Source organism: Pantoea sp. Cy-639, from assembly GCF_011752525.1.
In the GTDB taxonomy this organism is placed as follows: domain Bacteria; phylum Pseudomonadota; class Gammaproteobacteria; order Pseudomonadales; family Pseudomonadaceae; genus Aquipseudomonas.
This window is the reverse complement of the sequence record NZ_VWXI01000018.1, coordinates 1-56,285: the sequence shown is the minus strand read 5'-3', so window position 1 is coordinate 56,285 and position 56,285 is coordinate 1. Positions and strand designations below refer to the sequence as shown.

At 64.4% G+C, this 56,285-nt stretch carries 56 protein-coding genes (1 of these 56 running past the window's edge); 27 read left to right on the top strand and 29 right to left on the bottom strand.

Annotated elements, in window-relative coordinates; genetic code table 11:
* The 4 genes from F3J43_RS20030 to F3J43_RS20015 all read left to right on the top strand — a co-directional run.
* Positions 1 to 116 carry the 3' portion of a dipeptidase gene (locus F3J43_RS20030; protein WP_166890851.1) on the top strand. 1,615 nt of this gene lie to the left of the window's left edge, so the window shows 116 of its 1,731 coding nt (coding positions 1,616-1,731); the start codon falls outside the window, past its left edge; the stop codon is at positions 114 to 116.
* Positions 117 to 430: 314 nt separating this feature from the next.
* Entirely contained in the window at positions 431 to 658 is a 228-nt protein-coding gene (locus F3J43_RS23865; RefSeq protein WP_205297990.1) for a hypothetical protein, read from the top strand.
* Positions 659 to 796: 138 nt separating this feature from the next.
* Positions 797 to 1,135, top strand: coding sequence for a DUF805 domain-containing protein (locus F3J43_RS20020; RefSeq protein WP_353618266.1), 339 nt, complete (start codon positions 797 to 799; stop codon positions 1,133 to 1,135).
* A 168-nt stretch (positions 1,136 to 1,303) separates the two neighbouring features.
* Positions 1,304 to 1,741 (top strand): CBS domain-containing protein, encoded by a 438-nt coding sequence (locus F3J43_RS20015; protein ID WP_166890842.1) that lies wholly within the window; start codon positions 1,304 to 1,306, stop codon positions 1,739 to 1,741.
* Positions 1,742 to 1,743: 2 nt separating this feature from the next.
* Here F3J43_RS20015 and F3J43_RS20010 read toward each other — a convergent pair whose 3' ends face one another.
* The 3 genes from F3J43_RS20010 to F3J43_RS20000 form a co-directional block, all read right to left on the bottom strand.
* Positions 1,744 to 2,382 carry an NADH:ubiquinone oxidoreductase subunit N gene (locus F3J43_RS20010; RefSeq protein ID WP_166890839.1) on the bottom strand — a complete coding sequence of 213 codons (639 nt, stop codon included), beginning with the start codon at positions 2,380 to 2,382 and terminating at the stop codon, positions 1,744 to 1,746.
* Positions 2,383 to 2,451: 69 nt separating this feature from the next.
* The gene (locus F3J43_RS20005) at positions 2,452 to 2,694 is read right to left on the bottom strand and encodes a DUF2789 domain-containing protein (RefSeq protein WP_166890836.1); all 243 of its coding nucleotides are present in this window, start codon (positions 2,692 to 2,694) and stop codon (positions 2,452 to 2,454) included.
* Between the two features lie 61 nt (positions 2,695 to 2,755).
* Positions 2,756 to 3,214, bottom strand: coding sequence for an aminoacyl-tRNA deacylase (locus F3J43_RS20000; RefSeq protein WP_166890832.1), 459 nt, complete (start codon positions 3,212 to 3,214; stop codon positions 2,756 to 2,758).
* A 96-nt stretch (positions 3,215 to 3,310) separates the two neighbouring features.
* Between F3J43_RS20000 and F3J43_RS24370 the strand changes: the two genes are divergently transcribed.
* Complete coding sequence (locus F3J43_RS24370) at positions 3,311 to 4,660, top strand: NfeD family protein (RefSeq protein WP_166890828.1); 1,350 nt, start codon at positions 3,311 to 3,313, stop codon at positions 4,658 to 4,660.
* Between the two features lie 2 nt (positions 4,661 to 4,662).
* Complete coding sequence (locus F3J43_RS19990; protein ID WP_166890825.1) at positions 4,663 to 5,415, top strand: slipin family protein; 753 nt, start codon at positions 4,663 to 4,665, stop codon at positions 5,413 to 5,415.
* Positions 5,416 to 5,469: 54 nt separating this feature from the next.
* On the opposite strand, the gene F3J43_RS19985 is transcribed toward F3J43_RS19990, so the two are convergent.
* A complete protein-coding gene (locus F3J43_RS19985) occupies positions 5,470 to 6,096 on the bottom strand; it encodes a LysE family transporter (protein WP_286184855.1) in 627 nt (208 codons plus the stop codon).
* 182 nt (positions 6,097 to 6,278) lie between these two features.
* Positions 6,279 to 8,189 (bottom strand): ATP-binding cassette domain-containing protein, encoded by a 1,911-nt coding sequence (locus F3J43_RS19980; RefSeq protein WP_166890819.1) that lies wholly within the window; start codon positions 8,187 to 8,189, stop codon positions 6,279 to 6,281.
* 50 nt (positions 8,190 to 8,239) lie between these two features.
* Here F3J43_RS19980 and F3J43_RS19975 point away from each other — a divergent pair, with 50 nt between their 5' ends.
* A complete protein-coding gene (locus tag F3J43_RS19975) occupies positions 8,240 to 8,719 on the top strand; it encodes a TIGR02444 family protein (RefSeq protein ID WP_166890816.1) in 480 nt (159 codons plus the stop codon).
* On the opposite strand, the gene F3J43_RS19970 is transcribed toward F3J43_RS19975, so the two are convergent.
* Positions 8,695 to 9,666, bottom strand: a complete 972-nt coding sequence (locus F3J43_RS19970; protein WP_166890813.1) for an AlgP family protein — start codon at positions 9,664 to 9,666, stop codon at positions 8,695 to 8,697. The two genes, F3J43_RS19975 and F3J43_RS19970, sit on opposite strands and share 25 nt — an antisense overlap.
* A gap of 222 nt (positions 9,667 to 9,888) precedes the next feature.
* Here F3J43_RS19970 and F3J43_RS19965 point away from each other — a divergent pair, with 222 nt between their 5' ends.
* Entirely contained in the window at positions 9,889 to 10,554 is a 666-nt protein-coding gene (locus F3J43_RS19965; protein ID WP_166890810.1) for an FKBP-type peptidyl-prolyl cis-trans isomerase, read from the top strand.
* 1 nt (position 10,555) lies between these two features.
* Here F3J43_RS19965 and rsd read toward each other — a convergent pair whose 3' ends face one another.
* The 7 genes from rsd to F3J43_RS19930 all read right to left on the bottom strand — a co-directional run bounded on the left by rsd (position 10,556) and on the right by F3J43_RS19930 (position 16,919).
* A complete protein-coding gene (gene rsd / locus F3J43_RS19960) occupies positions 10,556 to 11,029 on the bottom strand; it encodes a sigma D regulator (protein WP_166890805.1) in 474 nt (157 codons plus the stop codon).
* Between the two features lie 230 nt (positions 11,030 to 11,259).
* Positions 11,260 to 11,766, bottom strand: coding sequence for a disulfide bond formation protein B (locus F3J43_RS19955; RefSeq protein ID WP_166890803.1), 507 nt, complete (start codon positions 11,764 to 11,766; stop codon positions 11,260 to 11,262).
* Positions 11,767 to 11,979: 213 nt separating this feature from the next.
* On the bottom strand, positions 11,980 to 13,218 hold the full coding sequence (locus F3J43_RS19950) for a heme biosynthesis HemY N-terminal domain-containing protein (protein ID WP_166890800.1): 1,239 nt from the start codon (positions 13,216 to 13,218) through the stop codon (positions 11,980 to 11,982).
* Positions 13,215 to 14,315 (bottom strand): uroporphyrinogen-III C-methyltransferase, encoded by a 1,101-nt coding sequence (locus F3J43_RS19945; protein ID WP_166890798.1) that lies wholly within the window; start codon positions 14,313 to 14,315, stop codon positions 13,215 to 13,217. Before F3J43_RS19945 ends, F3J43_RS19950 begins: the two co-directional genes overlap by 4 nt.
* A gap of 46 nt (positions 14,316 to 14,361) precedes the next feature.
* Complete coding sequence (locus F3J43_RS19940) at positions 14,362 to 15,129, bottom strand: uroporphyrinogen-III synthase (RefSeq protein WP_166890795.1); 768 nt, start codon at positions 15,127 to 15,129, stop codon at positions 14,362 to 14,364.
* Entirely contained in the window at positions 15,126 to 16,067 is a 942-nt protein-coding gene (gene hemC / locus F3J43_RS19935; protein WP_166890792.1) for a hydroxymethylbilane synthase, read from the bottom strand. The genes F3J43_RS19940 and hemC overlap by 4 nt, the downstream gene beginning before the upstream one ends.
* A 105-nt stretch (positions 16,068 to 16,172) precedes the next feature.
* On the bottom strand, positions 16,173 to 16,919 hold the full coding sequence (locus tag F3J43_RS19930; protein ID WP_166890789.1) for a LytR/AlgR family response regulator transcription factor: 747 nt from the start codon (positions 16,917 to 16,919) through the stop codon (positions 16,173 to 16,175).
* A 286-nt stretch (positions 16,920 to 17,205) separates the two neighbouring features.
* Between F3J43_RS19930 and argH the strand changes: the two genes are divergently transcribed.
* The gene (argH, locus tag F3J43_RS19925) at positions 17,206 to 18,600 is read left to right on the top strand and encodes an argininosuccinate lyase (protein ID WP_166890786.1); all 1,395 of its coding nucleotides are present in this window, start codon (positions 17,206 to 17,208) and stop codon (positions 18,598 to 18,600) included.
* Between the two features lie 84 nt (positions 18,601 to 18,684).
* Here argH and F3J43_RS19920 read toward each other — a convergent pair whose 3' ends face one another.
* A complete protein-coding gene (locus tag F3J43_RS19920) occupies positions 18,685 to 19,344 on the bottom strand; it encodes a glutathione S-transferase (protein ID WP_166890783.1) in 660 nt (219 codons plus the stop codon).
* A 146-nt stretch (positions 19,345 to 19,490) separates the two neighbouring features.
* Here F3J43_RS19920 and F3J43_RS19915 point away from each other — a divergent pair, with 146 nt between their 5' ends.
* The 4 genes from F3J43_RS19915 to F3J43_RS23860 all read left to right on the top strand — a co-directional run bounded on the left by F3J43_RS19915 (position 19,491) and on the right by F3J43_RS23860 (position 23,508).
* Entirely contained in the window at positions 19,491 to 19,793 is a 303-nt protein-coding gene (locus F3J43_RS19915) for a hypothetical protein (RefSeq protein ID WP_166890780.1), read from the top strand.
* Between the two features lie 51 nt (positions 19,794 to 19,844).
* A complete protein-coding gene (locus tag F3J43_RS19910; RefSeq protein WP_166890777.1) occupies positions 19,845 to 20,090 on the top strand; it encodes a TIGR02647 family protein in 246 nt (81 codons plus the stop codon).
* A gap of 187 nt (positions 20,091 to 20,277) precedes the next feature.
* Entirely contained in the window at positions 20,278 to 23,142 is a 2,865-nt protein-coding gene (locus F3J43_RS19905) for a class I adenylate cyclase (RefSeq protein ID WP_166890774.1), read from the top strand.
* 90 nt (positions 23,143 to 23,232) lie between these two features.
* Complete coding sequence (locus tag F3J43_RS23860; protein ID WP_205297989.1) at positions 23,233 to 23,508, top strand: PI-PLC domain-containing protein; 276 nt, start codon at positions 23,233 to 23,235, stop codon at positions 23,506 to 23,508.
* A 306-nt stretch (positions 23,509 to 23,814) separates the two neighbouring features.
* Here F3J43_RS23860 and rnk read toward each other — a convergent pair whose 3' ends face one another.
* The 3 genes from rnk to cyaY all read right to left on the bottom strand — a co-directional run bounded on the left by rnk (position 23,815) and on the right by cyaY (position 24,934).
* Positions 23,815 to 24,225, bottom strand: a complete 411-nt coding sequence (gene rnk, locus F3J43_RS19895; protein ID WP_166891014.1) for a nucleoside diphosphate kinase regulator — start codon at positions 24,223 to 24,225, stop codon at positions 23,815 to 23,817.
* Positions 24,226 to 24,381: 156 nt separating this feature from the next.
* Positions 24,382 to 24,600 carry a DUF1289 domain-containing protein gene (locus tag F3J43_RS19890; protein WP_166890771.1) on the bottom strand — a complete coding sequence of 73 codons (219 nt, stop codon included), beginning with the start codon at positions 24,598 to 24,600 and terminating at the stop codon, positions 24,382 to 24,384.
* A 1-nt stretch (position 24,601) separates the two neighbouring features.
* A complete protein-coding gene (gene cyaY / locus F3J43_RS19885) occupies positions 24,602 to 24,934 on the bottom strand; it encodes an iron donor protein CyaY (protein ID WP_166890768.1) in 333 nt (110 codons plus the stop codon).
* Between the two features lie 221 nt (positions 24,935 to 25,155).
* On the opposite strand from cyaY, the gene lptM reads away from it, so the two are divergent.
* Genes lptM through F3J43_RS19855 form a run of 6 tightly spaced genes read left to right on the top strand, consistent with a single transcriptional unit; the run spans position 25,156 to position 29,766 of the window.
* Positions 25,156 to 25,359 (top strand): LPS translocon maturation chaperone LptM, encoded by a 204-nt coding sequence (lptM, locus tag F3J43_RS19880; protein ID WP_166890764.1) that lies wholly within the window; start codon positions 25,156 to 25,158, stop codon positions 25,357 to 25,359.
* Positions 25,360 to 25,368: 9 nt separating this feature from the next.
* Complete coding sequence (gene lysA, locus F3J43_RS19875) at positions 25,369 to 26,616, top strand: diaminopimelate decarboxylase (protein ID WP_166890761.1); 1,248 nt, start codon at positions 25,369 to 25,371, stop codon at positions 26,614 to 26,616.
* A 10-nt stretch (positions 26,617 to 26,626) separates the two neighbouring features.
* Entirely contained in the window at positions 26,627 to 27,451 is an 825-nt protein-coding gene (gene dapF, locus F3J43_RS19870; protein ID WP_205297997.1) for a diaminopimelate epimerase, read from the top strand.
* 13 nt (positions 27,452 to 27,464) lie between these two features.
* Complete coding sequence (locus tag F3J43_RS19865; protein ID WP_166890755.1) at positions 27,465 to 28,175, top strand: DUF484 family protein; 711 nt, start codon at positions 27,465 to 27,467, stop codon at positions 28,173 to 28,175.
* The gene (gene xerC, locus F3J43_RS19860; RefSeq protein ID WP_166890752.1) at positions 28,175 to 29,074 is read left to right on the top strand and encodes a tyrosine recombinase XerC; all 900 of its coding nucleotides are present in this window, start codon (positions 28,175 to 28,177) and stop codon (positions 29,072 to 29,074) included. The genes F3J43_RS19865 and xerC overlap by 1 nt, the downstream gene beginning before the upstream one ends.
* Positions 29,071 to 29,766: an HAD family hydrolase gene (locus tag F3J43_RS19855; protein WP_166890748.1), complete on the top strand. Its 696-nt coding sequence runs from the start codon at positions 29,071 to 29,073 to the stop codon at positions 29,764 to 29,766. Before xerC ends, F3J43_RS19855 begins: the two co-directional genes overlap by 4 nt.
* A gap of 105 nt (positions 29,767 to 29,871) precedes the next feature.
* Here F3J43_RS19855 and sutA read toward each other — a convergent pair whose 3' ends face one another.
* The 3 genes from sutA to glnK form a co-directional block, all read right to left on the bottom strand.
* Positions 29,872 to 30,201, bottom strand: coding sequence for a dormancy-specific transcriptional regulator SutA (sutA, locus tag F3J43_RS19850; protein ID WP_134688994.1), 330 nt, complete (start codon positions 30,199 to 30,201; stop codon positions 29,872 to 29,874).
* A gap of 432 nt (positions 30,202 to 30,633) precedes the next feature.
* Entirely contained in the window at positions 30,634 to 31,965 is a 1,332-nt protein-coding gene (locus F3J43_RS19845) for an ammonium transporter (protein ID WP_166890745.1), read from the bottom strand.
* A gap of 46 nt (positions 31,966 to 32,011) precedes the next feature.
* Positions 32,012 to 32,350, bottom strand: a complete 339-nt coding sequence (gene glnK / locus F3J43_RS19840; protein ID WP_002555808.1) for a P-II family nitrogen regulator — start codon at positions 32,348 to 32,350, stop codon at positions 32,012 to 32,014.
* A gap of 406 nt (positions 32,351 to 32,756) precedes the next feature.
* Between glnK and F3J43_RS19835 the strand changes: the two genes are divergently transcribed.
* From F3J43_RS19835 to F3J43_RS19810, 6 genes are all read left to right on the top strand, one after another.
* Entirely contained in the window at positions 32,757 to 33,020 is a 264-nt protein-coding gene (locus F3J43_RS19835) for an accessory factor UbiK family protein (protein ID WP_166890742.1), read from the top strand.
* Positions 33,021 to 33,044: 24 nt separating this feature from the next.
* Complete coding sequence (locus tag F3J43_RS19830; RefSeq protein WP_166890739.1) at positions 33,045 to 33,473, top strand: TOBE domain-containing protein; 429 nt, start codon at positions 33,045 to 33,047, stop codon at positions 33,471 to 33,473.
* 382 nt (positions 33,474 to 33,855) lie between these two features.
* Complete coding sequence (locus tag F3J43_RS19825) at positions 33,856 to 34,083, top strand: hypothetical protein (protein WP_166890736.1); 228 nt, start codon at positions 33,856 to 33,858, stop codon at positions 34,081 to 34,083.
* A 311-nt stretch (positions 34,084 to 34,394) separates the two neighbouring features.
* On the top strand, positions 34,395 to 37,106 hold the full coding sequence (gene mgtA / locus F3J43_RS19820; RefSeq protein WP_166890733.1) for a magnesium-translocating P-type ATPase: 2,712 nt from the start codon (positions 34,395 to 34,397) through the stop codon (positions 37,104 to 37,106).
* Between the two features lies 1 nt (position 37,107).
* Positions 37,108 to 37,482: a DUF2493 domain-containing protein gene (locus F3J43_RS19815; protein ID WP_166890730.1), complete on the top strand. Its 375-nt coding sequence runs from the start codon at positions 37,108 to 37,110 to the stop codon at positions 37,480 to 37,482.
* A 104-nt stretch (positions 37,483 to 37,586) separates the two neighbouring features.
* Complete coding sequence (locus tag F3J43_RS19810; RefSeq protein ID WP_166890727.1) at positions 37,587 to 39,074, top strand: YifB family Mg chelatase-like AAA ATPase; 1,488 nt, start codon at positions 37,587 to 37,589, stop codon at positions 39,072 to 39,074.
* A gap of 25 nt (positions 39,075 to 39,099) precedes the next feature.
* On the opposite strand, the gene F3J43_RS19805 is transcribed toward F3J43_RS19810, so the two are convergent.
* The 6 genes from F3J43_RS19805 to F3J43_RS24365 all read right to left on the bottom strand — a co-directional run bounded on the left by F3J43_RS19805 (position 39,100) and on the right by F3J43_RS24365 (position 45,006).
* Positions 39,100 to 40,518 (bottom strand): efflux transporter outer membrane subunit, encoded by a 1,419-nt coding sequence (locus F3J43_RS19805; RefSeq protein WP_166890724.1) that lies wholly within the window; start codon positions 40,516 to 40,518, stop codon positions 39,100 to 39,102.
* Positions 40,515 to 41,390 (bottom strand): efflux RND transporter periplasmic adaptor subunit, encoded by an 876-nt coding sequence (locus tag F3J43_RS19800; protein ID WP_166890721.1) that lies wholly within the window; start codon positions 41,388 to 41,390, stop codon positions 40,515 to 40,517. Before F3J43_RS19800 ends, F3J43_RS19805 begins: the two co-directional genes overlap by 4 nt.
* Complete coding sequence (locus F3J43_RS19795; RefSeq protein ID WP_011531590.1) at positions 41,387 to 41,599, bottom strand: DUF1656 domain-containing protein; 213 nt, start codon at positions 41,597 to 41,599, stop codon at positions 41,387 to 41,389. Before F3J43_RS19795 ends, F3J43_RS19800 begins: the two co-directional genes overlap by 4 nt.
* A complete protein-coding gene (locus tag F3J43_RS19790; RefSeq protein ID WP_166890717.1) occupies positions 41,596 to 43,683 on the bottom strand; it encodes an FUSC family protein in 2,088 nt (695 codons plus the stop codon). The genes F3J43_RS19795 and F3J43_RS19790 overlap by 4 nt, the downstream gene beginning before the upstream one ends.
* Positions 43,680 to 44,132, bottom strand: a complete 453-nt coding sequence (locus F3J43_RS19785; protein ID WP_166890713.1) for a MarR family winged helix-turn-helix transcriptional regulator — start codon at positions 44,130 to 44,132, stop codon at positions 43,680 to 43,682. Before F3J43_RS19785 ends, F3J43_RS19790 begins: the two co-directional genes overlap by 4 nt.
* 124 nt (positions 44,133 to 44,256) lie before the next feature.
* A complete protein-coding gene (locus tag F3J43_RS24365; protein WP_205297988.1) occupies positions 44,257 to 45,006 on the bottom strand; it encodes a tetratricopeptide repeat protein in 750 nt (249 codons plus the stop codon).
* Positions 45,007 to 45,274: 268 nt separating this feature from the next.
* Between F3J43_RS24365 and F3J43_RS19775 the strand changes: the two genes are divergently transcribed.
* On the top strand, positions 45,275 to 45,832 hold the full coding sequence (locus F3J43_RS19775) for a WYL domain-containing protein (RefSeq protein ID WP_166890706.1): 558 nt from the start codon (positions 45,275 to 45,277) through the stop codon (positions 45,830 to 45,832).
* 21 nt (positions 45,833 to 45,853) lie between these two features.
* Here F3J43_RS19775 and F3J43_RS19770 read toward each other — a convergent pair whose 3' ends face one another.
* Genes F3J43_RS19770 through F3J43_RS19760 form a run of 3 tightly spaced genes read right to left on the bottom strand, consistent with a single transcriptional unit; the run spans position 45,854 to position 50,758 of the window.
* Positions 45,854 to 47,218, bottom strand: a complete 1,365-nt coding sequence (locus F3J43_RS19770) for an HlyD family type I secretion periplasmic adaptor subunit (RefSeq protein ID WP_502706622.1) — start codon at positions 47,216 to 47,218, stop codon at positions 45,854 to 45,856.
* A gap of 1 nt (position 47,219) precedes the next feature.
* Complete coding sequence (locus F3J43_RS19765) at positions 47,220 to 49,376, bottom strand: type I secretion system permease/ATPase (RefSeq protein WP_166890698.1); 2,157 nt, start codon at positions 49,374 to 49,376, stop codon at positions 47,220 to 47,222.
* Positions 49,377 to 49,420: 44 nt separating this feature from the next.
* Positions 49,421 to 50,758: a TolC family outer membrane protein gene (locus tag F3J43_RS19760; protein ID WP_166890695.1), complete on the bottom strand. Its 1,338-nt coding sequence runs from the start codon at positions 50,756 to 50,758 to the stop codon at positions 49,421 to 49,423.
* A gap of 348 nt (positions 50,759 to 51,106) precedes the next feature.
* Here F3J43_RS19760 and F3J43_RS19755 point away from each other — a divergent pair.
* Positions 51,107 to 56,285 (top strand): retention module-containing protein (locus F3J43_RS19755; RefSeq protein WP_166890692.1); only part of this gene is annotated, 5,179 nt, incomplete at its 3' end.

The following is a 56,285-nucleotide window of genomic DNA, read 5'->3' as shown; positions in this document are numbered from 1 at the left end:
ATGTGAAGTACACCGGGCATAACGACAACGAGTTCAAGACTGTCGAACAGTTCATGCTCGACCTGCAAATCGTCAGCGAGATGGTGGCACGCATCGGTCAGATGCCGAAGCTGTAAGCCAACGCCAAGAGACTAGAGAGGCGCCTGCGGGCGCCTTTCTGCCATTTCGCGCTGTCATTTCATTTATTTGGCGCCATTATTTTGCCATCCTGGAAATGTTTGGTAACCTCTACGCCGGACACCCATACGGGTGCCTCGGTATGCGAACAGGGAAGCGTTCGTCGAACGCCACAAAAGGACTTGCGATGGCAATGGTCTATTGCCGCGGCTGCGCCAGGCAGCTGCATGAAACGGCACCCACCTGCCCACAATGCGGCGCTCCACAGCACGCAGTCTCCCCCACGAAGCCCGCCAGCGACGATTCGTCGTGGATGGCTGTCGTCTCCCTGATTCTCGGCATTCTCTGTGTACTGGCGTTGTTCGATGACTCCGACTGGGACGCCGATGCCTTGCTCGGCACCGGCTTGTTCGCCATGACGGGCATGCTCCTGGGCATCGTCAGCATCTGCCAGAAGAAACCTGGCAATGGCATGGCCATCGCTGGCGTCGCCATGACAGCCATTTCACTGCTGTGCCTTACCGGTCTATCTGCTAGCTAAAAAAACGAGAGGGGAAACAACATGAGCATGGTGTTCTGCCGCGGCTGCGCCAAACAGATCCATCAATCGGCGCTGAGCTGCCCGGGCTGTGGCGCTGTGCAATCGGCCACCGCCGGCGCTGGGGCAGGTGTCGCCACCGTGACCAGCGGCAATGCCTACCTGGAAGTCCTGAAGAAGTACGCCGTATTCAAGGGCCGCGCGCGCCGCAAGGAATACTGGATGTTCGTGCTGATCAACCTGCTGATCACTATCGCCATCGGCTACATCGACAACATCCTCGGCACCACCCCGCTGCTGGGCCTGGTCTACAACCTGGCCATCCTGCTGCCGTCCATCGCCGTCGCCGTTCGCCGCCTGCACGACAACAACCACCGCGGCTGGTGGCTGCTGGTGCCGATCGTCGGCCTGGTATTCCTGATCCAGGACGGCACCCCGGGCAACAACCGCTTCGGCCCGAGCCCCAAGGGCCTGGTGTAAGCGCGGTTCAAGTCGCGATACCCAAGGCGGCCCTCGGGCCGCCTTTTTCGTGCCAGGCCATGACGTTTTTCAATTGCCTCGATGCCGTTTCCTGCATTGTCGTGCAGAGCGCCGTGCCGGATGCTTTATTTACTCCGACACACCGCTATCGCACCCACCGAGGCCCGCATGAAGAACGTCGAACAAATCCTCAAAGCCAAGTCCCAGCATCAGACCGTCTACACCATCGGCCCCAACGATTCGGTGCTGGAGGCCTTGAAGCTGCTGGCAGAGAAGAACGTCGGTGCATTGCCGGTGGTGGAGAACGACCAGGTAGTGGGGATCGTCAGCGAGCGTGACTACGCCCGCAAGCTGGTGCTCAAGGGCCGCTCCTCGGCGGCGACGCCCGTGCGCGAGATCATGAGTTCACCGGTGGTCACCGTGGAGCCCAAGCAGAATCTCGAATACTGCATGAACCTGATGACCAACCGTCACCTGCGCCACTTGCCAGTGGTGGACAACGGCGAACTGCTGGGGCTGCTGTCGATCGGCGACCTGGTCAAGGAAACCATCGCCGAACAGGCCAGCCTGATCCTGCAGTTGGAGCAATACATCCGCGGCGAATGAGGCTAATGGTAGGCGCGCTCGAGCTCGTCCAACTGATGGTCGAAGCTGCGCAGGCGTGCCGACCAGGTATACACCAGCACCTCCAGGTCGCGGTTGAGCACGGCGGTGTTGCCACCGTCGCGCGCCGGCGCATCGCACAGGTCCAGCTGGTAGCGCTCGCGCGCCATGGCCGTGGCCACGCTGGACAGGTCACGGGCATTGGCCAGCCAATGGTGATGATGGTCGTGGACCTCCCGATCGAGCTCCCGGCACTGACGCTTGAGCGCATCCAGGCTCTGCTCCAGCGGCGTGCCCTTGAGCTCGCCCATGACCTCCTCGAAGGTCCGTCCCGAATGCCAGTAGCTGCCCCAGAAGTAACGGTCGAACACGGTCTCGACCCGGCGCAGGGCGACCTTGGTGTTCCAGATGGTCAGCAACGTGCGCCCTTGCGCCACCTCACGGCGATTCAAGCGCAGGTATTCCCAGGCGACCCACGCCAGGCCGCACAACGCCACCGCCGCGGTCACGGCGGCGGCGGCATAGAGAAACTGCACGGCCTCGCTCATGTGCTGAGTGTGCCGAATACCGTAGAAGTAGCCGACGGTCAGGGTGCCCAGGATCGTCACGGTGCACCAGAAACCCGGTGCGTAGGGATCTTTCATCGCGCCATCCCCTTTTGTTTCTCCTGAGCATAGCAATGGCCCACCCGCTGGCAGGTGCCGCTCGGCGCTTTATTTACGGGGGCGGCGCAGGGCTTCGTTGAGCTGGTCGAACAGCTCCGCCCAATCGGCATCGTCACCGATGCTGTCGCGCAGGAAGGCCCGCTGGGCATCATTCCAGAATGGCGCATCTACCAGTTTCACCTCCGACTTGAGCGGGGAATGGCTGGTGATGAACTGGTCGATGCCGACAGGATCGTCCGCCAGGCCCAGTTGCTTGAACAGTTCGGAAAACTTGTGGATCGGCGCTTCCATGGTTCGCTCCTTGGCCCGGGCCGATCGTCCACGACGCCGGCCCGGCAATGGTTGATGGTCATCAGCACAGCTCGCGCACCTCGGCGTGCGGTACCAGCTTCAAGTATTGCTCCATGCTCATGTGGATCAGGTGATCGTGGTCACCCGCCTCGAAGTAGACATCGCCCTGGCGGGTCAGCGTGCGGTCCAGCAGCATCGGGATATTGTAGGCGTCACCCAGTGCCGGTACCGCGCCGCGCTCGCAATCGCCGAACAGGCTCGGCAAGGCGCTCTCGCGGGTCAGTTGCCAGGCACCAGTCATGCGGACTTCGGTCATGTCCAGGTGCCGGCTGGCTGGCAGCACGGCCATGATGTAGTTGCCATGGCGGTCGTCGAGCACCACCGACTTGGCGACCCGCTCGGCCGGCACGCCGGCCGTACGCGCCGACTCAAGGCTTGTGGCCGAATGTGGATGGGGAATGATGTCGTAGTCGCAGTTGGCCTGGTCCAGGCGCTGCTTCAGGGTCTTGGCCATACGCATGGTGCACCTCCGGTTTAGCCCCCACTGAGAAGTTTAGGCCGCATGGCGACAGCCACGACTAAACTTCAGGAACAGGTACCGACGAGGTGACGACAGGTGATCGCACGTGGCGCGCGCTGGTGGCTGCTGTGGCTGATGCTGGGCCTGGCCCCGGCGGGCCTGGGCGCACCCGGCGCCAGCGTATGGTTGCTGAGTGTCGACGACGCCATTGGCCCGGCCAGCGCCGACTACCTGCTCGGCGGGCTGGAGCAGGCCAAGGCACAGGGTGCACAACTGGTGGTCATTCGCCTCGACACCCCCGGCGGTCTGGACAGCGCCATGCGCCAGATCGTCAAGGCCATCCTCGCCAGCCCCGTTCCCGTGGCCACCTACGTCGCCCCTGGTGGCGCTCGCGCAGCCAGCGCCGGGACCTACATCCTCTATGCCAGCCATGTGGCAGCGATGGCGCCAGGCACCAACCTCGGCGCCGCCACGCCCGTGCAGCTCGGCGTGCCCGGCATGCCTGGCAAGGAACAGAAGCCCATGTCTGGCGCCGACGACACCCTGGCCCACAAACAGATCAACGATGCGGCAGCCTACATCCGTGGCCTGGCGCAGCTACGCGGGCGCAACGCCGACTGGGCAGAGCAGGCCGTGCGCGAAGCGGTGAGCCTGTCGGCCAGCGAAGCCCTGCGCCTGAAGGTGATAGACCAGATCGCCGGCGACCTGCCCGAGCTGCTGCGCCAGCTCGATGGCCGTGCCCTGGTCGTCGCCGGACAGCCGCTGGTGCTGCATACCGCCGGCGCCACCGTGATCGAGCATCTGCCGGACTGGCGCACGCGCCTGTTAAGCGTCATCACCAACCCCAGCGTGGCGCTGATCCTGATCATGATCGGCGTCTACGGCTTGTTGTTCGAATTCATCAATCCTGGCTCCGGCGCCGGAGGCGTGATCGGCGGCATCAGTCTGCTGCTGGCGTTGTATGGCCTGCAGATGCTGCCGGTCAACCATGCTGGCGTGGCGTTGATCCTGCTTGGGCTGGCGTTCATGGTCGCCGAGGCGTTCCTGCCCAGCTTCGGCGTGGTCGGGTTCGGCGGCATCATCGCCTTCATCGCTGGCGCGGTGATCCTGATGGACACCGACGCCCCCGGTTTTGGCATCCCACTGGCGCTGATCGTCACCCTGGCGGTGGTCTCGGCGCTGCTGCTTGGCGGCCTGCTGGGCATGGCACTCAAGGCGCGGCGACGGGCGCTGGTCAGTGGCGACGCCGGGCTGGTCGGCAGCCTGGTAACCGTCACCCAGGTACAAGCGGACAACCCATTCTGTGGCTCGGTGCAGGCCCAGGGCGAACAGTGGCAGGTGCGCTGCGCGACGCCATTGCTGCCGGGCCAGCCTGTGCGTATCACCGCCCGCCACGGCGTGATCCTGGAAGTCAGCGCCATGCCACCAACGGCGCAAGGAGAATGAAGATGTTCATGCAATTCGGTTTCGGTACCCTGCTGGTGCTGTTGGCGCTGGTACTGCTGTCGGCGCTGCGCATCCTGCGCGAGTACGAGCGCGGCGTGGTGTTCCAGCTGGGACGCTTCTGGCAAGTCAAGGGACCCGGGCTGATCATCCTTATCCCAGGCGTGCAGCAGATGGTGCGGGTCGACCTGCGTACCGTGGTGCTCGACGTGCCCCCGCAGGATGTGATCACCCGCGACAACGTCTCGGTCAAGGTCAACGCTGTGCTCTACTTCCGGGTCCTCGACCCGCAGAAGGCGATCATCCAGGTCGAGGACTTCCTCGTCGCCACCAGCCAGTTGGCTCAGACCACCCTGCGCGCGGTGCTTGGCAAGCACGAGCTGGACGAGTTGCTGGCCGAGCGCGAGCAGCTCAACGCCGATATTCGCGCCGTGCTCGACGCGCAGACCGACGCCTGGGGCATCAAGGTGGCCAATGTCGAGATCAAGCATGTCGACCTCAACGAGTCGATGGTCCGGGCCATCGCGCGCCAGGCCGAAGCCGAGCGTGAACGCCGGGCCAAAGTGATCCACGCCGAGGGTGAGTTGCAGGCGTCCGAGCAGTTGATGCAGGCCGCGCAGATGCTGGGCAAGGAGCCTGGCGCCATGCAACTGCGCTACATGCAGACGCTGGGGTCGATCGCCGGGGACAAGACTTCGACCATCGTCTTCCCGTTGCCGGTGGACTTGCTCAAGGGGCTGGTCGACAAGCAACGCTGAAACGACATGCCTCGCAGAAACCAGGCATCGGGCTCCTGCGGGGCATGGTTTGCGTCAGATAGGCGCGCGGCGCAAGGTCGCGAGGAAGGTCGCGGCACCGATGAACAGCCCGGCGAATGTACGGTTCAGGCGTTTCTGCTGCTTCGGTGTACGCAGCAGGCGCAGTACTCGCGCAGCCAGCCCGGTGTAGCCGGCCATCACCAGCAGGTCGACGCTGATCATGGTCACGGTGATCGCCAGGTACTGTGGCAGCAGCGGCTGGTGCGGGTTGATGAACTGCGGCAGTACCGCAAGCATGAACACCAAGGCCTTGGGATTGCTGACGTTGACCAGGAAGCCGCGGAACATCAGGCTCAGCGGCTTGCCGATGGGCCGCACCCCGGACTCATCGCTCATGTCCATGGGTAACGCCCGCCATTGCTTGTAGGCGAGGTAGATCAGGTAGGCGACGCCGAACCACTTGATGACCTGGAAGGCCGTGGCCGAAGCGGCGAGGATGGCGCCGACACCTGCGGCGATGACGGCAATCTGCACGATCAGCCCCAACTGCAGGCCCAGGGCATTCCAGTAACCACGCCAGAATCCGTACTGCAGCCCGCTGGACATCGAGGCAATGGCCCCGGCGCCCGGCGACAGGCTGATCACCCAGCACGCGGCAAAGAAGGCCAACCATGTTTCCATCGACATCGCACACCTCGCTCGAGCATTTGTTGCAAAACGTTAAGCTACGGTGCTGATGAAAAAATGACCAGCGGTTTTTGCGTGGCCTTGGCAAAACCATCGCGGGGCAAGCCCGCTCCCACGATGGCTGTGGCAGAGGGCTTGCCCCGCAATGGCATTGACTGGCTTGGCCGACGTCTCGGTCAGGACAGCGCCTCGAGCTCGGCCTGCATGCTTTCCAGGGTTTCCAGGGCCTCCATCCAGGCTTCCTCGAGTTCGCCTTCACGCTGCTTGAGCTTGGTCTGGCGAGCCAGCAGGTCGCGCAGTTCGTCCTTGCGCGCCGCCTCGTAGAGACCACTGTCACCCAGCGCGGACTCGATCTCGGCCAGTTGCGCATGCACCTGGTTGAGCTCGCTTTCCAGCTTGTCGGCGGCCTTCTTGTGCGGCGCCAACTGCTGGCGCAAGGCCGCGGCGGCCTGGCGCTGAGCCTTCTTGTCGGTTTTGTCGGGGTTGGCCGGCGCATTGCTGGCCGGCGCGCTGCGCTGGCGATACTCGACCAGCCAGCGGCTGTAGTCGTCGAGGTCGCCATCGAAGGTATCGACCTTGCCATCGGCTACCAGCAAGAAGTCGTTGGTGGTGCTCTTGAGCAGATGACGATCGTGGGAGACCACCACCACGGCACCGGCGAACTCCTGCAGGGCCATGGTCAGGGCCAGGCGCATCTCGAGGTCGAGGTGGTTGGTCGGTTCGTCGAGCAGCAACAGGTTCGGCCGCTCCCAGGCGATCAGCGCCAGGGCCAGGCGCGCCTTCTCGCCACCGGAGAAATTGACCACCGGCTCATCGACACGATCGCCGTGGAAGTCGAAACCACCGAGGAAATCGCGCAGGGTCTGCTCACGCTCGGCCGAGGCAATCCGCTGCAGGTGCAGCAGCGGACTGGCCTTGTCGTCCAGGGAATCGAGCTGGTGCTGGGCGAAGTAGCCAACCGCCAGGTTCTCGCCACGCACCAGGCGCCCGGCAAGCGGTTGCAGCTCGCCGGCGAGGTTCTTGATCAGGGTCGACTTGCCGGCACCGTTGGGGCCGAGCAGGCCGATGCGCGCACCCGGGGCCAGCTGCAGCTTGACCTTCTCGAGGATGGCCTTGTCGCCATAGCCCAGACGGCCCTCGGACAGGTCGAGCAACGGGCTGGAGATCTTTTCCGACTCACGGAAAACGAAGTCGAACGGCGAATCGACGTGGGCCGCCGACAGCTCTTCCATGCGCTCCAGGGCCTTGATCCGGCTCTGTGCCTGACGGGCCTTGGTGGCCTGGGCCTTGAAGCGGGCAATGTACTTTTCCATGTGCGCACGCTGCGCCTGCTGCTTCTCGTACGCCTGCTGCTGCTGTGCCAGGCGTTCGGCGCGGGTGCGCTCGAAGGCACTGTAGCCGCCCTTGTAGAGGTTGAGCTTGCGCTGCTCGACATGCAGCACATGGTCGACCACGGCATCGAGGAAGTCGCGGTCGTGAGAGATCAGCAACAGTGTGCCCGGGTAGCCCTTGAGCCAGTCCTCGAGCCAGAGGATGGCATCGAGGTCCAGGTGGTTGGTCGGCTCGTCGAGCAGCAGCAGGTCGGACGGACACATCAGCGCCTGCGCCAGGTTCAGGCGCATCCGCCAGCCACCGGAGAAGTCTCCGACACGGCGATCCATCTGTTCGTTGCTGAAGCCGAGGCCGGCCAGCAGCTTGCGCGCACGGGCATCGGCGGTATAGCCGTCGGCGCTATCGAGCTCACTGTGCAGGCGCGCCAGGGCTGTGCCGTCGTGGGCCTGCTCGGCGGCGGCCAGGTCAGCCTGGACCTTGCGCAGACGGGCGTCGCCGTCGAGCACATAGTCCACGGCGATGCGGTCAAGGGTATCGACCTCCTGGCGCATGTGGGCAATGCGCCAGTCACCGGGCAGCTGGCAGTCGCCGGCGTCAGGCGAAAGCTCGCCGCGCAGCAAGGCGAACAGGCTGGATTTACCGGCGCCGTTGGCACCGATCAGGCCGGCCTTGTGACCGGTGTGCAGGGTCATCTCGGCGCCTTCTAGCAGGCGCTGTGGACCACGCTGTAAAGTGAGGTTCGATAGTCTGATCATGATGGTCGCGGAGTCTACCAGCTTCGCCGATCACTGGCGCGAGTGAAACCATGCACACCGACCTGTGGAATCACGCCTTGGCCCTGTACGCACGGCCAGGTGTCGAAGCGGCCTGCCTGGCCCTTCAGGAACTGGGCGCCGATGTCTGCCTGCTGCTATGCGGTACCTGGCTGCAGGCACGTGGCGTGCCCCCCGACGCACAACGACGGCAAGCCCTGCATGCGCTGGCCGGCCCCTGGCAGTTGGACGTGGTCGCACCACTACGCACACTGCGCCAGCAATGGCGCGAACAGGCACAGGGCGATCCGCAGTTGAACGGACTGCGTGCACAGGTGAAGCGTCTGGAATTGCAGGCCGAGCGTACCTTGCTGGAGCGTCTCGAGCAGTTGGCACAAGACTGGCCGACAGGGCTGGACACGGATGAAGACTGGTTGGCCTGGCTGGCACCGGACCAAGGACGGGGCCACGACGCGCTGCATCAACTGCGCGTCGCGGCCCGTGGGCTTCAGGAGGCCGAGGAAGGCGACTGAGCCGGGGTGCTGGCGGGTGCCGTTGCCGAGGTGCTGGCTGGCGCGGTGCCGGTCGCAGTTGCAACTGGCGCGGCCGGCTTGGCCGGGGCTTTGGCGGCAGCAGGCTTCGCGGCTGGTTTGGCCGGCGCCTTGGCTACGGCAGGTTTGGCTGCCGGCTTGATAGCAGCGCTTTTGGCCGGGGTCTTGGCAGCAGCAGGTTTCGCGGCAGGCTTGGCGGCTGCGGTCTTGGCCGGGGCCTTGGCTACGGCGGGTTTAACAGCAGCTTTCGCAGCCGGCTTGGCAGCGGCAGTCTTGGCCGGGGCCTTGGTGGCGGCAGGTCTGGCGGCGGGCTTGGTAGCCGGCTTGGCGGCTGCGGCCTTGACCGGCGCCTTGGTAGCGGCAGGCTTGGCTGCAGCGACCTTGGCCGGCGCCTTGGTTGCAGCCGGTTTGGCGGCGGTAGTCCTGGTCGGCGCCTTCGCTGCGGCAGGCTTCACAACGGGTTTGCCAGCAGCGGCTTTGGCTGGAGCCTTGGCTGCAGCGGGTTTCGCGGCGGTCTTCGGCGCACTGGCACGCTGGTCGAGCGCTTTCGAGGCCGCCTCGCGTACCTTGCCGACACCCTGGGCCAGTTTCAGGCTTTCCTGGGCATCACGCTTGAGCTGCTGGATATAAGTGCGGGTCTGACTCTGGCGATCCTTGAGCGCGTCGAGCAGGTCTTCAAGTTCGCCGGCGGCTTTCTGCGCCTTGCCTTGCGCCTTGGCTTTACCGGCCTTGGCGGCGTCCTGCAACTTCAGACGGGCGTTATGCAGTTTTTCCTGAGCCTTGCCACGTTGTTTTTCCAACTTGGTCAGTAGTTTCTCGGCATCCGCCAGCGCTTGAGAGCAGGCATCTTCCAAATGTTCGAGCAGGCTGCCCGAAAGTTGCTGGAGCAGGTGCAACGGCGTACTTACTGGCTTCTTTTTGGCCGACATGGTTTACCTCCTGGCTGACGAGAGTGCGGCTCATACTATGCTTCTGCTGCTACCGCCGCTAGGGCATGTTGACAGTATCAGTAACGCCGCGTTGCATGCCTGGGCAAAGTTATTATCTTGCAGCACCGAGCAAGTGTAGTTGCCCCTTAACAACGCGCTGATATTTACACATGTCGGCGCGACAAGGCTGGCATACTTCGGCCTCATTGCAAGGAGTCGACCGTGCCTCGTTACCTGCTTATCGGACTTTGCCTGCTGGCCCCGCTCGCCCAGGCCACCAGCGAAACCAGCCCAGCCAACGACAACGACCTGGCCTACAGCCTGGGCGCCAGCCTGGGTGAACGCCTGCGCCAGGAAGTGCCCGGACTGCAGCTCGATGCCCTGGTCGATGGGCTGCGCCAGGCTTACCAGGGTGAACCGCCACGCATTGCGAAGTCGCGCATGCAGGCCATCCTCCAACAGCACGATGAACAAGCCAACGCCGCAGCCGAACAGGCCCAGGTCGATAAACTGCAGACCGCCGAAAAACGCTTCATGGCCACGGAGCGCGCTGGTGCCGGAGTGCATGAACTGCCAGAGGGCATTCTCTACAGCGAGCTGGTCAGTGGCACCGGGGCGCAGCCCAAAGCCAGCGGCAGCGTGCAGGTGCGCTACGTGGGCAAGTTGCCGGACGGCACGGTGTTCGACCAGAACCAGCAACCGCAGTGGTTCAAGCTCGACTCGGTGATCGAAGGCTGGCAGGTGGCGTTGCCACGGATGAAGGCGGGCTCGAAATGGCGACTGGTGATCCCTTCGGCGCAGGCCTACGGCGCCGACGGTGCGGGCGACCTGATTGCGCCCTACACCCCGCTGGTATTCGAGATCGAGCTGATCGCGGTGGCCGACTGAATCAGGCCTGCACCGCGGCGTCCTCTTGCTTGTGCGCGTTGTGCAGCACTTCGATCAGGCAGTCCTCCAGTTCGAAGCGCTCATGCAGCAGGCCGCCGAGCTTGGCCAGCTTTTCGGCAAAGCGCTCGGTATCCTTGCACTCGCCCTTCTCGCAATGGTCATTGAAAGCCAGGGCGATCTGCGTGCTGTCGTCGATACGTGGGTTGATCTGTTTAGCCAGCTCCAGCGCGCCGGTGTCACCAAATGCCTTGGCTTCACTGACCAGTTGCTCGCTGACCTCGAAGTGCCAGGCTGATACATAATCGACCAGCACCGCACAGAAATCGCGGTTCTTGTGCTTGTCGGCGAACGCCGGCCTGGCATCGCGCAAGGCGCGGAAGGCTTGCACCAGCTCCTGGCGCTCCTCCAGCCAACGATCGATCAGCTTGTGAACACCGCCCCAGCGTTCCTGGGCGTTCTGGCAACTATCGAGCATGGCGATCTCTTCCCTTCTGGGTAAATGCCGCTGCACCTCGCGACACAAGTCCGTGGCACAAAGGTGACATCAGCAGACGGCATCGAGCAGTTGTGTTTTCGGTGTACGTGCTGGGAGATTATTCCCGCGCGACCTGCCCATCAAGGTACGCAGTAGACAAAGTTCATACAAGCGTTTAATCCCCGTGTGCCCCGCCACTGGTCGAGCGATCCGGCTCGCCTTGTTCTGGATCAAGCCTTCGCGCTGTTGCGCAAGCGATAGGCCACGAGCCAGCCAAGGGGCAAGGCCGCAAGCAGCAGGAACGCCAGCAGGCTCCATTCGGGCAATGTCAGGTCGAGGAAGCTCCAACTGATCGAAACACAGTCCGGGCTACCCAGCAGGAAGTGATGCAGGATTTCTCCCAGAGGGCGCTGCAGCAGTTGTCCGACCGGCCTGTGGCACCCCTCCAGCGCCAGTGGCTCGGCTTGCAGCCAGACATGTCGCCCCGCCAGCAGCGCTCCCCCCAGAGCCGTCAGCAATGCCAGCCAGGCATAACGGCGCAAGCCAGCAGTTCCCGGCCCGTGGACGATGGCCAGCAGACAGACCACAGCATAGAGCGCCAGCATCAGACGCTGGCTGAAGCACAATGCGCAAGGCATCAGGCCAACGACCGACTCCAGGCGAAAAGACGCCACCAGGACCATCATGGAGGCCAGGAAAGCGGGAAGGAAAAAGCTGCGCAGGCAGGCCAGCGACATGGGCAAATGATGTCCGCAAGTGGGAAAAGTGAACTGAAACGGTAGAGGAAAGCGGCGCTTTGTATCAAGGCACTACGATGCCGACAAGTCGCTGATTGACAACGAATCGCTACAGAGCGATGTCAGATCCGTCCGACGAGGGCGAAGGATACTTCGACCAGGTATGCAGGAGAAGCAGGACCCGCGAGCAAGCGGGCCCTGTACACGGGCCGATCAGGCGCGCACGGCTTCCGGCAGGGGCAGCGCCAGCAGACGCTCATCCAGCATGCCCAGGCCTTCCTGGAACAACTGGTTGCTGCGCTCGGTTTCTCCCAAGCCCGCCAGCAAACGCGCCAATTCGGCACACGCCTCAGGATTGCGCTCCAGGCGCAAGCTGCTCTCGAAGTAGTCACGAGCCTTGCCCCAGAGACGGTTCTGCAGGCTCAGGCGACCAAGGGTAAGCAGCAGGCTAGGGTCCTGCGGATGTGCTTTGAGCCATCCTTCGGCAGTCTGCAATTGACGCGCCGGGTCCTCGCCTTGCACCAGACCGTACAGCCGCGCCAGGTGGCTTTCATAATCACGCTTGAGTGCCGCCCTGAGCACCTGTTCGGCATCAGCCTGGGCCCCGGCCTGGCGCAGTTGCTCGGCATAGGCCAGTACCAGTTGCGGCTCCTGGCGCTGGGCACTGGTCAGTTGCTGCCAGGCCCGCTCCAGCGCCTGACGCGCCGTCTGCGGGTCATCGCCACGGGTAGCCGCCAGGCCAAGGTTCTGCCCCCACGCCCGCCGCTCCAGATCGGCCAGCTCACTGGCCGGCAACACCTTGTGCTTGCGCAGGTCCGGCAGCAGGCGAATCAGCGCGGGCCAATCCCCGCGGTCCTGATGCAGGCGCTGCAACAGACGCAACACCTGGGCATTGTTGGGATGGCGCTCCTGCATGGCTTGCAGGGCATCCAGGGCTCCTTCGCTCTCGCCGCGATCCATCTGCAACTGGGCGTGAGTCAGGGCAATGGCCAGTTCGGCCTGCGGCTGGCGCTCCAGTGCCCGCTCGAGCAAGCTGTCCCGCTCCTCGACACGTCCCTGCTCATTGGCCGCACGGGCCGCACCAAGGTAGTAGAGCAGTGGCTGGCTGGCATTTTCGGCCGCCCGTTGCAAATGGCGCTGGGCACTGCCCCAACGTCCCTCGGCCAGGTCCAACTGGCCCTGCTCGACGGCGATACGGGTGCGACGACGACGGTTGCGCCTGGACCAAGGGTTGACCACGCCAGTGGAAGTCAGCACCAGGCCGACCAGATAACGCAGCAGCAATAGCAGCAAGACGATACCCACCAGCGCCCCCAGTGCCGCCCACAGGCCCGACTGGTAGCGGAAACCGCCATAGGCGATCAGCACGTAGCCGCTGTGCTTGGCAATGGCGATACCCAGCGCCGCGGCGATGACGATCGCCAGCACCGCCAACAGGTAGGCACGCTTCATGGCTTGCCTCCCTCGGCCTGGGCCGGCAAGTGGCGGCGCTGGATATAAGCCTGCACTGCCGCCAGGCTCTCGCTCAGGTCAGGGGTCACCACCGACACCGGTTGCTCGGCAAGCTGGTTGAGGCTTTCGAGCATGGCCTTGCTCTGCGGGTTGTCGGCATTGAAGTTGGCCAGCAACACGCTGCGCGCATCATCCAGCGCTTGCGTATAGACCTTGGCCTCGCCATTGAGCGCGGCCCACTGGGCCTGCTCGATGGTCAGGCTGAGTGCCAGGCGCAGCTGGTTGAGCGACTGCCCCGAAAGCAATGGGCGTACGTTGTCGTCGGCATTGAATTCGATCTGGAAGTACTTGGAGATCTCCGCCCACCACTGCGACCAGCGGCTGGCGCCATCGCCATCGGCGGTCAGGGCGCCCAGGGCGTCGGCCTTGCCGTCGAACTCCGGGGACTGGGCACTGAGCTGCTGGACCAGCTCGCGCTGGGCGGCAAGCTTGAGGAACAGCCCGGTACGATCCGGTTGCTGGGTGTTGCCGAGGGTCGCGAGGCTGCGCGCCAGTTGTTCACGGGCGGCGAACGCGCCCGGGTCGCTCTGCTCGCGCAGAATCTCGTCGGCGCCCTCGACCAGGGCCTTGGCACTGGTGATGTCCTGCAACGCCGACAGGCGCAGGGTAGCCAGACGTAGCAGGTGCTCGGCCTCGGCCAGGCGCCATTCCTTGCGGCTTTCGCCCAGCACGGTTTCAAGTCGCTGGCTCAGCCGCTGCTGATCCCCCTGCAACTGCGCCACCAGGCGGCGGCGATCTTCCAGCTCGCTGGCCGCCGGCAGACTGGCGAGCTGCGTACTGATCTGCTGCTCGCGTTGCTGCAAGGCATCGGCACGCTGGTTGAGCGCCTGCAGGTGCTCACTCTGCCCCTGCTCGCTGCCTTGCAACTGGCGCACCTGCCAGACGCCCCAGCCGCCCACCGCGACGCCGGCGGCGCCCAGCAGCAGGGCCAGCAGCGCCAGGCCATTGCCGGAACGGCGCTCAGGCTTGGCGGTGGAGGTTTGCGGCGCCTCGGAGGCCGCGGGCTGTTCAGTGTTGGGCAAGACAGTTTCGCTCACGTATCCATCCTTTGCATGGGGGCGCATCGCTCTCTAGCTTAGCGCCTTAAGGGGCAGGTGCAGCGCTTCGCTGCACAGCTGCCAGCAAGGCCGCGGCGCTGGCGCCACGGCAATCCACAATCTGAAGGGCCCCCAGGGCCCGGGCCTGCTCGGCGACCCGCGGGCTAGGCACGAACAGCGGCAAGCGCGCCAGCCGAGGCCAGTCCTCGCCCGCCAGGCGGTGCAAGTGCTCGAGCCCCTGCCCACTGCTGACCACCAGGCCATTGAGGCGTTCCCCGTCGATCAGCCGGGGCAACCTGGCGGCCGGGTATTGCGGCAGGCAACGACGGTACAGTTCCAGATATTCGACACTAGCACCTTGCTCTGCAAGACGCTCGGCCAGCAATTCGCGCCCCCCCTCACCACGGACAATGACGACGCGAGCCGTAGGAAACGCGGCAGCCTCGCGCAATCCTGGTAGCTCGAGCAAGGCCTCGCTGTCATCACCGGCTGTAGGGAAAGTCACCAAAAGCCCACGCTCCTGTAGCACCCGCGCGGTGGCCTCGCCCACGGTGAACCAGCCCGTGGAGGGTGGTTCGATACCCGCACGATCGAGTTGCTCGAGCAACAGCCGGGCCGCGGGCTTGCTCACCACGATGAGTGCCTGGGCCTGCCCGAGAAGCTGCAGGCACTGCTGTTGCGCCGAACCCAGGCTCAAGGGCTCGATCGCCAGCAGCGGCAGACTGGCGCTGGCGATGCCCGCCGCGGCGAGCGACTGCGCCAGTGCCGCGCAGTCCTCTTCGGGGCGGGTCAGCAGCAGGCGCCAGTGGCTCACGGGTGACCGGCCTCGCCGTAGACTTCCTTGAGAATTGCCTCCGCGCCTTGGGCCAGCAGGGCTTCGGCCACCTGTACACCCAACGCCTCGGCACTGGCTCGCGGGGCGCGGGCATCGGCCACCAGCAGGGTACCACCGGAAGGCTGGCCAACCAGGCCGCGCAGCCACAGTTGCTCGCCTTCGAGCACCGCATAGCAGGCGATCGGCACCTGGCAGCCGCCATTCAGACGCTTGTTCAGGGCGCGCTCGGCCACTACCCGGTCGGCCGTATCGACATGGTGCAGCGGCGCCAGCAGCGCATGGATCTCGCTGTCGGCGCTGCGGCACTCGATACCCACCGCCCCCTGGCCTCCGGCCGGCAGGCTGTCGTCGACGCCGATGGTCGAGGTGATGCGGTCTTCGAAGCCCAGGCGAATCAGGCCGGCAGCGGCAAGGATGATGGCGTCGTATTCGCCGGCGTCGAGCTTGGCCAGGCGCGTGTTGACATTGCCACGCAGGAAACGGATTTCGAGGTCGGGACGGCGCGCCAGCAGTTGAGCCTGGCGGCGCAGGCTGGAGGTGCCGACGACGCTGCCGGCCGGCAACGCTTCGAGGCTTGCGAAGGTGTTGGAGACGAACGCGTCGCGCGGATCTTCGCGCTCGCAGATGCAGTACAGGCCCAGGCCTTCAGGGAAGTCCATGGGCACGTCCTTCATCGAATGCACGGCGATGTCGGCCTCGTTGTCGAGCAGGGCGGTTTCCAGCTCCTTGACGAACAGACCCTTGCCGCCAATCTTCGCCAGCGGCGCGTCGAGCAGCTTGTCGCCGCGGCTGACCATCGGCACCAGGGATACCCGAAGGCCCGGATGCGCCTGTTCCAGGCGGGCTTTGACGTATTCGGCCTGCCATAGGGCCAAGGCACTTTTACGGGTGGCAATGCGGATTTCGCGAGTGGACATGAAACGCCCCGATACAAGGAAATGCCGCCGATGATAACAGCTCCGCCAGTGTCGCCAGCAGACCCAGATCATCCACCCTCTCTGCCAAGGGCCGGGCCACCCGATTCAGAGCGACTGCATCATCTTGCGTACACCCGCCACATGGCGCCGGCTGACGGTCAAGGCGTCACCATTGAGCCCCTTGAGGTACAGCTGGAAATGCCCCAGCGGCGTGCGCTGCAGGCGCTCGATACGCTCACGGGCCACCAGCGCGTTGCGGTGGATGCGCACGAAACGGTCGCCGAATTCGTCCTCCAATGCCTTGAGCGGCTCGTCGAGCAGCACTTCGCCCGACTCGTGGCGCAGGGTGACGTATTTGTGATCGGCAATGAAATAGATGACCTGCCCCAGGGGAATCAGCTCGATACCCTTGCGTGTTCGCGCGCTGATATGGCTTCGCGGCCCGCCGCCGTTGTCGCCGGCGGGGCGGGTCAGTGCCGCGAGCTGAGCCCGGTTGGGGCGCTCGGCCCGACGCAGCGCATCGCGCAGGGCCTGGGCCTGGATAGGCTTTTCGACATGGCTCAGGGTGCTGTCCCTGAAGGCCTGGCTGCCGTATTCGTCGTCGCCGGTGCAGAACACCACGGCCGGCGGCGCTTCGCGCTCGCACAACCGGGCGGCGACCTGCAGGCCGTCGAGGCCGGCCATGCCGATGTCGAGCAGCACCACGTCGGGACGCAGGCTCTCGATCAGCGCCAGGGCCTCCTCGCCGTTGGTGGCGCTGGGCTCCATCACGGTGTAGCCCTCCAGCTCGCCGAGCAGCCGGCTCAGGCGTTCGCGGGCTTGGGGTTCGTCATCAACGATCAGGACATTCATAATTGCGCTGGATTCCTGAGTGAGTCTCGCACAGGTATAGCGTAGACAAGTGTGGGGTGACCGAAATCGCGGTCACGCTACAGACCGGTGCGAAGGCCAAAGATTCACTGTCCTGGCAGATTCGCTGCCAATCCTTTGTCCAACTGTAGACGCTCCGTGGAACACTGCCGTTCAATCGTTGAATCCGTTTCCCCCCTGATTCTCTCGTCCGCCGCCCTGCGGTGGCGGGTGCAACCCTGCTATGATCGGCGGCACTTTTCCGTTCACGCCTTCAACGAGTGAATCCATGAGCACCGACAAGACCAATCAGTCCTGGGGCGGCCGCTTCAGTGAGCCCGTCGACGCCTTCGTCGCCCGCTTCACCGCTTCGGTCGATTTCGACAAGCGCCTGTACCGCCACGACATCATGGGTTCGATCGCCCACGCCACCATGCTGGCGCAGGTCGGCGTACTCACCGCCGCCGAGCGCGACGCGATCATCGACGGCCTGAAGACCATCCAGGGCGAAATCGAGGCCGGCAGCTTCGACTGGCGCGTCGACCTGGAAGACGTGCACATGAACATCGAGGCGCGCCTGACCGACCGCATCGGCATCACTGGCAAGAAGCTGCACACCGGCCGTAGCCGCAACGACCAGGTCGCCACCGACATCCGCCTGTGGCTGCGCGACGAGATCGACCTGATCCTGGCCGAGATCACCCGCCTGCAACGCGGCCTGCTGGAGCAGGCCGAGCGCGAAGCCGAAACCATCATGCCCGGTTTCACCCACCTGCAGACCGCCCAACCGGTGACCTTCGGCCACCACCTGCTGGCCTGGTTCGAAATGCTCAGCCGCGACTACGAGCGTCTGGTCGACTGCCGCAAGCGCGCCAACCGCATGCCCCTGGGCAGCGCCGCGCTGGCCGGCACCACCTACCCGATCGACCGCGAACTGACCTGCAAGCTGCTGGGCTTCGAGGCCGTGGCCGGCAATTCGCTGGACGGCGTCTCGGACCGGGACTTCGCCATCGAGTTCTGCGCCGCCGCGAGCATCGCCATGATGCACCTGTCGCGCTTCTCCGAAGAGCTGGTGCTGTGGACCAGCGCGCAGTTCCAGTTCATCGACCTGCCCGATCGCTTCTGCACCGGCAGCTCGATCATGCCGCAGAAGAAGAACCCGGACGTACCGGAGCTGGTGCGTGGCAAGAGCGGCCGCGTGTTCGGCGCCCTGACCGGCCTGCTGACCCTGATGAAAGGCCAGCCGCTGGCCTACAACAAGGACAACCAGGAAGACAAGGAACCGCTGTTCGACGCCGCCGACACCCTGCGCGACTCGCTGCGCGCCTTCGCCGACATGATCCCGGCGATCAAGCCCAAGCACGCCATCATGCGCGAGGCGGCGCTGCGTGGTTTTTCCACCGCCACCGACCTGGCCGACTACCTGGTGCGCCGCGGCCTGCCTTTCCGTGATTGCCACGAGATCGTCGGCCACGCGGTGAAGTACGGCGTGGATACCGGCAAGGACCTGGCCGAGATGAGCCTGGACGAGCTGCGCCAGTTCAGCGACCAGATCGAGCAGGACGTGTTCGCCGTGCTGACCCTCGAAGGCTCGGTCAACGCCCGCAACCATATCGGCGGTACCGCACCGGCGCAGGTGCGCGCGGCGGTGACTCGCGGCCAGGCGCTGCTGGCTTCGCGCTGATCACGCCCTCGCGGGGCAAGCCCGCTCCCACAAGGCCTGGACAAGGCTCGTGGGAGCGGGCTTGCCCCGCGCTCGTTTACAGCGTTAGCGCTTGCCCTTGACCATTTCCAGGAACGCCGGCATCACTGCGTCCTTGTCCGCCACGATCCGCGCCATGTGTGGATTACCCTGCAGTTTCTCCAGCAATGCCGCCGCCTGCGGGAAGTCCGCCAGGAAGTCGACGTTCAGCACCTTCTTGCCCACCGCGCAGGCCAGGTCGACCGAGAAGCAGAACATCAGGTCGGCGATGGTCAACTGCTCACCCGCCACATACGGCGCGAACTTGCCATTGCGCTTGAGGGTGGCGAAGCCCGCCAGCAGGTCCGCACGGGCACGTTCCTTGACCAGCGGTTCCACCGCCGCGCCGAAGAACGCCTCGGCGTAACAGGTACGCGCCGGCAGCTCGATGTACAGTTCGATCTCCCTGAGCAGCTCGCGCACCTTGGCCTGGCCGAAGGCATCGGTTGGCAGCAGCGCCTTGCCCGGCTGGGTCTGTTCGATGTAGTCGAGGATCACCCCGGTCTCGCTGATGAAGCCCTGCTCGGTCTCCAGCACCGGCACCTTGCCGCGTGGACTGATGGCCAACGCCTGTGGCACCTGACCGCCGAAGAACAGTACCTCCTCGAACGGCAGGCCTTTTTCCAACAGCGCCAGCTTGACCATGTTGTAGTAGTTGCTGACCGCGAATCCATGAAGCTTGAGCATTGAGGCAGCCTCCAGGGCCGTGAGGGGTTGGCTCGGCTGTTATAGACCCGTTCCCAGGCCAAGGCCAGCGCCATGACCGGCGTCGATGAGCAGGCATCGCCGAGGCAGGCATGGCACACTGTGCGCCTCACCACAGGAGCACCGCCATGAGCGAGCACGACGACATCGACAGCAACGACGAAGAGGCATTCACCGAAGCGACCCTCATCCAGGCGGTCGAGAACCAGATCGAAAGCGGCGAACCCGCGGCGGCCAAGGCCACCTTCAACAAGCTGACCCTGGTCGGCTACGCGCGCGAGGACATCCTCAACCTCATGGCCCATGTGCTGGCCGTCGAGATCGACGCCATGCTCGACGAGGACCGTGCATTCGACACCGCATGGTACGAAGCCGCCCTGCGTGCCCTGCCGGAGCTGCCACCTGAGGCGGATCAAGGCGACATCGAATAAACCTGACTACACTCCTGACTTCCATCCTCGTCTCGAAGTCAGGAGTAGCCCATGCCCTTCAACCCCGAACTGATCGCCGAACTGGAAGTGCTCTCCCAGTTCAACCTGGACAGTCACCAGGAAGGCATCAAGGTGTGCAGCGACGCCTCCCCTGCGTTGGTTGCCGCAGCCAAGCGCCTGCATGACAAAGGCCTCACTGACCAGCCCGACGGCGGCTACCTCACCAGCCTGGGCAACGATGCCGCAGAGAGTGTGCAGTTGCTGCTCAGGGTTCTGAAAACGCCTCAGCCGGCCTGAGTTCACCCCGTATCGCATCGCCTGCTTCGCCAGCAAGGCTCGCGCCTGCGGGGCCGAAGCAGGTGCCTGCGAAAGTTGATGACGACACAGGCGCCTGCAACCTGACGTCAAAAATCCATCAACCCCTTATCCGACCGCGCCACTCAGGCTAAACTCGCCACTGCCCCCCGGCCTGCCTGAGTGCGCAATGAACCACCCCCATGAAATCCGCCCCGATCTTGACCAAGGCATCGACCGCAAGGAACTGTCGAAGCTACGCGCACGCTTCCTGAAGATCAGCCAGGGTCGCCTGGAGCGGGCGCTGGAGGGGCTGTCCACCCGTCAGCAACAGGTCCTGACGCTGTTGCCGCTGTTCTTCCATGTCAACCATCCGCTACTGCCAGGCTACGTCTCCGGCACCACGCCCGCCGGGATCACAGGATTCGAGCCCGCCACCGAACTGCTGGCCGAAGCCCAGCGCCTGACTCGTTCGTTCACCTACAAGGCCCGCCACGGCAATCCGCCACAACCGATCCATGGCCTGTTCCTGATGGGCAGCCTGGGCACCTTGGCCCAGGCCGAGCAGAGCGACATGGACCTGTGGGTATGTCATGCGCCCGATCTGGGCGAACAAGCGCTCGGCGAGTTGCGACGCAAATGCCAGCTACTGGAAGCCTGGGCCGCCAGCCAAGGAGCCGAGGCGCATTTCTTCCTGATCGAGCCACAGGGTTTCGTCGAGGGTGAACGCGACAGCCAACTCAGCTCGGACGATTGCGGCACCACCCAGCACTACCTGTTGCTCGACGAGTTCTACCGCACCGCCATCTGGCTGGCTGGCCGAACCCCGCTGTGGTGGCTGGTGCCGGTCTATCAGGAACACGACTACCGACGCTATACCCAGACCCTGCTGTCCAAGCGCTTCATCCGCCCCCAGGACGGCCTCGATCTCGGCCACCTGGCCCATGTTCCACCGGGCGAATTCGTCGGCGCCGGGCTCTGGCAATTGTTCAAAGGTATCGATTCGCCCTACAAATCGCTGCTCAAGCTGCTGCTCACCGAGGTCTACGCCAGCGAGCACCCTGATGTTCGCTGCCTGAGCCTGGACTACAAGCAGGCGGTGTTCGCCAACTGCCTGGAGCTGGACGAGCTCGACCCGTATGTCATGGTCTATCGGCGGATCGAGCAGTACCTGCGCCAACGTGGCGAAAGCGCACGTCTGGAGCTGGTGCGGCGCAGCCTCTACCTGAAGGTCAACAAGAAACTTGGCGATACGGCGCGTACGCGCAATGGCGGTTGGCAACGGCGGTTGCTGGCTCGACTGACCGACGAGTGGGGCTGGGACGAACGCCAGCTGGCGCTGCTCGACAGCCGCAGCCAGTGGAAGGTGCGCCAGGTGGCGGTGGAGCGCCGTGAACTGGTGGCCGAACTCAACTACAGCTACCGCTTCCTCACCGAATTCGCCCGCCGCCAGAACGCCAGCAGCCGGGCCGACCAACGCGACCTGAATGTGCTCGGGCGCAGACTCTATGCGGCCTTCGAGCGCCGCGCAGGAAAGATCGAAGTGATCAACCCGGGGATCGCGCCGGACCTGGCCGAGGACACGCTCACCCTGGTCCACTCGCCCAACCGCAAGGAGCCCGGCGCTCATCACTGGGGGCTGTACAACGGCAATCTGGGCGTGCACGAGTGGGAGCACTTCAGCCCGATCAAGCGTTGCCGCGAGTTGCTCGAGCTCCTGGCCTGGGCACACCGCAACGGCGTGATCGACAGCAGCACGCGTCTGGCGCTGCACCCCGGCGCCAGCGACCTGAGCGAGTTCGAGCTGTTCAACCTGCTGGCCAGCTTGCAGCAGAGCATTCCATTACCGCTGGATACAGTCAGCGAGGTACGCCTGCTGCAACCGAGCGTCGCCGACGAGATCCTGCTGCTGGTGAACGTCGGTGTCGATCCGCTGCGCCACCACCGTGACCTGAACATCCTGATGACCACCGAGCGCACCGACTCGCTGAGTTATGCCGGGGTACGCGAAAACCTGGTACTGACTCTCGACCAGATCACCCTGAACAGCTGGAACGAAGTGCTGGTCCAGCGCTACGACGGCGAGCATGCGCTGGTACGCTGCCTGCGCGACTTCCTCAACAGCCTGGGCCAGCGCAGCCAGCGACCGCGTCTGAAGGTACGCTGCTACTGCCACAACCGCGCCCAGGCCATCAGCCAACGGGTCGAGGAAATCTTCGAGACCACCCAGTCGCTGCTCGGACAACACCACGTCCACCGCTACCTGCTGCAAGTGGCCCAGCATATCCATGTGCTGGAACTGATCCCGGGACAGGTGACCCTCGCCAGCTTCGCCGACCATGATCAGGTCCTGGCCATGCTGGGCGAGGAGCGCAGCTTCTACAGCCCGCTGCATCTGGATGACAACGCCTTGCAGGATGGCGACTTGCCGCTGGTCCTGGCCCAGGGCGAGCCGGATGCCATCCAAGTGTTCTACCGCCTGTACGACGGCTGGGCCGATCTCTATGTGCTGGATGAACACAACGCCCTGTGGCAGCAGCGCTTGCCGTTGCAGGATGAACGCCACCTGCTGCTGCCGCTGCAGCGTTTCCTGCAGTCGATGCTGATGCGCCGCGATGCCCAGTTGCCGCTGGACAACCTGGCGCAGGCCTCGCTGGCGCTGAACTACAGCCAGTTGCTGCCGTCAGGCAGTGGCAAGGCGCGCGCCATCGAGCCACGCCAGGCCCCGCAGGACAGCCACAACCAGCCCTACTACGCGGTCCAGGCGATCCTCCAGGCAGGGGTGGGCAACGAGGTGCATGTCACGCTGTACTGCGACCAGCAGGAGTTTTCCCAACTCGAGCATGGCGAGCAGCTGTATACGGCGGTTGCCCAGCAGATCCTGCGCCAACGGCAGAGCGCCGGAAACTACCGCTGCTACATCACCGACCTGGACCTCTCTGAACTGCTAGGCGACGAGCCCGGTTCGACCAGCCTCTACCTGCGCTACAAACGCCAGCTGGAGCAGGCCCTCAACGACGGCCTGGAACGCTTGCAGGCAACCTTCGAGCCCTGAAAAGGCTTCCCATGGAAGAACTCGTTCCTGCTGCCCGGATCGAAAATGTAGGACGCATCCTACGCGCTCCAACCTGATAAGGAGCGCAACATGAACAACGAAAACTGGATGACCGCACACCCGGAGCTTGGGCGCCTGCGCATTGACCAATTGATCCTGCCAGGCAGCCACGACTCCGGCATGGACAAGTTGGCACCCGGCTTCAACATCCCCCAGGAAGTCACCCAGGATGTGCCGTGCATCGAGCAGATCCGCAGCGGCATCCGCGTGCTGGACCTGCGTGTGCGAGTACATCGCTCATTCGCACCTGACCAACCTGAACGCTACCAGCTGTACCACCTGACCTCCTCGGGCCGCACAGTCTGATAGATGTCGTCATGGCACTCCAGGCGTTCTAGGAAAACCCTGCCAACGCCAGGGAAATCATCGTGCTGGACCTCCATGCGTTCGACGACTGATGGACGAAGTCGCTGCCGAAAACCGTTCCGCCTACCGCTGAGATCGATCCAGTGCGCCAAGTACAACAAGAGCATCATGACCCCCGACGACTTCAGCGACAAAATCGATGAATGGTTCGAGTCGAAGGACATGGACAGCTACATCCAGCACTTCCGGATCATCAATACCGACTGGGCGCTGCGCAGCAACCTGGTCGACAACTGCATCCATGCCTCAAAGATCGAAGTCGCCCGCCGCTTCCGGCTGGTATTCGACCGCCAGCAGCTCGAGCTTGAGGGTCTTGCCGCCCGGGGCCGGCCAGTCGATCTGGTCGCCCACCGACAGGCCGAGCAGCGCGCAGCCGATCGGCGCGAGGATCGAGACATTGCCCTCTGGCCCTGCATCCTTCGGGTATACCAGGGTCAGGTGGTAATCCTTGCCGCTGGCGATCTCGCGGCAATGCACCCGCGAGTTCATGGTCACCACGCCCGCTGGCACATCCTCGTGACCGACCACCTGCTCGGCGCGGTCAAGCTCGTCCTGCAGGGCGAGCACACCCGGCGTGCTTTCGTCGAGGCTGTCGATCAGGCGCTCGAGACGCTGCACGTCCAATCGGGTGAGGGTGAGGGAAGGCTTGGTGCTCATGATCCAGTCAGACTCCTTTGAACGGGCGGTTTTCTATCAGGCAGATAAAGCAAAACCCCGCCCAAGGGCGGGGTTTGTGAATGCTGTGGCGTCACCGACGCAGAACCTGACACTACCACAGCCGGGCAAATACTCAAGCCCGCACGGTCAACAGGGTCATGCCTGTCCCCGCGCTCCGCGGGCCTCGGCCTCGCGGCAGATCTGCCGGCGGCGCTCGTCGTCGGCCGCGCGCCACTCGCGGATATGCTCGACGTGGCGGTGGCAGCCGGTGCATACCTTGTGCTCATCCAGCCGACACACATTGATACAAGGTGACGGCACAGCGGGGCTGACGTTGCTGTAGAGCGGCTTGGCTGGCCGAGGCGGGTTGCTCATCTCAGATCTCGTCGAAGTCCAGCTTTTCGCCCGCCCGCTCCCAGACGATGCGTTCGAGCATCTCGCCAAGCAGTTCCTCGCTCTTCTCGCAGACCCACTTGCCGCTCTCTTCGTCGTAGTCGAAGTGGAAGCCACCGGACTTGTCGGCCAGCCACAGCTGGCGCAGCGGCTCCTGGCGACTGAAGATCAGCTGGCTGCCGTTGTCGAACTTGATGGTCAGGACACCGGCGGAGTTCTCCATGTCCAGGTCCAGATCGCTCTCGTCGAACAGGTCTTCCAGGGCCTGTTGGGTCGCGTCGACCAGATCGTGGAAACGCGCTTCGCTCAAACTCATTGCAGGGACCTCGAAAAATGGCTGCATACACGCAAGCCGGGCACGATACGGGCGCCGGGCCGGGAAAGCAAAGGGTAGCGCCGGGAACGGACTCGCCCCGCGCCGAGGTCGCCACCGCCCCGCAAGCATAGCCCGCCAGGCGGGCCGACCCTTGCATAGGCAATCAGGTGGTCGCTCGGTATACTCGGCCGCAATACTGCATATTTCCAAGGATTTCACCCATGAAGCGCCTGATTTCCTCCCTCGCGGCACTGGTCGCGGTTGCCTGCCTCGTTTCCGCCTGTGGCCAGAAAGGCCCTCTGTACCTGCCGGAAGACGGCAAGGACGGCAAAGGGCCGCGCAAGTCGCACCAGCACCAGGCTGCCAAGCCGGTCATGCAGCAACAGGAGCTTGAAGAGCAGCCTGAGCAGACGCCCGTGCAGTAAGGAAATCCAATGGACGCATTCAACTACCGCGACGGCGAGCTGTTCGCGGAAGGGGTGGCCCTGTCGGCGCTCGCCGAACGCTTCGGCACGCCCACCTATGTGTACTCGCGCGCCCATATCGAGGCCCAGTACCGCAGCTACACCGACGCCCTGCAGGGCGTCGAGCATCTGGTCTGCTTCGCGGTAAAAGCCAACTCCAACCTCGGCGTGCTCAACCTGCTGGCCCGTCTGGGCGCCGGTTTCGACATCGTTTCCGGTGGTGAGCTGGAACGTGTCCTGGCCGCCGGCGGACGTGCCGATCGCGTAGTGTTCTCCGGCGTCGGCAAGACCCGCGAAGACATGCGCCGGGCCCTGGAAGTCGGTGTGCACTGCTTCAACGTCGAGTCCACCGAAGAGCTCGAGCGCCTGCAGGTTGTCGCTGCCGAAATGGGCAAGGTGGCGCCGGTCTCGTTGCGGGTCAATCCGGACGTCGACGCCGGCACCCACCCGTACATCTCCACAGGGCTCAAGGAGAACAAGTTCGGCATCGCCATCGCCGACGCCGAGGCCATCTACGTGCGTGCCGCGCAGTTGCCGAACCTGGATGTGATCGGCGTCGACTGCCACATCGGCTCGCAGCTGACCTGCGTCGAACCTTTCCTCGATGCCCTCGACCGCCTGCTGGTGCTGGTCGACCGCCTGGCCGAGTGCGGCATCCATCTGCACCACCTCGACCTCGGCGGCGGTGTCGGCGTGCGCTACCGCGACGAACAGCCACCTGCACTGGCCGACTACATCGACGCCGTCCGCGCACGTGTCGGCAGCCGCGACCTGGCCCTGGTGTTCGAACCTGGCCGCTACATCGTGGCCAACGCCGGCGTCCTGCTGACCCGCGTCGAGTACCTCAAGCACACCGAACACAAGGACTTCGCCATTGTCGATGCGGCGATGAACGACCTGATCCGCCCTGCGCTGTACCAGGCCTGGATGGATGTCAGTGCGGTCACGCCGCGCCAAGGCGAAGGCCGTGCCTACGACCTGGTCGGGCCGATCTGCGAAACCGGCGACTTCCTCGCCAAGGACCGCGTGCTCGCGCTCGCCGAGGGTGACCTGCTGGCCGTGCGCTCCGCAGGCGCCTATGGTTTCGTCATGAGCTCCAACTACAACACCCGTGGCCGCAGCGCCGAAGTGCTGGTCGATGGCGACCAGGCCTTCGAAGTGCGTCGTCGCGAGACCATCGCCGAACTGTTCGCCGGCGAAAGCCTGCTGCCGGAGTAAGCCCATGCTGCTGCGCTTTACCAAGATGCACGGGCTGGGCAACGACTTCATGGTCCTCGACCTGGTCAGCCAGCACGCGCATATCCAACCCAAGCACGCCAAGCAATGGGGTGACCGCAATACCGGCATCGGCTTCGACCAACTGCTGATCGTCGAGGCGCCAAGCAACCCGGACGTGGACTTCCGCTACCGGATCTTCAATGCCGACGGCTCCGAGGTCGAGCAATGCGGCAACGGCGCGCGTTGCTTCGCCCGCTTCGTGCTGGACAAGCGCCTGACCGCGAAAAAACGCATCCGTGTCGAGACCAAGGGCGGCATCATCGAGCTCGATGTGCGCAACGACGGCCAGATCTGCGTCGATATGGGCCCTCCGCGTTTCGCCCCGGCCGAGATCCCCTTCGTCGCCGACCAGCAGGCGCTGAGCTACCCGCTGGAAGTCGACGGCCAGGTGCACCAGATCGCCGCAGTGTCCATGGGCAACCCACACTCGGTGCTGCGCGTCGACGACGTGCGCAGTGCCCCGGTCCATGAACTGGGACCGAAGATCGAGCACCACCCGCGCTTCCCGCAGCGGGTCAACGCCGGGTTCATCCAGGTGATCGACCGCCACCGCGCCAACCTGCGGGTATGGGAGCGTGGCGCAGGCGAGACCCAGGCCTGCGGCACCGGCGCCTGTGCCGCGGCCGTGGCCGCCATCGCCCAGGGTTGGATGGACTCCCCGGTCAGCATCGACCTGCCGGGTGGCCGCCTGAGCATCGAGTGGGCCGGCCCCGGAAAGCCGGTGTTGATGACCGGCCCTGCCGTACGCGTCTTCGAAGGACAGGTTCGTCTCTAAGCGAGTATCCGCCATGACCGATCAGCCGAACGTAGTACCCCAGCAAGCCACTGCGCTCGACGCCGAAGCGGTGGTCGCCTACCTGCGCGCCCATCCGACCTTCTTCGCCGAGCACGACGAATTGCTCATCGAGCAGCGCATCCCTCACCAGCGCGGCGACAGCGTGTCGCTGGTCGAGCGCCAGCTCACCCTGCTGCGCGAACGCAACATCGAGATGCGCCATCGCCTGTCGCAACTGATGGATGTTGCCCGCGACAACGACCGGCTATTCGACAAGACCCGTCGGCTGATCCTCGACCTGCTCGATGCCGGCAGCCTGGAGGACGTGGTAATCGCTGTCGAAGACAGCCTTCGCCAGGAGTTCCAGGTGCCCTTCGTCAGCCTGATCCTGTTCGGCGAGAACGCCGCGCCAGTCGGGCGCTGGGTATCCGGCGCCGAGGCCCAGCAAGCCATCGGTGGGCTGATCGGTGGCGGCAAGACCATCAGCGGCAGCCTGCGCGAGCACGAACTGGCCTTCCTGTTCGGCGACCAGGAGCACAAGGAAGTCGGCTCCAGCGCCATCGCCACCCTGGAACACCAGGGGCTGCATGGCGTGCTGGCGATTGGCAGCCGCGACCCGCAGCACTACAAGAGCAGCGTCGGCACTTTGTTCCTCAGCTACATCGCCGAAGTACTCGGGCGCGTGGTCCCACGCTTCACCCAGACCCTGCGCCCGGTACGCTGATGGAGCGCCAGCTGGAGGCTTATTGCGCGCACCTGCGCAACGAGCGCCAGGTATCGGAGCACACCCTGCTGGCCTATCGCCGTGACCTCGCCAAGGTCATCGAATTCTGTAACGGCCAGGGTATCGCCGGCTGGGAGGCGCTGCAGGTCCAGCAATTGCGCCAGTTGGTCGCGCGCCAGCACCACCATGGCCAGTCCTCGCGCAGCCTGGCGCGCCTGCTGTCGGCGGTGCGCGGCCTGTACCGCTACCTCAACCGCGAGGGTCTGTGCCAGCACGACCCGGCCAATGGCCTGGCGCCCCCCAAGGGCGAGCGACGCCTGCCCAAGGCCCTGGACACCGACCGGGCCCTGCAACTGCTCGACGGCGGTGTCGATGACGACTTCATCGCCCGCCGCGACCAGGCGATCCTCGAGCTCTTCTACTCCTCGGGCCTGCGCCTGTCGGAGCTGACCGGCCTCGACCTTGAGCACCTGGACCTGGCCGCCGGGCTGGTCCAGGTGCACGGCAAGGGCGGCAAGAGCCGTGTGTTGCCGGTCGGGCGCAAGGCTCGCGAAGCCCTGCAGGCATGGTTGAAGCTGCGCGGCATCGCCGGCCCACGAGACAACGCCGTGTTCCTCAGCCGCCAGGGCAACCGCCTGGGTAACCGGGCCATCCAGCTGCGGGTCAAGGCTGCCGGCGAGCGCGAGCTCGGCCAGCACCTGCACCCACACATGCTTCGCCACTCCTTCGCCAGCCACCTGCTGGAGTCGTCCCAGGACCTGCGCGCGGTCCAGGAAATGCTGGGGCATGCCGACATCAGCACCACGCAGATCTACACCCACCTGGACTTCCAGCACCTGGCCGCGGTGTACGACAGCGCCCATCCCCGGGCCAAACGCAGCAAAGGCACAGACTCATGAGCATCAAGCTGATCACCTTCGACCTGGACGACACCTTGTGGGACACCGCGCCGGTGATCGCCAGTGCAGAGAGCGTCCTGCGCGACTGGCTGGCCGCCAATGCCCCGGCGCTGGGCGCAGTGTCGGTCGAACACCTGTTCGCCATCCGCGAGCGCCTGGTGCAGGCCGAGCCGGGCCTCAAGCATCGCATCAGTGCCCTGCGTCGGCGGGTGCTGTTCCATGCCCTGGAGCAGGTGGGCTACAACGAGCAGCGGGCTCAGGAACTGGCCAACGAAGGCTTCGAGGTCTTCCTGCATGCGCGCCACCAGGTGGACGTGTTCCCCGAGGTGCAGCCGGTGCTGGAAATCCTGCGCCACCACTACATCCTGGGTGTGGTCACCAACGGCAACGCCGACGTGCGTCGGCTGGGCCTGGCGGATTATTTCCGCTTCGCCTTGTGCGCCGAGGACCTGGGGATCGGCAAGCCCGATCCGGCACCCTTCCTCGAAGCGCTGAAGCGCGCAGACGTGGAGGCCGGGACGGCCGTGCATATCGGCGACCATCCACGCGACGATATTGCCGGCGCCCAGCGTGCAGGCCTGCGCGCCGTGTGGTTCAACCCGCAAGGCAAGCCCTGGGCCGGTGAGCAGGCGCCGGATGCCGAGATCCAGCGCCTATCGCAGTTGCCCGACGTACTCGCGCGTTTGCGCTGACACATTGACGATGAGAGCCGCTCCTACAGGGGGCAGGTAAACCTGGCCTAGGCGACAGGCACAAAAAAGCCCGCAGCGACGGCGGGCTCTTTTGCATTCAGCCACTCAGATAGGGCGGCTGCCGTACTTGTTGTCCGGCTTCTTGGGCGGATCGGCGACCACGTTGGCCTCCACTTCCTGCACCTTGCCGCCGCGCGAAAGGAACTCTTCCATCGCCTTGGCCAGCGCGTCGCGCTCTTTCTGCTTGGCTTCCATGCTCGGCATCTCGTCTACCGAGACCGCCGCCTTGGATTTGCCCTTGGCCGCCGGAGCGGGGCTGCTGTCGTCGTCGCCGGAGTCTTCCGCGCCGTCGTCAGCCGCCGCTTCGAGGCCTTCATCACCCTCGTCTTCGTCGCCTACTTCGAGGTCATCATTTTCCAGATCGTCGTCGCTCATGTTCTACCTCATGACTTGCGAAAAGCAGGTTAGTTATAGACCGGTGCAGCCGTAGACCGGCAGTCACCAGTGAAAATTCAACTGGCCGTGGGTTGGCCACTGCCCTGGGTGTCCGCCCCCTCATGGAGGGCCCGGCACCCTACAGGCCCTGCTCCTGGCAAGGCCTGACGAAATCGTGTTTGACCCTTGCTGGCCACAGGCTATTGCAAGCCTAGCAAAGGGCGGCGAAGTGTGTGGACTACTCGTCCTTCACCCTTCGGCGCGCATTCTAGCGCGCTCGCGGAAAAAGCAAAGCACCAGAAACGCCCGAGGCCCTGTAAGTTTTCGACCCGGGTCGCGAACAGGACAGACAAACCGTTTGCCCGACGCGAAACAGCAAACTACAGGCAAAAAAATGCCCGGCGAACCGGGCAAGTTTTCCAGCGTCGCGGCTTACAGGTTGTAGCCACGCTCATTGTGCTGAGCCAGGTCGAGACCGACCGACTCTTCCTCTTCGCTGACCCTCAGGCCCATCACCAGGTCCAGCACCTTGAGGATCACGTAAGTCACCACGGCGGTGTAGACCACGGTGAAGATCACGCCCTTGGCCTGGACCCAGAACTGCGCGGCGATATCGGTGACGGCGCCAAAGCCACCCAGGGCCGGGGCCGCGAACACCCCGGTGAGCAGGGCCCCGACGATGCCACCGATACCATGCACGCCAAAGGCGTCGAGGGAGTCGTCATAGCCCATCTTGCGCTTGAGGCTGGTAGCGCAGAAGTAGCAGATCACACCCGACGCCAGGCCAATCACCAAGGCCCCCATCGGGCCGACGGTACCGGCGGCCGGGGTGATGGCGACCAGACCGGCGACCACGCCCGAGGCGATGCCCAGCGCGCTCGGTTTGCCGTGACCGAGCCACTCGGCGAACATCCAGCTCAGGGCCGCAGCGGCGGTGGCGATCTGGGTCACCAGCATGGCCATGCCGGCAGTACCATTGGCCGCGGCGGCGGAGCCGGCGTTGAAACCGAACCAGCCGATCCACAGCATCGCCGCGCCCATCAAGGTGTACCCCAGGTTGTGCGGTGCCATTGGCGTGGTCGGATAGCCCTTGCGCTTGCCCAGCACCAGGCAGCAGACCAGGCCGGCGATACCGGCATTGATGTGCACCACGGTGCCACCGGCGAAGTCCAGCACGCCCCAGTCCCACATCAGCGCACCGTCGCCGCTCCAGACCATGTGCGCGATCGGCGCGTAGACCAGGGTGAACCACACGGTCATGAAGATCAGCATGGCCGAGAACTTCATGCGTTCGGCGAAGGCACCGACGATCAGCGCCGGGGTGATGATGGCGAACGTCATCTGGAAGGTGATGAAAACGGCTTCGGGGAACAGCGCGGTGGCCGAGGTCAGGTTCGATGGCGTGACGCCGCTGAGGAAGGCCTTGGAGAAACCGCCGATGAATGAGTGGAAATTGAGCACGCCTTTTTCCATACCACTGGTATCGAAGGCCAGGCTGTAGCCATAGACGACCCACAGAATGCTCATCAGGCCGGTGATGGCAAAGCACTGCATCATCACCGAAAGCACGTTCTTCGAGCGCACCATGCCGCCGTAGAACAGCGCCAGACCCGGAATGGTCATGAACAGCACCAGCGCCGTGGCGGTGAGCATCCAGGCGGTGTCACCGGAGTTCAGCGCCGGGGCGGCGTCCTCGGCCAGGGCCAGCCCTGGCATTACGAGGGGCAATAGGGCTCCTAGCCCTGCGATCTTGCGCAGAGTCATGTTGTTTTCTCCTGGGGCGTTGGGTTTGGTGAGGCTTTTTTGCTACTTAGATCGCGTCGGTATCGGTTTCGCCGGTACGAATGCGGATCGCCTGCTCCAGATTGACCACGAAGATCTTGCCGTCACCGATCTTGCCGGTGTTGGCTGCCTTGGTGATGGCCTCGATCACACGGTCCAGGTCCTTGTCGTCGATGGCAACATCGATCTTCACCTTGGGCAGGAAATCGACCACGTATTCAGCGCCGCGGTACAGCTCGGTGTGACCTTTCTGCCGACCGAAGCCTTTGACCTCGGTGACGGTGATGCCCTGCACGCCGATTTCCGACAGCGACTCGCGCACGTCGTCCAGCTTGAACGGCTTGATGATGGCAGTGACTAGCTTCATGAAACTCTCTCCCGATTCGATGGACTTGCCCCAGGAAAACAAACCCGTCTCAAGTCTAAGCGCAGCGCCTGGCTTTGTAACGCATCGTCGGCGCCATCCTCCCCGCTGAAACGCATCACGGTGATGACGAACACCTGACAGAGGGCCTGGCACTGCCTGGTCACGACGGCTCGCATCAGTGCATGGCTCATCAGGGTCTTTGCAGAAACCTTGCCAGCTCAGACAAAACCTCCCAAAACAGCGACTTACGCAAAAACGGTGGGGATTGGCTCATGACCGGCACGAAAAAGCCGCACAACTTCGGTGCGCGACCTTTGGCCGCCCTGCGCGAAAAGCGTGCAGCGCGGGCGGGACCAGGCGGCGTGCTACACTCCTGGCCTTTCACTGAATCAGCGGATAGCCAGACATGCTCGCCCCCAAAGCCTTTCTCGATGCCCTGAGCGACCAGGCCTCGCGCCTGTTCAGCGGCGACACCGCACAGCCACGCGCCGAGCTCGAGAGCCAATTCAAGGTGCTGATGCAGGGCGCCTTCAGCAAGCTCGACCTGGTCAGCCGCGAGGAGTTCGACAGCCAGATGGTGGTGCTGGCCCGCACCCGCGCTCGCCTCGAAGCACTGGAAAAACAGGTCGCCGAGCTGGAAGCCCGGATGGCGCCGCCAGCCGCAGAATAACAATCGATACACGGAGTGTTTGCCATGAAAGTCAGTGCCCGTAATGTCTTCGAAGGGACCGTCAGTGCCGTCCAGCCTGGCGCGGTGAATGCCGAGGTCGAACTGACCTTGGGGGGTGGCGAGAAGCTGATCGCGGTGGTCACCATGGCCAGCCTGCACAACCTCAACATCAATGTCGGCAAGCAGGCCGTGGCACTGGTCAAGGCCCCCTGGGTGGTCCTGATGACCGATGCGGCCGGCTACCGCCTGTCGGCACGCAACAGCCTGGAAGGCGAAGTGGTACGGGTCGGCGACGGCGCGGTGAATGCCGAGGTGGTGCTGAAGCTGTCCGGCGGCACCGAGGTCTATGCCATCGTCACTCGCGAAGCCGTGCAGGAGCTCGGTCTCAAGCCTGGCGCGAAGGCCACCGCGCTGATCAAGGCCTCGCATATCATCCTGGGCGCCAAGCCATGAGCTGATCCGGTTGTCGGCACACTTGCCCGCCTGGAGCAGGTGTGCCGGAAACCAGCGCCACCCCGTTGCCTTGTTAGAATTTTCCTACGCATATTTACGACCTTCAGCCAGATGAAACTTATTTAAGTTTCACCTTCCCGGTTGACTTGCCCGCTATGCTTTGAATAAAGTTCACCCGCCCCGAAAAGCGGGCCTTTATTTCAACTCACGAAGAATTCAATGGACACAGTATCTAGTCGCTGCCTGGCTGCCGCCTCGTGCTGCCGCCAGGCACTTGAACCGGAACTCCGGGCCCGCCTCCCAGGTCGGGCAAGCCGCGCCAGAGCCTGATGCTCCGCCGTAGCTTGCCGCCCCGGGTGCCCGCCCGGTCGGAGGCAAGCTCATGAACCTCATCACCCGCATTTGCCATCGCCTGCGCGCCCTCCCCATGGGGCCGCATGTCCGTGTGCCCGAGGCCGTTGCGCCTCTTTCCCCTTCTGCCCCACAGGGGCGGCGGCTGTGCGCCTTCTGGCTGCCGGCAGCCGCCAATGCCCCTTTGCGCCTGCACTGGCGCTACGCCGACAACCAGAAACCACCCAGTCGATGGCGTACCGGCCTGAGTCTTGCGTGACCGGTACGTCCCTCACTCGCAACTGAATTGACGCGTTAAATAACGTCAAACTTTCACGAACTTTTCATATTTATCAGTTCGCCGGTTTCTTATTGCCAAACGTTTATTCGAGGAATGACAAGACCATGGAATCAGCCAGTAGAAAGTTCGCTGCCGCTCTGAACTCCGGCATGCGCCAGCGAACTTGTAACCGTCGGAAAAACAAGGTTTTACACCGATCGAATGATCGCGGCCCGAGACCCGTTCACTCACCCGCCCAGCAGTGAGTCGACTGTGTCTCGTGCCGCCTCCCGCGGCAGGAGCACAGCCAAATGACCGTAAAAGACCGCAACACCACGACGAACGCCAACGAAGACGCCCGCCTGTCCACTCGTGCCGCCCGCGAGGCACGCAACGGCCTGGCCGTGACCTTCGCCAACCTCGACGCCAGCGAGTTCGGCCTCACCGAGCATGAAGCCGCCAAGCGCCTGCAGCGCGACGGCGCCAACGAGGTCGCCCACGACAAACCTGAACCTGCCCTGGTGCAACTGCTCAAGGCGCTGCACAACCCCTTCATCTACATCCTGCTGACCCTGGCCGGGATCAGTTTCGTCACCGACTACTGGCTGCCGCTGCGCGCAGGCGAGGTGGAAGACGCCGACCTGACCAAGGTCATCATCATCATGACCATGGTCAGCGTCAGCGGCCTGCTGCGCTTCTGGCAGGAATACCGCTCGGGCAAGGCCGCCGAGGCGCTCAAGGCGATGGTTCGCACCACCGCCACCGTGCTGCGCCGCGAACGCCACGACCAGGCGCCGACCCTGCGTGAAGTGCCGATGAACGAGCTGGTGGCCGGCGATATCGTGCAACTGGCCGCAGGCGACATGATTCCCGCCGACATCCGCCTGATCGAGTCCCGCGACCTGTTCATCAGCCAGGCCGTGCTGACCGGCGAGGCGCTGCCAGTGGAGAAATACGACACCCTGGGCCATGTCGCACAAAAGTCCGCCGATGACAGCGCCGGTGGCGAAAGCAGCCTGCTCGACCTGCCCAATATCGGCTTCATGGGCACCAACGTGGTCAGCGGGCGCGCCCGTGCCGTGGTGGTGGCCACCGGCAAGCGCACCTACTTCGGTTCCCTGGCCAAGGCCATCGCCGGCTCGCGTAGCCAGACCGCCTTCGACCGCGGGGTGAACAGCGTCAGCAGCCTGCTGATCCGCTTCATGCTGGTAATGGTGCCGGTGGTGTTCGTGCTCAACGGCGTGGTCAAGGGCGACTGGAGCGACGCTCTCCTGTTCGCCCTCGCCGTGGCCGTGGGCCTGACCCCGGAAATGCTGCCGATGATCGTCAGCGCCAACCTGGCCAAGGGCGCCGTGGCCATGGCCCGGCGCAAAGTGGTGGTCAAGCGCCTCAACGCCATCCAGAACTTCGGCTCGATGGACGTGCTGTGCACCGACAAGACCGGCACCCTGACCCAGGACCGGATCATCCTCGAGCATCATGTCGACCTGGCCGGCCGCACCGATCCGCGCCTGCTCGAACTGGCCTGGCTCAACAGCCACCACCAGAGCGGCGTGAAAAACCTGATGGACCAGGCCGTGCTGCGCTTCGCCGGCGAGAACGGCAGCTTCCAGCCACCGTACGCCTACGCCAAGGTCGACGAGCTGCCCTTCGACTTCATCCGTCGGCGCCTGTCGGTCATCGTCAAGGATGCCCTGGGCGACCACCTGCTGGTGAGCAAGGGCGCCGTCGAGGAGATGCTGGCCATCGCCACCCATGTCGAGGAAGGCGGCCAGCGCGTCGTGCTCGATGAGGCCCAGCGCCAGCAACTGCTGGCCACCGCCCACGGCTACAACCAGGACGGCTTCCGTGTGCTGCTGGTCGGCACCCGTGAGATTCCTGGCGCCATGGGCAAGGCCCAGTACCACACCGAAGACGAGCGCGATCTGGTGATCCGCGGCTTCCTGACCTTCCTCGACCCACCCAAGGAAACTGCCGGCCCGGCCATTTCCGCCCTGCGCGACATGGGCGTGCGGGTGAAGGTACTGACCGGCGACAACCCGGTAGTCACCTGCAAGGTCTGCCGCGAGGTCGGCCTGGAGCCCGGCCAGCCCCTGCTCGGCCAGGACATCGAACGCCTGGACGACGCCCAGCTCAAGGCGCTGGTCGAAGAACGCACGGTGTTCGCCAAGCTCACCCCGCTGCAGAAGTCGCGGGTGCTCAAGGCGCTGCAAGCCAATGGCCACACCGTGGGTTTCCTCGGCGACGGCATCAACGACGCCCCGGCCCTGCGTGACGCCGACGTAGGTATTTCGGTGGACAGCGGCACCGACATCGCCAAGGAGTCGGCCGACATCATCCTGCTGGAAAAGAGCCTGATGGTGCTCGAGGAAGGTGTGCTCAAAGGTCGCGAAACCTTCGGCAACATCATGAAGTACCTGTGCATGACCGCCAGCTCCAACTTCGGCAACGTGTTCTCGGTGCTGGTGGCCAGCGCCTTCATCCCGTTCATGCCGATGCTGGCGATCCACCTGCTGCTGCAGAACCTGCTGTACGACTTCTCCCAGCTGTCGCTGCCATGGGACCGCATGGACAAGGAGTTCCTCAGCGCGCCGCGCAAATGGGATGCACGCAATATCGGACGCTTCATGCTGTGGATCGGGCCGACCTCGTCGATCTTCGACATCACCACCTTCGCCCTGATGTGGTACGTGTTCGCCGCCAACAGCGTGGAAATGCAGGCACTGTTCCAGTCCGGCTGGTTCATCGAGGGGCTGCTGTCGCAGACCTTGGTGGTGCACATGCTGCGCACCCGCAAGGTGCCGTTCTTCCAGAGCACCGCGGCATTGCCGGTGATCCTGGCGACCGGCCTGGTGATGTGCATTGGCATCTACATTCCGTTCTCGCCACTGGGGGCGATGGTCGGCCTGGTACCGCTGCCCTGGGAATACTTCCCATGGCTGGCCGCGACCCTGCTCGGCTACTGCCTGGTCGCGCAGACCATGAAGACCCTGTACATCCGCCGCTTCGGCCAGTGGTTCTGACATGCGCGTGCTGATCTGCGCAGGCCGCAACTACGCCGACAGCCGCCGCTGCCGCCTGGCGCTGGACGAGCTCCAGCGCCAGCGACCGGTGCGGGTGGTGATCCATGGCGGCAGCCAGTTCCTCGGTGGCGACATCGAGGGCTGGGCCCGCGAGCACGGCGCCGACATCGTCCGCTATCCCCCCAACTGGCAGTTGCACGGCAAGCTCGCCGAACGCCTGCGCAACGTCTTCATGCTGCGTGACAGCAGGCCGGACACGGTGCTCGCCCTGCCCGGCGGCGACGACACCGAGGAACTGCTGGCGCGGGCACGCGGAGCGGACATTCCGGTGATCTGCGTGCACCGGCCACGCGAGGATCGACCCACACCCGGCTGAACGGAAAAACCACGATGCACTCTTTTCGGCAACGGACGCCAACTCCCCACTAAGCTCTCCCAGGCCGCAGGAAGCGGCCTGTACCCTGACTGCAAGGAGTGCCCATGTCCCTCGCCCTTGTCCACAGTCGCGCCCAAGTCGGCGTGCTGGCGCCAGCCGTCAGTGTCGAGACCCATCTGGCCAACGGCCTGCCCGCCCTCACCCTGGTCGGCCTGCCGGAAGCCACAGTCAAGGAAAGCAAGGACCGGGTGCGCAGCGCCATCGTCAACTCCGGTCTGGACTACCCAGCCCGGCGCATCACCCAGAACCTCGCCCCGGCTGACCTGCCCAAGGACGGCGGCCGCTACGACCTGGCCATCGCCCTGGGCATCCTCGCCGCCAACGGCCAGGTACCGGTGGCCGTCCTCGAGGCTGTCGAGTGCCTCGGCGAGCTGGCCTTGTCTGGCGCTTTACGCCCCGTGCAAGGCGTGCTGCCTGCCGCGCTCGCCGCACGAGAAGCCGGGCGGGCACTGGTGGTGCCGCGGGAAAATGCCGAGGAAGCCAGCCTGGCCAGTGGCCTGGTGGTCTATGCCGTAGGGCATCTGCAGGAGCTGGTGGCACACCTGAACGGGCAGTTGCCGTTGGCGCCCTACGCGGCCCAGGGCCTGCTGCTGGAACAACGCCCCTACCCCGACCTCAACGAGGTCCAGGGCCAGGTCGCCGCCAAGCGTGCCCTGCTGGTCGCTGCGGCCGGCGCGCACAACCTGTTGTTCACCGGGCCGCCTGGCACCGGCAAGACCCTGCTCGCCAGCCGCCTGCCCGGGCTGCTGCCAGCGCTGGATGAACAGGAGGCACTGGAAGTCGCGGCGATCCGCTCGGTCAGTGGCCAGGCACCACTGACCTGCTGGCCACAACGCCCCTTCCGTCACCCCCATCACTCCGCCTCCGGCCCTGCACTGGTCGGCGGCGGCAGCCGTCCGCAACCCGGGGAGATCACCCTGGCCCACCATGGCGTGCTGTTTCTCGATGAGCTGCCGGAGTTCGAACGACGCGTGCTGGAGGTATTGCGCGAGCCGTTGGAGTCTGGGGAGATCGTCGTCGCCCGGGCCCGTGACCGGGTGCGCTTTCCGGCGCGTTTTCAGTTGGTGGCAGCCATGAACCCCTGCCCCTGCGGCTACTTCGGCGACCCCAGCGGCCGTTGCCGCTGCAGCCCTGAACAGATTCAGCGCTACCGCAACAAACTCTCCGGCCCCCTGCTCGACCGGATCGACCTGCACCTGACCGTAGCCCGCGAGAGCACCGCGCTGAACAGCCAACCCAGCGGTGAAAGCAGCGCCACTGTCGCAGTCCGGGTTGCCGAGGTACGGGAGCTGCAACAGCGCCGCCAGGGCTGCGCCAATGCCTTTCTCGATCTCAAGGGGTTGCGCCGCCATTGTCCGCTGCCTGCCGTCGACCAGGCCTGGCTGGAAAGCGCCTGCGAACGCCTGAACCTGTCGCTGCGCGCTGCGCATCGCTTGTTGAAGGTGGCCCGCACCCTGGCCGACCTGGAAGGCTGCGAGGCCATTGGCCGGGCTCACCTGGCCGAAGCGCTGCAATACCGGCCTGGCAGCTGATGACGCAGGCCACTGCAGCGGGTCCTCACTTCCCGGCGGTGTCCTTCCAGCCGCCGCCCAGAGCCAGGAACACGCCAATCTGCCCCATCGCCACCTGGCTGTTGGCCGCCGCCAGTTGCGCACGCATGTCGGTGTAGGTCCGGGTCGCCTGCAGATCGGCCAGGAACGACTCGCGCCCTACCTGGTAGCGCAGGTGGGTCTGGTCTGCCGATTCCTTGGCCGAGCGCTCGGCATCGGCCAGCGCGTCACGCCGGTCGAGCAGCGCGCTGTACTGCGCCAGGCGCGTCTGGGTCTCGCGGATGGCGTTCAACACCACCCCGTCGAAGTGCGCCAGGGCTGCCTGGGTCGAGGCTTCGGCCTCGCGAATGCGCGCACGGGTGCCGTTGGTGGGGATGTTCCAGCTGACTTGCGGGCCGAAGCCCCAACGGTTGGTCGACGGCTCGCCAAGGTTCTTGAGCAAACCAATGGTGCCGACCTGCGCGCCGATGCTGATATCCGGATACAGCGCACCGGTCGCCACGCCGATGGTGGCGGTGGCAGCGGCCAACTGGCGCTCCGCCTGGCGCACGTCGGGACGACGCTTGAGCAGCGCGGCGCCATCGCCGATCGGCAGCAGTTGCGTCAGCTGTGGCAACTCGGCGCAGTCGGCGGTCCCCGCCGGCAGTTGCTCCACCGGCTTGGCCAGCAGCGCGGCCAAGGTATACAGGCCCGCCTCGCGTTCGGCCTTGAAGCGCGGCAGTTCGGCACGCAGCGACTTGAACTGGGTCTGCGAACGGGTGACCTGGGTGTCGTCGCCACGCCCGGCGTCGCGCAGGCGCTGAGTCAGTTGCACGCTCTGCTGCTGCAGGTCCAGCGACTCATGGGCGATATGGTATTCCTCGTTGGCCGAGCACACCTGGGTGTAGGCCTTGACCACATCGGCCACCAGGGTGATGCGCGCGGTGTCGGCAGCGGCCTGTACCGCGTCGGCATTGGCCTTGGCCGCCTCGGTGCCGCGCTTGAAGGTACCCCACAGGTCGAACTGGTAGGAGGCGCTGATGATCGCTTCGCCGATGTTGGACACCGGCACCTTCTCCGGCAGCAGGAATGCCTCGCCAGACTCCTGCAAGCGCTGGGCACCGAGCTTGACGCCGCCGTTGAAGCCGCCCTGGGATTCGGCCACCTCCACCTGGGCGCGGGCCTTGGCGATGTTGGCCGCGGCCACTCGCAGTTCGGTGTTGGCCGACAACGCCTGGCGCACCAACTGGTTGAGGCGCGGGTCCTGGTACAACTGCCACCAGTCTTCCGGCACCGGTGCCGACACCACACTGTCGGCGTCCTGGCGCAGCGGGCCGTTCAGGTCGCCGCGCTGCATTGCCGCGTCCTTGGGCAACTGGTAGTCCGGGCCGACCATCATGCAGGCGCCCAGGGACAGGCACAGCCCCGCCAGGATCAGTGGCTTCATGGATGCTGGCCCTCGACGATCGACACCGTGGCGGTACGTCCGGCAATCATGCGAAAGTCTTCCGGCACCTCGTCGAAGGCGATGCGTACCGGGATCCGCTGGGCCAGGCGTACCCAGCTGAAGGCCGGGTTGACGTTGGGCAGCAGGTTGGCGCCGCTGCTGCGGTCGCGGTCCTCGATGCCGGCGGCAAGGCTCTGCACATGGCCGCGCAGGCGAGTGCTGTCACCCATCACGCGGATGTCCACGGCATCGCCGACCTTGATGCCACCGAGCTTGGTCTCTTCGAAGTAGCCGTCGACGTGGTACGAGGCGCTGTCGACCACCGACAGCACCGGGCGCCCGGCACTGACGAACTCGTGGGCGCGTGGCGCACGATCGTTGAGGTAACCGTCCACCGGGCTGCGCACCACCGAACGGTCGAGGTTGAGCTGGGCGATATCCACCTGCACCTGCGCTTCGTTGACCGCCGAGCGTGCGCGGCTCTCGCGCGACTGGCTCTCTTCGAGTTGCTCGGCTGCAACCAGGTTGCCCAGCTTACGGTTGCGCTGCGCCTCGCGGGAGGCCTGGGCCAGGGCTTCCTGGCGCTCGGCCAGGGTTGCCTTGGCCTGGCGCAGGGCGAGGCTGAAGCGGTCCTGGTCGATGGTGAACAGCACGTCGCCGCGCTTGATGTTCTGGTTGTCGCGTACCTCGACCTGCTGGATCAGCCCGGAGACGTCCGGGGCGATCTGGATCACGTCGGCACGAATATGGCCGTCGCGGGTCCAGGGGGCGAACATGTAGTACACCACCATCTGCCATACGAGCACGGCGGCGAAGGTCACTACCAGCAAGGTCAGGACCACGCGGCCCAGGGTCAGCAAAGGTTTTTTCATGGCAGCATCAGGCTTCGGCAAAAGTGGTCCACCGCGCCAAGCAGCACGGCATACAGGGCAACGTTGAACAGCGCCCGGTGCCAGACCAGGCGGTAGAAGTGCAGGCGCACCAGCACCGCGTGCACCCCGAGGTACAGCAGGTAGGTGCCAAACATCATCACCAACAGCGTGGGCAGGAACACCCCGCTGATATCCAGTTCACCAATCACAGGGGCGCTCCGTCGAGGCCAGGTGGCAGTTGGGGTTGTTCGGCAGGCTCGAGCATCACCTCGACGCCAGGCAACAATGCCAGGCGCAAGCCGCTCAGGGCATGCAACAGGTGGGTGCGGGCATCGCCACGTTCGTCCGGGTCATCCTGGTTCAGCGCCAGGCGCGCCCTCTCCATGTTGCGCAGCAGCGCCGCCGGGGCATGCAGGCGCTCGCCGGCGCGCAGGCAGGCCGCGTAGTGCCCGCCGACCTCCTCGACCACCGTGCGCAGGCGCTCGCGGGCCTCGGTGCCGGCTCGCGGCAGATAGGCGAGCAGGTCCAGCAGGTTCAGGCCCACGCGCAGGTCGCGCAGGGCGACACCGCTGTCCTGGCCGGTCTGCGACAGGCGTGGCAGGTGCTGCATCAGGCGATCGAGCATCTGCACGCCAACCTGGCGATGCTCGGCCAGGGTAGCCGGCTCGGTCATCTCGACGATGTCGCGCCAGGCGAAGCGGGTCATGCGCTTGGCTGCCAGTTCCACGCCGAACGGACGTACCACCAGGGTCCAGACGAAGGCGAACAGCAGGCCCACCGGGCCGGCCAGGTTGGAGTTGAGGAAGGTGAAGAAGTCAGCGTCATAGGCGCCCTGGATACTGATGAAGGTCGAGGTGTTGACGATGGTCAGCAAGGTACCGAGGTAAAAGCGCGGCTGTACGGTCAGGGTGCCGACGCAGATGAACGGCACGGCGAAGGCCAGCACCAGCATGGCGAAATCGTGCAGGTTGGGCAGCACCAGGAACAGATAGAGGCTGGAGAAGATGACCGACATCAGCGTCCAGAAGAAGAACCGGTAGATCTGCGGCGCGGGGTCGTCCATGGCGGCGAAGAAACTGCACGATACCGCCGCGAGGATCACCGCGCTGGCGCCATCGTTCCAGCCCAGACCGATCCACAGGCCGCAGGCGACGACGATGGCGAGCACGGTCGAGCACACCGAGTAAAGCATCAGGCCACGGTCGAAGAAGGGCGTCAGGCGGCCCAGACGCCAATGGCGATAGACCGCGCGCCAGGGCGTGGCGTCGTCCTTGCGCAGGGCATGCTGCAGGGTGCAGCAGTCCTGCCACAGGTCAGCCCATTCGGTCAGGCGGTAGAGGGCGTTGGAGAGCAGCAGCGCGGCGCGCTGGTCGAGCACCGCGGCGCCTGGCTGCAGCTGGTCGATCTGCTCGTGCAGGGCGGTCCAGCGTGCCACGGCAGCACTGTCGGCGGTGCCCTTGAGCCAGTCGCGGGCAGCCACGAGCACCGGCTGCAGGCGGGCGAACTGTTCGGGCGCGCGGCCTTCCAGCGCCACCAGGGCGTCATCGAGGGCATCGATCACCGGCAACAGGTGGATCATCCGCCCACGCAGTTCACGGGCATTCTTCAGGGTATGCGGCCCAGCCCCTTCGTGCCCCAGCTGGCCAATCATCATTTCCAGCGAGTTGAAGGTGGCGACCATCGCCCCGCGCATGCCGCCGACCTGGCCAGCGCTGACTTCGCGGGCCAGGTACGCATCGCTGTAGCGGATCGCCTCGGCGAACCAGTTACCCGTGGCACCGACCACCACCGGGGCCAGGCGACGGGGCCAGAACACCGCGCCGACCACCGCCGCGCAGACGATCCCCAGGCAGATCTCCTGGGCCCGCGACGACGCCACGTCGAACACCGCCAGCGGGTTGTCGACCACGGCCAGGGCGATCATCGGCAAGGTGTAGCCGGCCAGCATCAGCACGTAGTTGTTGGCGGTACGCAGGTTCAGCGAGAGGAACAGCAGGGTGCCGGTCCACAGGGCGATGGCGATGCTCAGCAGCAGCGGCGACTGCACCAGCGGCGGCACCAGGAAGATTGCCCCGCCCGCGCCGAGCAGGGTGCCCAGGGCGCGGTACAGCGCCTTGGAACTGGTCGGGCCGAGGAACGGGCTGGAGACGATGTACACCGTGGCCATTGCCCAGTACGGACGCGGCAGTTGCATCAGCAGGGCGATGTACAGGGCGATCATCGACGCGGCGAAAGTGCGCACGCCGTAGAACCAGTCGCGGGCCGGCGGTACCGAGCTGAAGAAACCGCTCATGGCGTCCCGCCTGGCGTGCCAAGCCCTGCTTCCTCGAAGGCACGGATCACCCGCAGCGTGGCCTCCAGGTCGGCCCGGTCGATGCCGTGCAGCACCTCGTGGCGCAGGCGCACCAGCTCGCCTTCGATGGATTCGGCCAAGGCCCGGCCCTCGACGGTCAGGCTCAGGGCCTTGGCGCGACGATCCAGTGGGTCTTCGCTGCGGCATACCAGGCCGGCCTTGCACAACTGGTCGAGCAGGCGTACCAGCGACGGGCTTTCCAACCCGGCCGCCTGGGCCACGGCCACCTGGTGCACGCCATCCCCCAGGCGCACGATCATCAGCAACGGCACGGCGCAGGCTTCGGAAATGCCGTAGCCGGTCAGCGCGCCCTGGCACAGGCGACGCCAGTGCCGGGCAGCCACGACCATGCCGCTGCTGATCTTGAGTTGCAGTGCTTCAAGGGACATGTCAGGAACCGAGGATATTCATAGTTTGCTAACTATCAATATACGCCTTGCCCTCCCCCCGCCGTCAACCGTGAGCGATGAAGGGACAAGATGAAAGGTTGTTCATGAAGCCAGGCCCGCGCGCTCAAGGCTGGATCTGGTCTTCCAGTTTCATGGCCAGCGCCAGCGAGCTGCCCAGCTGGATCGCCTGGTCGCGCCAGCTCAGGTAACGTGCCGCGTCACGCCGGCTGAAATGTACCGCCAGTTCCTCGGCAGCCTGCATCACCCCGGTTGCTGCCGCCAACTCCAGCCAGTACAGCGCCGCGCGGACATCCTCGGCCACATAGACGCCGTGCAACAGACGATAGCCCACTTCGAAGCGACACCGCGCATCTCCGTGCTGGGCGCCCCGCTGGAACCATTGGTAGGCCTCCTGTGGATCGACCTGCCAAGGCGGGTCGCCTTCGCACACCTCCTCCTCGTACAAGTCGCCCAGGGCCGCGGCGGCATGGGGCATGCCGCGTTCGAAGGCATGCCGATAGTACTCGGCGGCATTGGCATAGGACACTTCCACGCCCTTGCCGAAATAATGCTGCTGGCCAAGGTTGAACCAGGCGGCGGCATGTCCCTGCAGGGCGGCCATGCGCAACAGGTGCCCGGCCAGCAGGGTGTCGGCGCGCCAGTACCGGCCATTGAGCCAGACCCAGCCAAGATCGTTGAGCACGTCCACGTTCCCCTGGAGCGCCTGCCGGCGCAGATCGGCATACACCCCCTGCAGGTCGACGGCTTCATCGAGCCGGTCGACAAGGCCGAAACGCTCACCTGCCAGGGCCTGCTGGCTGGGCAGGCCAACCCCGGCGAACAAGCGTCGGCGCAGGCCAGGTCGGACTGGCACAGGCGTGATCCGCTCAGGCAGAAGCCGCGCGAGCAGTGAATGGATATTGCTGGCAGCAGACATGTTCATCCTCATTGAACGACCCACAGCGCCGACCTCGACTGTGATGAGGCGTGATTCTGCGCGACGTCACGACAAAACCTGTCGCGAACGATTCAATACCCGGCAACCAAATGCCACTTCCTTGATCTGAGCAGGCCATGGCGAATTGCCATGCCCTGCCCATGCCGCCATCCTATTGCGGCAAGCCTAGACAAGGACGTTCCTTTTGCCGTTCGCCACCACCCGCGCCACTCTCAGCCGTCAATGGGCACTGCTACGCCAGTTGCCCAGCCGTTCTCCGGGGATCACCAGCGCCGAGCTGGTCTGGCGCCTGCGCGATGTCGGCTTCAGTGTCAGCAAGCGTACGGTGGAACGCGACCTCAACGAGCTGTCGCTGATCTTTCCACTGGAGCGCAACGACAAGAGCATTCCGTTCGGCTGGCACTGGGCAGCCACTGCCGGTAGCGAATTACGGGGCAATTTCGATCTGCACGGGTATTTGCGCGGCGACTCGCTGCAGCCTGTGCCGGGCGAGGGCGTGGAGCTGCAGGCGTGGATCAGCGATCCTCTGGCGCGGCAACTGCGTGAAACACCGCTGACCGGTGACATGCAACTGACCGCGCTGGAGCAAGGGCATCGCCTGCGGGCCACGGTGATCGATGGCTGGCCGCTGCGCTGGTGGCTGTTGAGCCATGGGGAAGGGTTGGTGGTGGAGTCACCGCAGGTACTGCGCGAGGAAATTGCCCGGACACTGGCCTCTGCGGCCGCGCAGTACCTGAAATGATCGCGGGGCTACGGCAAGCGCTCAACGCTCGCGCAGTGCCTCGCTGCGAGCCTTGATGATCGGCTTGAGCAAGTAGCTCATGATGGTCTTCTTGCCCGTCATGATGTCCACCGTCGCCACCATCCCCGGAATGATCAGCAGCGGCTTGTCATCGGTACCCAGGTGACTTTTCTCGGTACGCAGCTTGATCAGGTAGTAGGTGGTCTTCTTGTCCTCGTCGGTGATGGTGTCGGCACCGATCTGCTCGAGCTTGGCCTTCATACCGCCATAGATGGTGTAGTCATAGGCGCTGAACTTGACCGTCGCCTCCTGTCCCGGGTGCAGGAAAGCGATGTCCTTGGGCAGGATCTTCGCCTCGACTACCAGGGTGTCGTCCAACGGCACGACCTCGATGATGTCGCTGCCCGGCTGGATCACGCCACCAATGGTGTTGACCAGCATCTGCTTGACGATGCCACGCACCGGCGAGGTGACCATGGTGCGGTGTACCCGGTCATCCAGTGCCTTGCTGGTGGCGGTGGCCTTGTTCAGCTCGGTGCGGGCCTCGTTGAGCTGGGTCAGCGCCTCGCTGCGGAACTTGCCGCGGGTCTCCTCGATCTTGCTCTGGACCTCCTTGATGGCCGCCTCGGCGCGTGGAATGGCCAGGGCAGTGGAGTCCATCTGGCCACGGTTCTCGACCTCGGCACGGCGCAGGCGCAGCACCTCGACCTGGGAGATCGCGCCCTGGGCCACCAGCGGCTCGGACATGGCGATTTCCTGGCGCAGCAACTGCAGACTGTTGGCGTACTGGGCACGCTTGGAGTTGAACTCGCGCAGCTCCTGCTGCTTCTGCACCAACTGCTGCTGCAGGCCACCGATCTCGTCCTGCAACTGCTGACGCCGGCTCTGGTACAGCGACTGTTCGTTGGCGGCCTGGCTCGGTGCGGCCTTGCGCAGTTCCTCGTCGATTTGCAGCGGCTTGTCCTCGACCTCGGCGCTCAGGCGCTGCACCCGCAGCGCCATGGCCAGGCGCGAGGCCTCGGTCTCGTCGACATTGGAGGCGAAACGGGTCTCGTCCAGGCGCAGCAAGGGCTGGCCGACTTCGACGATCTCCCCTTCCTTGGCGTAGATTTCGGCGACGATGCCGCCCTCGAGGTTCTGGATCTTCTGCACCTTGGACGACGGGATGGCCTTGCCCTCGCCGCGCGTCACCTCGTCGATGGGCGCGACGCTGGCCCAGATGATCAGGAACAGGAAGAAGGCAATCACGCCCCAGATGGTCAGGCGCACCACCCGCGGCGCATCCTCGATCAGCGCCTTGTTGACCTCGGGCAGCGGCTGCCCGGCCAACGATTCCGAGCCTTTGAAGTAGCGGCGCAGGCTGTCCTTGACTCGCCCCATATCCAACTTATGCAACACTGATCTGCCCCTTCTTCAGCGCATCCATGACAGCGGCTTTCGGGCCATCCGCGACGATCTGCCCACGGTCGATGACGATCAACCGGTCCACCAGCGACAGCAACGAGGCGCGATGGGTGACCAGCAGCACGGTCTTACCCTCGACCACTGCGGCGAGGCGCTGCTTGAGGCGCTCCTCGCCGGTGTTATCCATGGCACTGGTGGGTTCGTCCAGCAGCAGGATCTGTGGATTGAGCAGCAGTGCCCGGGCCAGGGCGACGTTCTGCCGCTGGCCGCCAGACAGGTTCTGCCCCCGCTCACCGACCTGCAGCTCGTAGCCGTCCGGGTGCAGGCGGGCGAACTCGTGCACGCCCGCCAGCTCCGCGGCCTGCAGGATCAGCTCGTCCTCGATGTAGCGGGCGCCGCTGACCAGGTTGTCACGCAGGGTACCGGCCAGCAGCTGGATGTCCTGGGGCACGTAGCCGATGTTGTGGCGCAGCTCGCTGACATCGACCTGGCGGATGTCCACGCCATCGACCAGCAACGAGCCACCGTCGGCCTCGTACAGGCCGACGATCAGCTTGGCCAGCGAGCTCTTGCCCGAGCCACTGCGGCCGATGATGCCGACTTTCTCGCCCGGACGGATGGTCAGGTTGATGCCCTTGAGCGCCTTGTTCTGCTGGTTCGGATAGGTGAACTCGACACCGCGGAACTCGATGGCGCCTTGTAGCACCTGACGGCTCAGCGGCCGCTCCTCGAAGTTGCGCTCCTGGGGCAGCGCCATCATCTGGTCGGTGGCGACCATGGTCACCTTGGCCTGCTGGTAGCGGGCCAGCAGGCCGTTGAGCTGGCCCAATGGGCCGAGGGCGCGACCACTGAGCATGTAGCAGGCCACCAGGCCACCCATGCTGAGGTTGCCGTCGATAATCAGGTACACGCCCACGCAGATCATCGCCACGCCGGCCAGTTGCTGGATCAGCAGGGTGATGTTGGTGGCCAGGCCCGACAGCACCTTGACCCGCAGTTCCAGGCGGCTGAGGGTGCCGAGGGTCTGCTCCCACATGTACTGGCGCTCGCTCTCGGCATTGTTGACCTTGACCGCATCCAGCCCGGCGAGGGTCTCGATCAGGCTCGACTGGCGCTCGGAGGCCAGTGCCATGGTGCGCTCCATGGTCGCCATCAACGGCCTCTGCAAGGCATAACCGATGCCCAGGGCCAGCGGGAAGGCGAGGATCGGGATCCACACCAGGTGCCCGCCGATGATGGCGATGACCATCAGGATCAACAGGGTGAACGGCAGGTCGATCAGGCTGGTCAGCGTCAGCGACGCGAGGAAGTCACGCAGGCCCTGGAACTCGTGGATGTTCTGGGCAAAGCTACCGACCCGGGCCGGGCGGTACTTCATCGACATGCCGACGATGCGCTCGAACAGCGTGGCCGAGATGATCAGGTCGGTCTTCTTGCCGGCCAGGTCCAGGCACAGGCTGCGCAAACCTTTGAGAATGAGGTCGAAGACATAGGCGCCGGCGATGCCGATGGCCAGCACCCACAGCGTCGAGGTGGCCTGGTTGGGCACCACGCGGTCGTACACGTTCATCACGAACAACGGCGCGGCCAGGGCGATCAGGTTGATCACCAGGCTGGCGGCGATGGCATCGATGTACAGCCACTTGCTGCGCATCAGGGTGTCGCGGAACCACGAGCGCGCCCGTGGGATGAGGTTGCCGTGGTTGACGTCGAACTTGTGTTGCGGCTGGGCGAAGAACACCTTGCCGGTGTAGTCGTCGAGCAAGGCTTCACGGCTGACCATGACTTCGCCGCCGTCGCTTTCGCTGAGCAGCAGGCGGGCGGTGTCTTCGTTTTCCCAGCCCAGCAGGACGGCGCAGCGGCCCTCCTTGAGCAGCAGCATCGCCGGCATGGCGATGCTCGGGATCTGCTCCAGCTTGCGTTGCAGCAGGCGCCCCTGCAGCCCGGCGCGAGCGGCTGCACGGGGCAGCAACTCGGCGGTCAGACGCTGGGAGGGCAAAGGTAGCCCAGTGGTCAGCATGGCCCGGCTGGCGGGCTTCTGATGCAGGACACACAGGGTCAGCAGACTGTCCAGCAGCGGGTCGTCATGCTGACTGCGTGGATCGTGGCTGAGATGGACTCGACTGGCTTCGGATTCCACGCGGCGCTCTCTTCATCCTTGCGGGGTGATTCAAGATGCGCCTGTCAGTTCATGCCTGGCAGGTTCACCTTGGGTTTCAGGTCGTTCTGCACAACAGCAGCCATCGGGGCTACGACACCCTGGCTCTTGAGCAGTTGGCCAATGGTCGCCTTGATTCGGTATTGAGTAAACAATTGTATGTTCTTCACTTCCACCAGACGACGCTGGGCAGTGAAGGTTTCATTCTCGCTGTCGAGCAGGTCGAGCAAGGTGCGCTCGCCCAGGCTGAACTGCTGCTGGTACGCGCTACGCACACGCTGGCTGTGATCGACGTACTGCTGGGCGATCGGCACCTGGGCATTGGCGTTGTCCAGAGCATTCCATGCCAAGCCTAACTCCTCATTGAGCTGGCGCAAGGCATTGTTGCGAATATCCAGGGCCTGGTTGGCCAGGGACGACTTCGACTCCAGGTCGGCCTTGTTGCTGCCACCGGCATAGAGGTTGAAGTTCATGCGCAGCATGGCCTGCCACTCGTTGTTGTGGCCCACTGCGCCATCGAGGTTGTTGTCGGCCGTTCGTCCGAGTTCGGCATCGAAGCGCGGATAGAACGTAGACTTCGCCGCTTCGTACTGTTTCTCGGCGGCCGCGATGTCCGACTCGGCCGAACGCAGCACCGGGCTGTTCTCGACCAGTTGGTGACGGGCTTCGTCGAGGGTCGCCGGCAGCAGGTCGACAAACGGCGCAGGCGTGCTTAACTCGTCCGGCATTTGGCCAACGACGCTCAGGTAGTTGGTGTTGGCGTCGGCCAGGTTGGTCTGTTCGGTGATCAGGTTGTTACGCGCCTGGGCCTGACGCGCTTCGGCCTGGTCGAGGTCGGCCATGCGGCCTACGCCACGGCTGGTGCGCAGCTTGATCTGGTCGAGGATGCGGTCGTGGTTGCGCAGGTTGTCTTCGGCCAGGCGCACCATTTCGCGACGGGTCAGCACGTCCAGGTAGACCTGGGCCACGGTCAGCGCGGTGCGCTCGGAGGTTCCCAGCAAGGAATAGGCCCGGGCGTTGACGGTGGCCTGCTGGCGGCCAACTTCGCTGGAAGTGGCGAAACCATCGAAGACCATTTGTCGCAGTCGAATGGCCGACTCACCACGGTTGAGGGTTTCCCAGCGGTTGCGCGTGCTTGGGCTGTCGGAACCTTCGCGACCATAACCGGCCGTCACGTCGACCCGCGGCAAATAGCCGCCCTGGGCAGCTCGCAATTGGTGATCGGCGGCCACGCGGGCATTCACGCCGGCCTGGATTTCCGGGTGCACTTCGAGGGCCTTCTGCATGGCCTCGGGCAGGGTTTGCGCTTGAGCGAAAGTGGCGGCGAGGGCGAAAGGAAGAGCGGTGAACAGTGACGCACGCATTTTTACGGGTTCCCGAGTGGAGCTGTTGTCCTGAATCACAGCCGAAGCCGTTCCTGCCTTGGAAAATGGCGAACTTGTTCCTGCGTAGGGAACTTCCGAGGAGGCAGTGCAATTAATACAAAAGGAAGGACTGGCTGCTGTTCAAATATCAATGTGACATTACGTGGGCGATTGTTTAGGATGGCAGCCATAAGGTCAATACTTTGGCATAAACTTAATAGCCAGAAATTATAGACGTAAAATTGACGCAGAATTGCGTCAAAAACATTATTGAAACATTCCATCAGACGCCGCCACCACGCGCCGGCAGGCATGGAAGCCAACTGAACGGGTAGTCCGGAGAGTCCAATGAGCACTGTTGTTGCCATCGTCAAAAGCATTGTTGGCCAAGTTATCGCCGTTTCCCCAGAAGGCATCCGCCGCGTATTGATCGAAGGCGACCGTCTGCTCGCGGGCGAGCAGCTCGATACCGGCCCTGGCGGCGCAGTGACCCTGGAACTGGCCGATGGCCGCCTGCTCGACCTGGGTCGTGACACCCAGTGGAGCGCCGACACCCCCGACAACGGCACCGACCTGAGCCAGGCCACCGCAGACGCCGCGCCATCGGTCGAGGAGCTGCAGCAGGCTATCGCCGCCGGCGCCGACCCGACCACCGAACTGGAAGCCACCGCCGCCGGCCCGAGTGCGGCAGGTGGTGGCGCGGCTGGCGGCGGTCACAGCTTCGTGATGCTGCAGGAAACCGCCGGAGTAGTCGACCCGAACATCGGCTTCCCCACTGGCCCGATCGGTTTTGCCAGCGGCCAGACGACCCTTGAGGTCGGCGGGCTTGATACGAACAACGCGACGGACGGCACCACCACAAACAACACGCCGATCCGTACCGACCTGACCCTCGGCGCCACCCCTTCGATCACTGAAGCGGGTGGTGTGATCGTCTATACCGCGACCGTCGGCCAGCCGCCGCTGACCAACCTGACCGTCACCCTGTCCAACGGCGCGGTGATCGTCATTCCGGCCGGCCAGACCACCGGGACGGTCAACGTGAACATCCCGGCGAACGATACCCCGTACATCGATGGTGGCCAGATCTCCGCCACCATCACCGGCACCACCGGCGGCAATGGCCTGATCATCACGCCGAGCACCACGCCGGCCGTTACCCAGGTGACCGACACCATCGACACCACCACGGCAACGCTGACGGCCAACCCGAGCGTGACCGAAGGCGGCGTGATCACCTACACCGTGACCCTGACCAATCCGGCCCAGACGCCGGTGACCGTCACCCTGTCCAACGGCCAGACCGTCACCATCGAGGCCGGCAAAAGTTCCGGCAGCGTCGACTTCCAGACGCCCGACAATGACGTCTATAACAACGGCAGCACCGTAAGCACCACGATCACGGGGGCAACGGGCGGCAACTTCGAGCATCTGGTCGCGAACCCGAAACCGGCCGAAACCGTCATCAATGACTCGATCGACACCACCACCGCCACGCTCACCGCAACGCCGAGCGTGACCGAAGGCGGCGTGGTCACCTACACCGTGACCCTGACCAATCCGGCCCAGACGCCGGTGACCGTCACCCTGTCCAACGGCCAGACCGTCACCATCGAGGCCGGCAAGAGTTCCGGCAGTATCGACTTCCAGACGCCTGCCAATGATGTGTTCGTCAATGGCAGCACCATCAGCACCACCATTACCAACGCCACCGGCGGCAACTTCGAAAGCCTGGTGCCTAACCCGACGCCGGCTGAGACCGTGGTCAGCGACAGCATCGATACCGTGACCGTGAACATTGCCAGCAATGGCAACGTGACCGAGGCTGAGCAACCCACCTTCACCGTTTCGGTCAGCCAGAAGCTCGACCATGACCTGACCGTGACCCTGAGCAACGGCGCTACCGTGGTTATCGCCGCCGGCCAGACAGAAGTGACCTACAGCCTCCCGGCCCAGGGCGATGACGTCTTCAAGGACGCAGGCTCGGTGACCCTTGGCGTGACGGACGCAGTGGTGCCAGGCAAGACCTTCGAGAATCTGGAGCTGGGTGGCGATGCCACCGTCCAGATCACCGACACCATCAGCGAAGTCGTCGCCACCCTGACCGCCGACAAGACCACAGTCGCCGAAGGTGGCGAAATCACCTACACCGTGACCCTGAGCAACGGCCAGAACCTGCCCGTTACCGGTCACAACGGTCTGACCTTCACCTTGTCCGATGGCACCAAAGTCACCATTCCGGCTGGCAGTGCTTCCGGCACCGTGACTATTACGGCTCCGGACGACGTGTTCGTCGGTGGTCAGCCAGCCATCACCAACAAACTGGAAAGCGTCACTGGCGACGACAACTTCGAGAAGCTGACCTTGGGCAAAGACTCGGTGAAAACCGAAGTCACCGACGAGCCAGGTACTGGCACTCCGGGCACCGACAACCAAGGTGATAAGGTCTCGGTCACCATCGTCGGCAACGGCCCGGTCACCGAAGACCAGCAACCAAGCTTCACCGTCAAGGTCAGCCAAAAGCTGGATCATGACCTGACTGTGACCCTGTCCAACGGTGCCAAGGTGGTGATCGCTGCTGGCCAGACCGAAGCTGAGTACAAGGCTCCAGCCCAAGGCGATGACGTCTTCAAGGACGGCGAGGCCCTGACCATCGGCATCACCGATGCTTCGGTTACTGGCAAAACCTTCGAGAATCTGGAGCTGGGTGGCGATGCCACCGTCCAGATCACCGATACCATCAGTGAAGTCGTCGCCACCCTGACCGCCGACAAAACCACCGTCGCTGAAGGCGGCGAGATCACCTACACCGTGACCCTGAGCAACGGTCAGAATCTGCCCGTTACCGGTCATAACGGCCTGACGTTCACCCTCAGCGACGGTACTAAGGTCACCATCCCAGCCGGCAGTGCTTCTGGCTCCGTGACTATCACGGCTCCAGATGACGTGTTCGTCGGTGGCCAACCAGCCATCACCAACAAGCTGGAAAGCGTCACCGGCGACGATAACTTCGAGAAGTTGACCCTGGGCAAAGACTCGGTGAAAACCGAAGTCACCGACGAACCAGGTACTGGCACTCCGGGCACCGACAACCAAGGCGACAAGGTCTCGGTCACTATCGTCGGTAACGGTCCCGTCACCGAAGACCAACAGCCTTCGTTCACTGTGAAAGTGAGCCAGAAGCTCGACTACGACCTGACCGTCACCCTGTCCAACGGCGCCAAGGTGGTGATCGCTGCTGGCCAGACCGAGGCTGAGTACAAAGCTCCGGCTCAAGGCGATGACGTCTTCAAGGACGGCGAGGCCCTGACCATCGGTATCACCGATGCCACCGTCACTGGCAAGACCTTCGAGAACCTGGAGCTGGGTGGCGATGCCACCGTCCAGATCACCGATACCATCAGCGAAGTCGTCGCTACCCTGACCGCCGACAAGACCACCGTCGCTGAAGGTGGTGAGATCACTTACACCGTGACCCTGACCAACGCCCAGGGACTGCCGGTCAATGGCCACAACGGACTGACCTTCACCTTGTCCGATGGCACCAAAGTCACCATTCCGGCTGGCAGCGCCAGCGGTACGGTTACCATCACGGCGCCGGACGATGTCTTCGTCGGTGGCCAGCCTTCGATCGTCAACAAGCTGGAGTCGGTCTCCGGTGCTGACAACTTCGAGAAACTGACCCTCGGCGACAACACCATCACCACGACCGTGACGGATGAGCCGGGCACTGGCACTCCAGGTACCGACAACCAAGGTGATAAGGTTTCCGTCACCATCGTCGGTAGCGGTCCCGTCACCGAAGACCAACAGCCTTCGTTCACTGTGAAAGTGAGCCAGAAGCTCGACCACGACCTGACCGTCACCCTGTCCAACGGCGCCAAGGTGGTGATCGCTGCTGGCCAGACCGAAGCTGAGTACAAGGCTCCAGCCCAAGGCGATGACGTCTTCAAGGATGGCGAGGCCCTGACCATCGGCATCACCGATGCTTCGGTTACTGGCAAGACCTTCGAGAACCTGGAACTGGGTGGCGATGCCACCGTCCAGATCACCGACACCATCAGCGAAGTCGTCGCGACTCTGACCGCCGACAAGACCACCGTCGCTGAAGGCGGTGAGATCACTTACACCGTGACCTTGAGCAACGGCCAGAACCTGCCCGTTACCGGTCACAACGGACTGACCTTCACCTTGTCCGATGGCACCAAAGTCACCATTCCGGCTGGCAGTGCTTCCGGCACCGTGACTATTACAGCTCCGGACGATGTCTTCGTCGGTGGCCAGCCTTCGATCGTCAACAAGCTGGAGTCGGTCTCCGGTGCTGACAACTTCGAGAAGCTGACCCTCGGCGATAACACCATCACCACGACCGTGACGGATGAGCCGGGCACTGGCACTCCAGGTACCGACAACCAAGGCGACAAGGTCTCGGTCACCATCGTTGGCAATGGCCCAGTCACCGAAGACCAGCAGCCTTCGTTCACTGTGAAAGTGAGCCAGAAGCTCGACCACGACCTGACCGTCACCCTGTCCAACGGTGCCAAGGTAGTGATCGCTGCTGGCCAGACCGAGGCTGAGTACAAAGCTCCGGCTCAAGGCGATGACGTCTTCAAGGACGGCGAGGCCCTGACCATCGGCATCACCGATGCCACCGTCACTGGCAAGACCTTCGAGAACCTGGAACTGGGTGGCGATGCCACCGTCCAGATCACCGACACCATCAGCGAAGTCGTCGCGACTCTGACCGCCGACAAAACCACCGTCGCTGAAGGCGGCGAGATCACCTACACCGTGACCCTGAGCAACGGTCAGAATCTGCCCGTTACCGGTCATAACGGCCTGACGTTCACCCTCAGCGACGGTACTAAGGTCACCATCCCAGCCGGCAGTGCTTCTGGCTCCGTGACTATCACGGCTCCAGATGACGTGTTCGTCGGTGGCCAACCAGCCATCACCAACAAGCTGGAAAGCGTCACCGGCGACGATAACTTCGAGAAGTTGACCCTGGGCAAAGACTCGGTGAAAACCGAAGTCACCGACGAACCAGGTACTGGCACTCCGGGCACCGACAACCAAGGCGACAAGGTCTCGGTCACTATCGTCGGTAACGGTCCCGTCACCGAAGACCAACAGCCTTCGTTCACTGTGAAAGTGAGCCAGAAGCTCGACCACGACCTGACCGTCACCCTGTCCAACGGCGCCAAGGTGGTGATCGCTGCTGGCCAGACCGAGGCTGAGTACAAGGCTCCGGCTCAAGGCGATGACGTCTTCAAGGATGGCGAGGCCCTGACCATAGGCATCACCGATGCCACCGTCACTGGCAAAACCTTCGAGAACCTGGAACTGGGTGGCGATGCCACCGTCCAGATCACCGACACCATCAGCGAAGTCGTCGCGACTCTGACCGCCGACAAGACCACCGTCGCTGAAGGCGGTGAGATCACTTACACCGTGACCCTGAGCAACGGCCAGGGGCTGCCGGTCAATGGTCACAATGGTCTGACCTTCACCTTGTCCGATGGCACCA

Bases quoted from the DNA above. Each gene is read 5' to 3' on its own strand.
- F3J43_RS23865 (WP_205297990.1), top strand. From the start codon at position 431: ATGGCTGTCGTCTCCCTGATTCTCGGCATTCTCTGTGTACTGGCGTTG.
- F3J43_RS20015 (WP_166890842.1), top strand. From the start codon at position 1,304: ATGAAGAACGTCGAACAAATCCTCAAAGCCAAGTCCCAGCATCAGACC.
- F3J43_RS20010 (WP_166890839.1), bottom strand. From the start codon at position 2,382: ATGAAAGATCCCTACGCACCGGGTTTCTGGTGCACCGTGACGATCCTG.
- F3J43_RS20005 (WP_166890836.1), bottom strand. From the start codon at position 2,694: ATGGAAGCGCCGATCCACAAGTTTTCCGAACTGTTCAAGCAACTGGGC.
- F3J43_RS20000 (WP_166890832.1), bottom strand. From the start codon at position 3,214: ATGCGTATGGCCAAGACCCTGAAGCAGCGCCTGGACCAGGCCAACTGC.
- F3J43_RS19990 (WP_166890825.1), top strand. From the start codon at position 4,663: ATGTTCATGCAATTCGGTTTCGGTACCCTGCTGGTGCTGTTGGCGCTG.
- F3J43_RS19985 (WP_286184855.1), bottom strand. From the start codon at position 6,096: ATGGAAACATGGTTGGCCTTCTTTGCCGCGTGCTGGGTGATCAGCCTG.
- F3J43_RS19980 (WP_166890819.1), bottom strand. From the start codon at position 8,189: ATGATCAGACTATCGAACCTCACTTTACAGCGTGGTCCACAGCGCCTG.
- F3J43_RS19975 (WP_166890816.1), top strand. From the start codon at position 8,240: ATGCACACCGACCTGTGGAATCACGCCTTGGCCCTGTACGCACGGCCA.
- F3J43_RS19970 (WP_166890813.1), bottom strand. From the start codon at position 9,666: ATGTCGGCCAAAAAGAAGCCAGTAAGTACGCCGTTGCACCTGCTCCAG.
- rsd (WP_166890805.1), bottom strand. From the start codon at position 11,029: ATGCTCGATAGTTGCCAGAACGCCCAGGAACGCTGGGGCGGTGTTCAC.
- F3J43_RS19955 (WP_166890803.1), bottom strand. From the start codon at position 11,766: ATGTCGCTGGCCTGCCTGCGCAGCTTTTTCCTTCCCGCTTTCCTGGCC.
- F3J43_RS19950 (WP_166890800.1), bottom strand. From the start codon at position 13,218: ATGAAGCGTGCCTACCTGTTGGCGGTGCTGGCGATCGTCATCGCCGCG.
- hemC (WP_166890792.1), bottom strand. From the start codon at position 16,067: ATGTCCACTCGCGAAATCCGCATTGCCACCCGTAAAAGTGCCTTGGCC.
- F3J43_RS19930 (WP_166890789.1), bottom strand. From the start codon at position 16,919: ATGAATGTCCTGATCGTTGATGACGAACCCCAAGCCCGCGAACGCCTG.
- argH (WP_166890786.1), top strand. From the start codon at position 17,206: ATGAGCACCGACAAGACCAATCAGTCCTGGGGCGGCCGCTTCAGTGAG.
- F3J43_RS19920 (WP_166890783.1), bottom strand. From the start codon at position 19,344: ATGCTCAAGCTTCATGGATTCGCGGTCAGCAACTACTACAACATGGTC.
- F3J43_RS19915 (WP_166890780.1), top strand. From the start codon at position 19,491: ATGAGCGAGCACGACGACATCGACAGCAACGACGAAGAGGCATTCACC.
- F3J43_RS19910 (WP_166890777.1), top strand. From the start codon at position 19,845: ATGCCCTTCAACCCCGAACTGATCGCCGAACTGGAAGTGCTCTCCCAG.
- F3J43_RS19905 (WP_166890774.1), top strand. From the start codon at position 20,278: ATGAACCACCCCCATGAAATCCGCCCCGATCTTGACCAAGGCATCGAC.
- F3J43_RS23860 (WP_205297989.1), top strand. From the start codon at position 23,233: ATGAACAACGAAAACTGGATGACCGCACACCCGGAGCTTGGGCGCCTG.
- rnk (WP_166891014.1), bottom strand. From the start codon at position 24,225: ATGAGCACCAAGCCTTCCCTCACCCTCACCCGATTGGACGTGCAGCGT.
- F3J43_RS19890 (WP_166890771.1), bottom strand. From the start codon at position 24,600: ATGAGCAACCCGCCTCGGCCAGCCAAGCCGCTCTACAGCAACGTCAGC.
- cyaY (WP_166890768.1), bottom strand. From the start codon at position 24,934: ATGAGTTTGAGCGAAGCGCGTTTCCACGATCTGGTCGACGCGACCCAA.
- lptM (WP_166890764.1), top strand. From the start codon at position 25,156: ATGAAGCGCCTGATTTCCTCCCTCGCGGCACTGGTCGCGGTTGCCTGC.
- lysA (WP_166890761.1), top strand. From the start codon at position 25,369: ATGGACGCATTCAACTACCGCGACGGCGAGCTGTTCGCGGAAGGGGTG.
- F3J43_RS19865 (WP_166890755.1), top strand. From the start codon at position 27,465: ATGACCGATCAGCCGAACGTAGTACCCCAGCAAGCCACTGCGCTCGAC.
- xerC (WP_166890752.1), top strand. From the start codon at position 28,175: ATGGAGCGCCAGCTGGAGGCTTATTGCGCGCACCTGCGCAACGAGCGC.
- F3J43_RS19855 (WP_166890748.1), top strand. From the start codon at position 29,071: ATGAGCATCAAGCTGATCACCTTCGACCTGGACGACACCTTGTGGGAC.
- sutA (WP_134688994.1), bottom strand. From the start codon at position 30,201: ATGAGCGACGACGATCTGGAAAATGATGACCTCGAAGTAGGCGACGAA.
- F3J43_RS19845 (WP_166890745.1), bottom strand. From the start codon at position 31,965: ATGACTCTGCGCAAGATCGCAGGGCTAGGAGCCCTATTGCCCCTCGTA.
- glnK (WP_002555808.1), bottom strand. From the start codon at position 32,350: ATGAAGCTAGTCACTGCCATCATCAAGCCGTTCAAGCTGGACGACGTG.
- F3J43_RS19835 (WP_166890742.1), top strand. From the start codon at position 32,757: ATGCTCGCCCCCAAAGCCTTTCTCGATGCCCTGAGCGACCAGGCCTCG.
- F3J43_RS19830 (WP_166890739.1), top strand. From the start codon at position 33,045: ATGAAAGTCAGTGCCCGTAATGTCTTCGAAGGGACCGTCAGTGCCGTC.
- F3J43_RS19825 (WP_166890736.1), top strand. From the start codon at position 33,856: ATGAACCTCATCACCCGCATTTGCCATCGCCTGCGCGCCCTCCCCATG.
- mgtA (WP_166890733.1), top strand. From the start codon at position 34,395: ATGACCGTAAAAGACCGCAACACCACGACGAACGCCAACGAAGACGCC.
- F3J43_RS19815 (WP_166890730.1), top strand. From the start codon at position 37,108: ATGCGCGTGCTGATCTGCGCAGGCCGCAACTACGCCGACAGCCGCCGC.
- F3J43_RS19810 (WP_166890727.1), top strand. From the start codon at position 37,587: ATGTCCCTCGCCCTTGTCCACAGTCGCGCCCAAGTCGGCGTGCTGGCG.
- F3J43_RS19805 (WP_166890724.1), bottom strand. From the start codon at position 40,518: ATGAAGCCACTGATCCTGGCGGGGCTGTGCCTGTCCCTGGGCGCCTGC.
- F3J43_RS19800 (WP_166890721.1), bottom strand. From the start codon at position 41,390: ATGAAAAAACCTTTGCTGACCCTGGGCCGCGTGGTCCTGACCTTGCTG.
- F3J43_RS19790 (WP_166890717.1), bottom strand. From the start codon at position 43,683: ATGAGCGGTTTCTTCAGCTCGGTACCGCCGGCCCGCGACTGGTTCTAC.
- F3J43_RS19785 (WP_166890713.1), bottom strand. From the start codon at position 44,132: ATGTCCCTTGAAGCACTGCAACTCAAGATCAGCAGCGGCATGGTCGTG.
- F3J43_RS19760 (WP_166890695.1), bottom strand. From the start codon at position 50,758: ATGCGTGCGTCACTGTTCACCGCTCTTCCTTTCGCCCTCGCCGCCACT.